This window comes from Staphylococcus piscifermentans, assembly GCF_900186985.1.
Classification (GTDB): Bacteria; Bacillota; Bacilli; order Staphylococcales; family Staphylococcaceae; genus Staphylococcus; species Staphylococcus piscifermentans.
This window is the reverse complement of record NZ_LT906447.1, coordinates 2,249,188-2,306,858: the sequence shown is the minus strand read 5'-3', so window position 1 is coordinate 2,306,858 and position 57,671 is coordinate 2,249,188. Positions and strand designations below refer to the sequence as shown.

The 57,671-nt window shown below is 36.5% G+C and carries 61 protein-coding genes and 1 riboswitch (1 of these 62 running past the window's edge); of the genes, 43 read left to right on the top strand and 18 right to left on the bottom strand.

What is annotated here, in order from left to right; translation table 11 throughout:
* The first annotated feature begins 52 nt into the window (after positions 1 to 52).
* From CKV71_RS10795 to CKV71_RS10780, 4 genes are all read left to right on the top strand, one after another.
* Positions 53 to 814, top strand: a complete 762-nt coding sequence (locus tag CKV71_RS10795; protein ID WP_095106671.1) for an ABC transporter ATP-binding protein — start codon at positions 53 to 55, stop codon at positions 812 to 814.
* Complete coding sequence (locus tag CKV71_RS10790; RefSeq protein ID WP_095106669.1) at positions 804 to 2,552, top strand: FtsX-like permease family protein; 1,749 nt, start codon at positions 804 to 806, stop codon at positions 2,550 to 2,552. Before CKV71_RS10795 ends, CKV71_RS10790 begins: the two co-directional genes overlap by 11 nt.
* A 409-nt stretch (positions 2,553 to 2,961) precedes the next feature.
* A complete protein-coding gene (locus CKV71_RS10785; protein ID WP_095106667.1) occupies positions 2,962 to 3,579 on the top strand; it encodes a DUF47 domain-containing protein in 618 nt (205 codons plus the stop codon).
* A 13-nt stretch (positions 3,580 to 3,592) separates the two neighbouring features.
* Entirely contained in the window at positions 3,593 to 4,600 is a 1,008-nt protein-coding gene (locus CKV71_RS10780; RefSeq protein ID WP_095106662.1) for an inorganic phosphate transporter, read from the top strand.
* Between the two features lie 333 nt (positions 4,601 to 4,933).
* Here CKV71_RS10780 and CKV71_RS10775 read toward each other — a convergent pair whose 3' ends face one another.
* The gene (locus tag CKV71_RS10775) at positions 4,934 to 5,749 is read right to left on the bottom strand and encodes a CHAP domain-containing protein (protein WP_095106659.1); all 816 of its coding nucleotides are present in this window, start codon (positions 5,747 to 5,749) and stop codon (positions 4,934 to 4,936) included.
* Between the two features lie 351 nt (positions 5,750 to 6,100).
* Here CKV71_RS10775 and CKV71_RS10770 point away from each other — a divergent pair, with 351 nt between their 5' ends.
* From CKV71_RS10770 to CKV71_RS10730, 9 genes are all read left to right on the top strand, one after another.
* Positions 6,101 to 6,730: a Bax inhibitor-1/YccA family protein gene (locus CKV71_RS10770; protein WP_095106657.1), complete on the top strand. Its 630-nt coding sequence runs from the start codon at positions 6,101 to 6,103 to the stop codon at positions 6,728 to 6,730.
* A gap of 295 nt (positions 6,731 to 7,025) precedes the next feature.
* Positions 7,026 to 8,984 (top strand): helix-turn-helix transcriptional regulator, encoded by a 1,959-nt coding sequence (locus tag CKV71_RS10765; RefSeq protein ID WP_095106656.1) that lies wholly within the window; start codon positions 7,026 to 7,028, stop codon positions 8,982 to 8,984.
* Between the two features lie 375 nt (positions 8,985 to 9,359).
* Positions 9,360 to 9,719 carry a transcriptional regulator, SarA/Rot family gene (locus CKV71_RS10760; RefSeq protein ID WP_095106654.1) on the top strand — a complete coding sequence of 120 codons (360 nt, stop codon included), beginning with the start codon at positions 9,360 to 9,362 and terminating at the stop codon, positions 9,717 to 9,719.
* Between the two features lie 212 nt (positions 9,720 to 9,931).
* Positions 9,932 to 10,651, top strand: coding sequence for a YebC/PmpR family DNA-binding transcriptional regulator (locus CKV71_RS10755; protein WP_095106653.1), 720 nt, complete (start codon positions 9,932 to 9,934; stop codon positions 10,649 to 10,651).
* A gap of 1 nt (position 10,652) precedes the next feature.
* The gene (locus CKV71_RS10750; protein ID WP_095106651.1) at positions 10,653 to 11,135 is read left to right on the top strand and encodes a cupin domain-containing protein; all 483 of its coding nucleotides are present in this window, start codon (positions 10,653 to 10,655) and stop codon (positions 11,133 to 11,135) included.
* 210 nt (positions 11,136 to 11,345) lie between these two features.
* Complete coding sequence (locus CKV71_RS10745; protein WP_095106649.1) at positions 11,346 to 11,918, top strand: ribonuclease FAU-1 family protein; 573 nt, start codon at positions 11,346 to 11,348, stop codon at positions 11,916 to 11,918.
* 133 nt (positions 11,919 to 12,051) lie between these two features.
* On the top strand, positions 12,052 to 12,915 hold the full coding sequence (locus CKV71_RS10740) for a LysR family transcriptional regulator (RefSeq protein ID WP_095106647.1): 864 nt from the start codon (positions 12,052 to 12,054) through the stop codon (positions 12,913 to 12,915).
* A gap of 157 nt (positions 12,916 to 13,072) precedes the next feature.
* Positions 13,073 to 14,269 carry a sugar efflux transporter gene (locus tag CKV71_RS10735; RefSeq protein ID WP_095106645.1) on the top strand — a complete coding sequence of 399 codons (1,197 nt, stop codon included), beginning with the start codon at positions 13,073 to 13,075 and terminating at the stop codon, positions 14,267 to 14,269.
* 18 nt (positions 14,270 to 14,287) lie between these two features.
* A complete protein-coding gene (locus CKV71_RS10730; RefSeq protein ID WP_167376395.1) occupies positions 14,288 to 14,773 on the top strand; it encodes a DUF456 domain-containing protein in 486 nt (161 codons plus the stop codon).
* A gap of 147 nt (positions 14,774 to 14,920) precedes the next feature.
* Here the strand turns inward: CKV71_RS10730 and CKV71_RS10725 are convergent, their stop codons facing one another.
* On the bottom strand, positions 14,921 to 15,607 hold the full coding sequence (locus CKV71_RS10725) for a DUF1129 family protein (protein ID WP_095106641.1): 687 nt from the start codon (positions 15,605 to 15,607) through the stop codon (positions 14,921 to 14,923).
* A 190-nt stretch (positions 15,608 to 15,797) separates the two neighbouring features.
* Between CKV71_RS10725 and CKV71_RS10720 the strand changes: the two genes are divergently transcribed.
* The 3 genes from CKV71_RS10720 to CKV71_RS10710 all read left to right on the top strand — a co-directional run bounded on the left by CKV71_RS10720 (position 15,798) and on the right by CKV71_RS10710 (position 17,432).
* The gene (locus tag CKV71_RS10720) at positions 15,798 to 16,253 is read left to right on the top strand and encodes an SA0632 family lipoprotein (RefSeq protein WP_095106639.1); all 456 of its coding nucleotides are present in this window, start codon (positions 15,798 to 15,800) and stop codon (positions 16,251 to 16,253) included.
* Between the two features lie 86 nt (positions 16,254 to 16,339).
* Positions 16,340 to 16,651, top strand: coding sequence for a hypothetical protein (locus CKV71_RS10715; protein ID WP_095106637.1), 312 nt, complete (start codon positions 16,340 to 16,342; stop codon positions 16,649 to 16,651).
* 235 nt (positions 16,652 to 16,886) lie between these two features.
* Positions 16,887 to 17,432, top strand: a complete 546-nt coding sequence (locus CKV71_RS10710) for a GNAT family N-acetyltransferase (RefSeq protein ID WP_095106635.1) — start codon at positions 16,887 to 16,889, stop codon at positions 17,430 to 17,432.
* A 436-nt stretch (positions 17,433 to 17,868) separates the two neighbouring features.
* Here the strand turns inward: CKV71_RS10710 and CKV71_RS10705 are convergent, their stop codons facing one another.
* The 4 genes from CKV71_RS10705 to CKV71_RS10690 form a co-directional block, all read right to left on the bottom strand.
* The gene (locus tag CKV71_RS10705; RefSeq protein ID WP_167376394.1) at positions 17,869 to 18,435 is read right to left on the bottom strand and encodes an LOG family protein; all 567 of its coding nucleotides are present in this window, start codon (positions 18,433 to 18,435) and stop codon (positions 17,869 to 17,871) included.
* 32 nt (positions 18,436 to 18,467) lie between these two features.
* Positions 18,468 to 18,920: a YaiI/YqxD family protein gene (locus tag CKV71_RS10700; RefSeq protein ID WP_095106631.1), complete on the bottom strand. Its 453-nt coding sequence runs from the start codon at positions 18,918 to 18,920 to the stop codon at positions 18,468 to 18,470.
* Complete coding sequence (locus tag CKV71_RS10695; protein WP_095106629.1) at positions 18,921 to 19,589, bottom strand: hypothetical protein; 669 nt, start codon at positions 19,587 to 19,589, stop codon at positions 18,921 to 18,923.
* Positions 19,590 to 19,920: 331 nt separating this feature from the next.
* Positions 19,921 to 20,811, bottom strand: coding sequence for an undecaprenyl-diphosphate phosphatase (locus tag CKV71_RS10690; protein WP_095106627.1), 891 nt, complete (start codon positions 20,809 to 20,811; stop codon positions 19,921 to 19,923).
* A gap of 414 nt (positions 20,812 to 21,225) precedes the next feature.
* Here CKV71_RS10690 and CKV71_RS10685 point away from each other — a divergent pair, with 414 nt between their 5' ends.
* Both CKV71_RS10685 and cydC read left to right on the top strand, forming a co-directional pair.
* A complete protein-coding gene (locus CKV71_RS10685; RefSeq protein WP_095106625.1) occupies positions 21,226 to 22,866 on the top strand; it encodes an ABC transporter ATP-binding protein/permease in 1,641 nt (546 codons plus the stop codon).
* Complete coding sequence (gene cydC / locus CKV71_RS10680; protein WP_095106623.1) at positions 22,863 to 24,548, top strand: thiol reductant ABC exporter subunit CydC; 1,686 nt, start codon at positions 22,863 to 22,865, stop codon at positions 24,546 to 24,548. The genes CKV71_RS10685 and cydC overlap by 4 nt, the downstream gene beginning before the upstream one ends.
* A 114-nt stretch (positions 24,549 to 24,662) precedes the next feature.
* Here the strand turns inward: cydC and CKV71_RS10675 are convergent, their stop codons facing one another.
* Positions 24,663 to 25,103 carry a global transcriptional regulator MgrA gene (locus CKV71_RS10675; RefSeq protein ID WP_095106621.1) on the bottom strand — a complete coding sequence of 147 codons (441 nt, stop codon included), beginning with the start codon at positions 25,101 to 25,103 and terminating at the stop codon, positions 24,663 to 24,665.
* A gap of 251 nt (positions 25,104 to 25,354) precedes the next feature.
* Between CKV71_RS10675 and CKV71_RS10670 the strand changes: the two genes are divergently transcribed.
* The 3 genes from CKV71_RS10670 (at position 25,355) to CKV71_RS10660 (ending at position 27,706) form a co-directional block, all read left to right on the top strand.
* Positions 25,355 to 26,287, top strand: coding sequence for a CobW family GTP-binding protein (locus tag CKV71_RS10670; protein WP_095106619.1), 933 nt, complete (start codon positions 25,355 to 25,357; stop codon positions 26,285 to 26,287).
* Positions 26,288 to 26,476: 189 nt separating this feature from the next.
* Positions 26,477 to 27,385 carry an aldo/keto reductase gene (locus CKV71_RS10665; protein WP_095106617.1) on the top strand — a complete coding sequence of 303 codons (909 nt, stop codon included), beginning with the start codon at positions 26,477 to 26,479 and terminating at the stop codon, positions 27,383 to 27,385.
* Between the two features lie 30 nt (positions 27,386 to 27,415).
* Positions 27,416 to 27,706: a hypothetical protein gene (locus CKV71_RS10660; RefSeq protein WP_095106615.1), complete on the top strand. Its 291-nt coding sequence runs from the start codon at positions 27,416 to 27,418 to the stop codon at positions 27,704 to 27,706.
* A gap of 159 nt (positions 27,707 to 27,865) precedes the next feature.
* Here CKV71_RS10660 and CKV71_RS10655 read toward each other — a convergent pair whose 3' ends face one another.
* On the bottom strand, positions 27,866 to 28,390 hold the full coding sequence (locus CKV71_RS10655) for an LPXTG cell wall anchor domain-containing protein (RefSeq protein ID WP_095106613.1): 525 nt from the start codon (positions 28,388 to 28,390) through the stop codon (positions 27,866 to 27,868).
* 366 nt (positions 28,391 to 28,756) lie between these two features.
* Here CKV71_RS10655 and mdh point away from each other — a divergent pair, with 366 nt between their 5' ends.
* Together mdh and CKV71_RS10645 are read left to right on the top strand one after the other, a co-directional pair.
* Entirely contained in the window at positions 28,757 to 29,695 is a 939-nt protein-coding gene (mdh, locus tag CKV71_RS10650; protein WP_095106611.1) for a malate dehydrogenase, read from the top strand.
* A gap of 236 nt (positions 29,696 to 29,931) precedes the next feature.
* The gene (locus CKV71_RS10645; RefSeq protein WP_095106609.1) at positions 29,932 to 31,470 is read left to right on the top strand and encodes an SLC13 family permease; all 1,539 of its coding nucleotides are present in this window, start codon (positions 29,932 to 29,934) and stop codon (positions 31,468 to 31,470) included.
* Positions 31,471 to 31,557: 87 nt separating this feature from the next.
* On the opposite strand, the gene CKV71_RS10640 is transcribed toward CKV71_RS10645, so the two are convergent.
* Both CKV71_RS10640 and CKV71_RS10635 read right to left on the bottom strand, forming a co-directional pair.
* Positions 31,558 to 31,833, bottom strand: a complete 276-nt coding sequence (locus tag CKV71_RS10640) for a hypothetical protein (RefSeq protein WP_095106607.1) — start codon at positions 31,831 to 31,833, stop codon at positions 31,558 to 31,560.
* A complete protein-coding gene (locus CKV71_RS10635) occupies positions 31,830 to 32,447 on the bottom strand; it encodes a DUF1361 domain-containing protein (protein WP_095106605.1) in 618 nt (205 codons plus the stop codon). The genes CKV71_RS10640 and CKV71_RS10635 overlap by 4 nt, the downstream gene beginning before the upstream one ends.
* A 296-nt stretch (positions 32,448 to 32,743) precedes the next feature.
* Between CKV71_RS10635 and norA the strand changes: the two genes are divergently transcribed.
* Complete coding sequence (gene norA / locus CKV71_RS10630; RefSeq protein ID WP_095106603.1) at positions 32,744 to 33,913, top strand: multidrug efflux MFS transporter NorA; 1,170 nt, start codon at positions 32,744 to 32,746, stop codon at positions 33,911 to 33,913.
* A gap of 119 nt (positions 33,914 to 34,032) precedes the next feature.
* Here the strand turns inward: norA and CKV71_RS10625 are convergent, their stop codons facing one another.
* On the bottom strand, positions 34,033 to 35,307 hold the full coding sequence (locus CKV71_RS10625; RefSeq protein ID WP_095106601.1) for a YhgE/Pip domain-containing protein: 1,275 nt from the start codon (positions 35,305 to 35,307) through the stop codon (positions 34,033 to 34,035).
* 204 nt (positions 35,308 to 35,511) lie between these two features.
* Here CKV71_RS10625 and CKV71_RS10620 point away from each other — a divergent pair, with 204 nt between their 5' ends.
* The 13 genes from CKV71_RS10620 to CKV71_RS10560 all read left to right on the top strand — a co-directional run bounded on the left by CKV71_RS10620 (position 35,512) and on the right by CKV71_RS10560 (position 48,038).
* Positions 35,512 to 36,123, top strand: a complete 612-nt coding sequence (locus CKV71_RS10620; protein ID WP_095106599.1) for a TetR/AcrR family transcriptional regulator — start codon at positions 35,512 to 35,514, stop codon at positions 36,121 to 36,123.
* A gap of 155 nt (positions 36,124 to 36,278) precedes the next feature.
* A riboswitch (SAM riboswitch) is annotated at positions 36,279 to 36,382 on the top strand.
* Positions 36,383 to 36,483: 101 nt separating this feature from the next.
* Entirely contained in the window at positions 36,484 to 37,302 is an 819-nt protein-coding gene (locus CKV71_RS10615; protein WP_095106597.1) for a MetQ/NlpA family ABC transporter substrate-binding protein, read from the top strand.
* A 21-nt stretch (positions 37,303 to 37,323) separates the two neighbouring features.
* The gene (locus tag CKV71_RS10610) at positions 37,324 to 38,271 is read left to right on the top strand and encodes a lactate/malate family dehydrogenase (RefSeq protein WP_095106595.1); all 948 of its coding nucleotides are present in this window, start codon (positions 37,324 to 37,326) and stop codon (positions 38,269 to 38,271) included.
* A 296-nt stretch (positions 38,272 to 38,567) separates the two neighbouring features.
* Positions 38,568 to 38,927 (top strand): hypothetical protein, encoded by a 360-nt coding sequence (locus tag CKV71_RS10605; RefSeq protein ID WP_126557831.1) that lies wholly within the window; start codon positions 38,568 to 38,570, stop codon positions 38,925 to 38,927.
* A gap of 119 nt (positions 38,928 to 39,046) precedes the next feature.
* A complete protein-coding gene (ybaK, locus tag CKV71_RS10600; protein ID WP_095106591.1) occupies positions 39,047 to 39,535 on the top strand; it encodes a Cys-tRNA(Pro) deacylase in 489 nt (162 codons plus the stop codon).
* A 158-nt stretch (positions 39,536 to 39,693) separates the two neighbouring features.
* The gene (locus tag CKV71_RS10595) at positions 39,694 to 40,458 is read left to right on the top strand and encodes a DeoR/GlpR family DNA-binding transcription regulator (protein ID WP_095106589.1); all 765 of its coding nucleotides are present in this window, start codon (positions 39,694 to 39,696) and stop codon (positions 40,456 to 40,458) included.
* Positions 40,455 to 41,375, top strand: coding sequence for a 1-phosphofructokinase (gene pfkB / locus CKV71_RS10590; protein WP_095106587.1), 921 nt, complete (start codon positions 40,455 to 40,457; stop codon positions 41,373 to 41,375). Before CKV71_RS10595 ends, pfkB begins: the two co-directional genes overlap by 4 nt.
* A gap of 6 nt (positions 41,376 to 41,381) precedes the next feature.
* On the top strand, positions 41,382 to 43,340 hold the full coding sequence (locus CKV71_RS10585; protein ID WP_095106585.1) for a PTS fructose transporter subunit IIABC: 1,959 nt from the start codon (positions 41,382 to 41,384) through the stop codon (positions 43,338 to 43,340).
* Positions 43,341 to 43,768: 428 nt separating this feature from the next.
* Positions 43,769 to 45,178, top strand: coding sequence for a hemolysin family protein (locus CKV71_RS10580; RefSeq protein WP_095106583.1), 1,410 nt, complete (start codon positions 43,769 to 43,771; stop codon positions 45,176 to 45,178).
* A gap of 178 nt (positions 45,179 to 45,356) precedes the next feature.
* On the top strand, positions 45,357 to 45,788 hold the full coding sequence (locus CKV71_RS10575; protein WP_095106581.1) for a DM13 domain-containing protein: 432 nt from the start codon (positions 45,357 to 45,359) through the stop codon (positions 45,786 to 45,788).
* Positions 45,789 to 45,866: 78 nt separating this feature from the next.
* The gene (locus tag CKV71_RS10570; protein WP_095106579.1) at positions 45,867 to 46,346 is read left to right on the top strand and encodes a DoxX family membrane protein; all 480 of its coding nucleotides are present in this window, start codon (positions 45,867 to 45,869) and stop codon (positions 46,344 to 46,346) included.
* Positions 46,318 to 47,004, top strand: a complete 687-nt coding sequence (locus tag CKV71_RS10565) for a response regulator transcription factor (protein ID WP_095106577.1) — start codon at positions 46,318 to 46,320, stop codon at positions 47,002 to 47,004. The genes CKV71_RS10570 and CKV71_RS10565 overlap by 29 nt, the downstream gene beginning before the upstream one ends.
* On the top strand, positions 47,001 to 48,038 hold the full coding sequence (locus tag CKV71_RS10560; RefSeq protein WP_186824436.1) for a HAMP domain-containing sensor histidine kinase: 1,038 nt from the start codon (positions 47,001 to 47,003) through the stop codon (positions 48,036 to 48,038). The genes CKV71_RS10565 and CKV71_RS10560 overlap by 4 nt, the downstream gene beginning before the upstream one ends.
* A gap of 68 nt (positions 48,039 to 48,106) precedes the next feature.
* On the opposite strand, the gene scdA is transcribed toward CKV71_RS10560, so the two are convergent.
* The 7 genes from scdA to queC all read right to left on the bottom strand — a co-directional run bounded on the left by scdA (position 48,107) and on the right by queC (position 53,064).
* The gene (gene scdA / locus CKV71_RS10555; protein ID WP_095106573.1) at positions 48,107 to 48,799 is read right to left on the bottom strand and encodes an iron-sulfur cluster repair di-iron protein ScdA; all 693 of its coding nucleotides are present in this window, start codon (positions 48,797 to 48,799) and stop codon (positions 48,107 to 48,109) included.
* A 324-nt stretch (positions 48,800 to 49,123) separates the two neighbouring features.
* A complete protein-coding gene (locus CKV71_RS10550; RefSeq protein ID WP_157738607.1) occupies positions 49,124 to 49,924 on the bottom strand; it encodes an aldo/keto reductase in 801 nt (266 codons plus the stop codon).
* Between the two features lie 229 nt (positions 49,925 to 50,153).
* The gene (locus CKV71_RS10545; RefSeq protein ID WP_095106569.1) at positions 50,154 to 50,408 is read right to left on the bottom strand and encodes a GlsB/YeaQ/YmgE family stress response membrane protein; all 255 of its coding nucleotides are present in this window, start codon (positions 50,406 to 50,408) and stop codon (positions 50,154 to 50,156) included.
* A gap of 103 nt (positions 50,409 to 50,511) precedes the next feature.
* Positions 50,512 to 51,096 (bottom strand): hypothetical protein, encoded by a 585-nt coding sequence (locus CKV71_RS10540; RefSeq protein WP_095106567.1) that lies wholly within the window; start codon positions 51,094 to 51,096, stop codon positions 50,512 to 50,514.
* Positions 51,097 to 51,259: 163 nt separating this feature from the next.
* Positions 51,260 to 51,973, bottom strand: a complete 714-nt coding sequence (gene queE, locus CKV71_RS10535) for a 7-carboxy-7-deazaguanine synthase QueE (RefSeq protein WP_095106565.1) — start codon at positions 51,971 to 51,973, stop codon at positions 51,260 to 51,262.
* Positions 51,966 to 52,391, bottom strand: coding sequence for a 6-carboxytetrahydropterin synthase QueD (gene queD / locus CKV71_RS10530; RefSeq protein WP_095106563.1), 426 nt, complete (start codon positions 52,389 to 52,391; stop codon positions 51,966 to 51,968). The genes queE and queD overlap by 8 nt, the downstream gene beginning before the upstream one ends.
* A 1-nt stretch (position 52,392) precedes the next feature.
* On the bottom strand, positions 52,393 to 53,064 hold the full coding sequence (gene queC, locus CKV71_RS10525) for a 7-cyano-7-deazaguanine synthase QueC (RefSeq protein ID WP_095106562.1): 672 nt from the start codon (positions 53,062 to 53,064) through the stop codon (positions 52,393 to 52,395).
* Between the two features lie 345 nt (positions 53,065 to 53,409).
* On the opposite strand from queC, the gene CKV71_RS10520 reads away from it, so the two are divergent.
* The 6 genes in view from CKV71_RS10520 to CKV71_RS10495 are tightly spaced (at most 30 nt apart) and all read left to right on the top strand, a layout consistent with a single transcriptional unit that may run on beyond the window.
* Positions 53,410 to 53,997 carry an anthranilate synthase component II gene (locus CKV71_RS10520; protein ID WP_095106560.1) on the top strand — a complete coding sequence of 196 codons (588 nt, stop codon included), beginning with the start codon at positions 53,410 to 53,412 and terminating at the stop codon, positions 53,995 to 53,997.
* Positions 53,987 to 55,120, top strand: a complete 1,134-nt coding sequence (locus CKV71_RS10515) for a chorismate-binding protein (protein WP_095106558.1) — start codon at positions 53,987 to 53,989, stop codon at positions 55,118 to 55,120. Before CKV71_RS10520 ends, CKV71_RS10515 begins: the two co-directional genes overlap by 11 nt.
* Before the next feature lie 6 nt (positions 55,121 to 55,126).
* The gene (locus CKV71_RS10510) at positions 55,127 to 55,735 is read left to right on the top strand and encodes an aminotransferase class IV (RefSeq protein WP_095106556.1); all 609 of its coding nucleotides are present in this window, start codon (positions 55,127 to 55,129) and stop codon (positions 55,733 to 55,735) included.
* 30 nt (positions 55,736 to 55,765) lie between these two features.
* Positions 55,766 to 55,999 carry a hypothetical protein gene (locus tag CKV71_RS10505; RefSeq protein WP_157738600.1) on the top strand — a complete coding sequence of 78 codons (234 nt, stop codon included), beginning with the start codon at positions 55,766 to 55,768 and terminating at the stop codon, positions 55,997 to 55,999.
* A gap of 16 nt (positions 56,000 to 56,015) precedes the next feature.
* Positions 56,016 to 56,711: a 5-oxoprolinase subunit PxpB gene (gene pxpB / locus CKV71_RS10500; protein ID WP_095106552.1), complete on the top strand. Its 696-nt coding sequence runs from the start codon at positions 56,016 to 56,018 to the stop codon at positions 56,709 to 56,711.
* A protein-coding gene (locus CKV71_RS10495) for a 5-oxoprolinase subunit C family protein (RefSeq protein ID WP_095106550.1) crosses the window boundary here: on the top strand, positions 56,711 to 57,671 show its 5' portion. Its footprint extends 44 nt past the window's final position; 961 of the gene's 1,005 nt are visible here — the first part of the coding sequence; the start codon lies at positions 56,711 to 56,713; its stop codon lies beyond the right edge, outside the window. The genes pxpB and CKV71_RS10495 overlap by 1 nt, the downstream gene beginning before the upstream one ends.

The window sequence follows — 57,671 nt, the reverse complement described above, 5'->3', positions numbered from 1 at the left end:
TGAATTGCATAAACTAGAGGTATAAATCATTACCAAAAGGAGTGGAATTGAAGTGGCAATTCTTACAGTATCTAATCTCACCAAAGTATTTGGAAATAAACACGTCGCTCAAGAAGTGCTGAAGGGCTTGTCTTTCAAAGTTGAGAAAGGTGAATTCATTTCTATCATGGGACCCTCTGGTTCAGGAAAGACGACATTGTTAAACATGTTAAGTTCAATTGATTATGTCACACAAGGATCAGTAGAACTGAATGGTCATCAACTGCAAGATTTGACGAATAAACAACTTTCTGAAGTACGTAAGCGCGAAATCGGCTTTATTTTTCAGGACTATAATTTGTTGAATACATTGACAGTGAAAGAAAACATTATGTTGCCGTTGTCGATACAAAATTTGGAGAAAAATGAAGCGGAAAAATACTTTGAAGAAGTCACTGAGGCTTTAGGTATTTCAGAACTGGCAGATAAATATCCATCTGAAATTTCAGGAGGTCAGAAACAACGTGTATCAGCTGCGCGAGCTTTTATTACGCGGCCTTCCATCATCTTTGCAGATGAACCTACAGGCGCCTTAGATTCTAAAAGTGCGCAAGATTTATTGAGACGTTTGAAGGCGATGAATGAACGTTTTGAGTCTACCATTTTAATGGTAACGCATGATCCCGCCGCCGCTAGTTATTCTAATCGTATTATTATGTTGAAAGATGGTCAGATTTATTCAGAACTCTACCAAGGCGATCAGGATAAACAAGCCTTTTATAAAGAAGTCATTCAAGCACAAAGCGTCTTGGGCGGTGTAGAGTATGACATTTAGACATATCGTATTAAAGAATTTAAAGCAAAACTTAAGACATTATGGCTTATATTTATTTTCCTTAATTATTAGTATTGCATTGTATTTCAGCTTTGTAACTTTAAAGTATGCAAAGAGTATTAATAACGAAGACTCAGCTAAAATTATACGCGAAGGTGCGAACGTCGGAAGTATTTTTCTTTTCATCATCATCGTGATTATTCTGATGTATGTCAATCAGCTTTTTATTAAACAACGGGTAAATGAATTGGGACTTTACCAATTAATCGGTTTAACACGATCGAATATTGTCCGTATGTTGATGCTGGAACAAGTTGTGATTTTCTTAATGACTGGCATTGTAGGAATTATAGGCGGATTCCTCGGATCACGTCTGTTATTGTTAATCGTGTTGAAGCTCATGCACATACAAGAAAGCATCCACCTGACATTTAGTTTTAAAGCATTAATTGCTACAGTTTTAATGCTGATACTTGCTTATGCTTTAATTATTCTGAAAAATGCTCTTTTCATTAAGAGACGTTCTATCTTAATGTTGATTCGAACACGTCAAACTACTGACGTTAAAGAGAATAAAATAACTAAAGCCGAAACTATCTTCGGAATTATTGGCGTGTTAATGATTGTCACAGGTTACTATTGTGCTTTGAATGTTAAGTTATACGTTATTCCTGTAATACCGTTTTTAATACTCTTTTTAACGGTACTAGGTGCTTATTTCTTCTTCCGCAGTACTGTATCTTTATTTTTTAAGATACTGAAAAAGCGAAAAAATGGAAATATCGGTATCAATGACGTCATCTTCACTTCTTCAATTATGCATCGCATGAAAAAGAATGCCTTATCATTAACGATTATTGCGGTAATTTCAGCGATTACTGTAACTGTATTATGTTTCAGTGCAATCACTTTGAAAAGTGAACATGTACAAATCAATTTATCATCACCCTATGATGCTACAATTCAGAAAAAGCAATATGTTGAAGGCGCACATATTACTAAAGGCAAAGGAGAGTTAGTACAGCCCTACGGTACAGGTTTAACATTAGGCGATATTAATGACCATTCATATGTACAATTTAAAAATAAAGCAAAACAACCTTTGTTGCGAGTAAAAGTACAGCTTTCAGATTTGAATATTAAATTCAGCCAAGAAACGCTTAGAGGTGGAAAATTATTAATTCTAAACCATGAAGATTATCAGCTAGTGAAGAGTAAAACAGCATATGATAAAGGTGATTTAGTGAGTCAATATGGTTTTACCTTTAAAGAGAAGCATCAAGAAGCTGAAGCGACTCAATTATTGCATCAAATCAATCCTGATTATATGACAAAAAAAGAAATCGCTGATGATTTTAGAAGTTTCAGCAGCGTATTCTTGTTTGTTTCAAGTTTCTTAGGAATTGCTTTCTTAATTGCTGCAGGTTGCATTATTTACATTAAACAAATGGACGAAACAGAAGATGAAATGGAAAACTTCAAGATTCTGCGTAAACTAGGATTTACACAAGATGATATGAAGCGAGGATTGATTTTAAAGGTTATCTTTAATTTCGGTTTACCCTTAATCATCGGGTTATTACATGCTTATTTTGCAGCCTGGGCCTTTTTGAAATTAATGGGCTCTAGTGATCATACCCCTATATTTCTAGTAATGACTATCTATACTATTATTTACGCATGCTTTGCAATTATTGCTTACGCACATATGAAACGTGCAATTAGACATTCTATTTAAAGTTACTACGCTGGGAGAACATTTTTTGTTCTCCCAGCGTATTTTTAATGTGTGAAATGTACTTGGCTAGGATATAGCAATATAGAGACCATTATCTTCTTTATGAAAGTGGTTAATCGAAGGGGGGAAGTACAATTTTATGCTTGGCTCATTCCTTTTAAAAATAGGGAGATGATGGCGAATGTAAAACATATGTCTCAATTGTTAAGATTGTGTAAATATAATTGTAGAGATGTAAATTTTGTGCTATTTTCTTTTTAGGAAGGTAAATTTAGTTTATTGCTTGCATACGCGGGTATGATATAGAGTTTTAAACTATTTATTAGAAATTTTTGAAGAATAACAGAAAATGAATTTTCAAACTACGAAATGTGATTGGAAGCAATCGCTGAAAATGGAGGATTTTTCAATGTTTAATAAGAAAAAGGATAAGTTTATGGTTAAGTTAGAGGAAATGGTGTTCAATCTAGACCGTGCTGCTATTGAGTTCGGAAAAATGGACTTCAATACTCACCTAGATTTAAAAGCTTATTCTGATAACATTAAAACTTATGAATCGCATGGTGATGAATTGATGCACCAAGTGATTTCAGATCTAAACCAAACTTTTATTACCCCAATCGAACGTGAAGATATTTTATCTTTATGTAATGCTATCGATGACGTGTTAGATGCAATGGAGGAAACATCAGCAATGTTTGAAATGTATTCGATTGAGTATTCAGATGAGTATATGGCTGAATTTGTAGAAAACATTCAAAAAGCTGTAGCTGAAATGAAATTGGCAATTGGTTTATTAGTAGAAAAGAAACTTTCGCATATGCGTATTCATTCTATCAATATTAAAGAATTTGAAACAAACTGTGATGGTATTTTAAGACAATCTATTAAACATATCTTCAACAGCGAAACAGATCCAATTACATTAATTAAAATTAAAGATATATATGAAAGTCTAGAAGATGTTGCAGATAAGTGCCAAGCTGTAGCAAACAATTTCGAAACAATTATCATGAAAAATAGCTAAGGAGTTATAAACTATGGACTATGTTTTAATTATCACTGTAGCTATCGTCATTTTTTCATTGATATTTGACTTTATTAATGGTTTCCATGATACAGCCAATGCGGTAGCCACTGCAGTGTCAACTAGAGCGCTGACTCCCCGTCGCGCAATTTTACTCGCAGCCGTTATGAACTTTATCGGTGCATTAACATTTACAGGTGTAGCTGGAACAATTACTAAAGACATCGTTGATCCATTTAAATTACAAAATGGACTTGTTGTTGTGCTTGCAGCCATTTTCGCTGCCATTTTTTGGAACTTATTAACTTGGTTTTTCGGTATTCCAAGTTCATCATCACATGCATTGATTGGTGCAATCGCAGGGGCGGCTGTCGCTTCTCAAGGGTCATTTACAGTATTGCACTTCCAAGGTTTCACTAAAATCATTATCGTATTGGTTGTGTCTCCTTTAGTTGCATTTTGTGTTGGTTATATTATGTATTCCATTATTAAAGTGCTCTTTAAAAATGCTAATTTAACGAAAACAAACCGCAACTTTAGAATATTCCAGATTTTTACAGCGGCATTGCAATCATTCTCGCATGGTACTAACGATGCTCAGAAATCTATGGGTATTATCACATTAGCTTTAATCGTAGCAAATTTACAAGATGGCAATAACGTAGAACCAGCATTATGGGTTAAAATAGCCTGTGCCACTGCTATGGGTCTTGGTACTGCAATTGGTGGTTGGAAAATTATTAAAACAGTCGGCGGCAACATAATGAAAATTCGTCCGGCTAACGGTGCAGCTGCTGACTTATCATCAGCTTTAACAATTTTTGTAGCATCATCATTACATTTCCCATTATCTACAACACACGTTGTATCTTCATCAATTCTTGGTGTAGGTGCTTCTAACCGTGCTAAAGGCGTTAAATGGAGCACAGCGCAACGTATGATTGTTACATGGGTAATTACCTTACCGATTTCTGCTATTGTCGCAGCGATTGTGTATTGGATTATGCACATCTTTATATAGTGAATTTAGAAGTAGGATTGACTTGATATTAATGAAAAATATTTCGTTGTTCTACTCAGATAACTACTGCTAGTTTGAGAGGCAGGATTGAGACTTTTACCAAGGTCTCAATCCTGTTTTTTATTTAGCGGGTTTTTAAACCTAGCGTGCAGGCAGGGCTGGCAAGCCTATACAATTAGTTTGACTCAGCATAGGAAAGAGGGAGAGTGTCATAAAATAATTGCTTGGTTTCTCCCTAACTACTATTCAAAATTAAAGAGATGAGAAAAAAGCTTCTTTCTTCACCAAATGATATGGCAGAAAGAAGCTTTATTTATTATACAGTTATTTATATTAATGAATATAGTTATAGCTAGAAACCATTGATGCAGGAATTGTACGATAGCCGACAACACCTGGAGGAGTAGCATAGTTCATTTCAGAAACTAAGATACTCCCATCGCCATTAACTTGTTCCACGTAAGCTACGTGGCCAACGGGACCTTCATATGTTTGTAAAATTGAACCTGGTGTCGGTTGACTATTAACAGTGTAACCGTCTGCTTGAGAATTAGAAGCCCAATTCTCTGCATTGTACCAATAAGTGCTGATAGGTTGTCCAGTTTCAGCACGACGATTAAAGACATGCCATGTACATTGACCCCAATCGTATAAGTTTTGGTGATTGAAAGTTGGAGAATTCCCGTTTTCTGCAGCAGTTGGTGTACCGCCTTGTCCGCCGCCTTGACCACCAGCAGCATTAGGGATTGTAAGGGATTGTCCTGGATGGATCAGATAACCGTTCAATCCATTAGCTTGCATGATTGCTTCAGCAGAAGTACCATATTGTGCAGCAATAATACCGAGTGATTCACCGGCTTGTACGTTATGAGTAGCACCGCCTTGGTTAGTTGAACCAACATTCGTGTTAGTATTTGTGCCTTGTTGGTTGCTTCCATTTACAGTAATAACTTGTCCAGGGAATAACATATTGTTGCTCAAGTTATTATCTTGTTTGATACTATCTACAGAGACACCATATTGATCGGCAATGGACCAAAGAGATTCACCGGCTTGTACAGTATGTTGAGTCGAAGCGTCTGCATCTTGGTGAGTTAATGCTAATGCAGCACCTGTTGCAACTGAAAATGTAACTGCTAACTTTTTCAAAGGGAGTTCCTCCTTATAATGTAAATTATCATATTTATAAAAATCACTTTGTATGTAATGATAAATTTTTAATTTTCTCTTTCTTTACTTCCACATCTTAGCAAAAAAATGCTCCGTTGTGGGAAATGTCATGTTCTTGTAATATTATTTAATAAAAACAAAGTTCTGTTAATAATTTTAAAACCCCTGTCACGACAGACTAGAACAGAATATTCTGATATTATGTGAAATGATTATCGTAATGATTGTAATATTAAGATGACGGTGTGATTAATATTATTCATGCACGAAATGTGTTATTGTTATACAAAATCTAACTTTTCTTATTTTAAATGGAGGCGCTTCGAAAATATGGCACAACATTCAAACACCATGACAAGATCTCATGCATATGCAAAAGTATGGTTGTATTTTATGTATTTCTGGATAATATTCGGTATCGGCACTTATTTCGGCCAATACCTTCCTTTAGAATGGCGGAGACCGCTTTCAATCGGCTTAACTGTTTTAATCTTAATTTCACTCTTTATTAATCGTTCACGTAGATTTGGCTTTATTATAAGTAATATCTATGCAATTGCCATAGGATTATTAGCTTACGCTTCATTTGCAACTTATTTACAAAATTTAGGGGCTGACCTGTTTTATAAAAATATTGCATTAGCAGTCGGAGCATTTATTGCTTTCGGTATTGTCGGTTATTTCTTTATTCAAGACGCTTCAAGCATCGGCAAATATTTATTTGTTGTTTTAGTAGCCTTGATTATTGCTTCATTAATCGTTTTCTTTATTCATAATCCGATTTTTTATACAGTGATTAATGTGATTGCTGTAGGATTATTTTTACTCTACACACTCTATGACTTTAACCGTTTAAAAAGAGGACAATTCGAGCCGAGCGAAATGGGCTTTAACTTATTTGTAAACTTATTAAATATCATTATCAATATATTAAGTCTTGCAAACCGTTTTAGAGACTAATTACTTAAAAATAATATAAAAGTTTCGCAACGATCAGTTGGTGTATTACGATAAAGGTTAGATAATAAAGTAAACACCAACTGCTTTTTTTAGTCTTAATAATACTATACAATCACACGTTACGTGATTTTGAGCAACATAAAAAATGGATTAATATTTAAAATTTGTTTTTATTTTTTTGCTGTGCTAAATTTGAGATGAACTATTCTTTATAATTTAACAGGAGAGGAAATAAAATAAAGATACAGCGACGATTTCTTAGAATGAAGCGCTTATTTTATTTAAAGGTTATATTATGAGAAGCGATATTATTGAATTATATACGGCAGAGACATTGCCGCTAAATAGATGTTATGACGGTATTTTATTGTTGTGGCCAGCAGACGCTGTTGCAGAAATCCAGCATTTTACCGAAACGTACACCTTATCAAATCAATTGCATATTATTAATCACAACGATATTTTTCAAATAAAGAAGAATGAAAAAACGATAATTCTTTATATAGCAAGCGATTGGTTTAAAGAAAGCGGTTTCAGATTTTATAATTATATGTTTAATATCCAACTTATTCAATCTGCAAACGATATAAAAAAATGTATGGCGAGTCTAATGGTTCGCTACTTAGAAGATACCCTTACTGAAGAAGCACTTGCACGTCAAATTAGAAAAATTTGTACGATATTAGTTGAAGAGGCTTCAGTAAACAAAAATTTCATTACCTCTCAAATACCCCCAGCTATTCCTAATCAATATAGAGAGATTGTAGAATATATACATGAACATATTGATTCTAAATTAACACTTGATTCAATGTCGAAAGCTTTTTTTACTTCTAAAACGGCATTATCTGCAAAATTTTATGAAATTTTCAATGTAGGGTTTAAAAAGTACGTTGAAACATTACGGATCGGTTTATCTTTAGAGTATTTAAATACTACAGACGATACAATCGGATATATAGCAGAAAGAGTAGGCTTCAGCCATTCAAGCCTTTACACTAAGAAATTCAAACAACATCTTCTAATGACGCCGAATGTCTATCGCAAATTAACTCAATTCCAAAAAAACATTAGTTATTTATTCAAAGGCTTTAGAGTAGCGCTTTCCAAAGAGGAAAAAACTGCTTATATTGCTTATCTTGTAGAAGCATTACGCAATTTTGATGATGATGAAGAAAATATGGTCTACATCGATGAGTTAAATCCACGTTTCTCGCCAACCCGTCCCTTTGTGATGGCGATTCAAATACATGAAGTAAGCGAATTGAAAATGATGTTAATCGATTGTCGCAATAAATCTATTATCGACTTCGATAATGAGGCAATGCTGGTGATACAAATAAGCATATCACAAATCTACCGTAAGTTAGATATAGAAGAAATTTTTCAAATGTTGGATACGATTTACCAGTATAATTTAAATGTAGCTTTCATGGTAGAAGATCAACACGACATAGAATATATGAAAGAAGGATTAATGAAATTCGAGAGATTTTTAGCACATCCTATTTATACAGCATTAAAATCCAACTCTACTCAAATTTCTCTAACATTTAATTTGAAAGATATGGAATTAAAAGAGATATACGTGCAAATGTTAAGGATACAAGATTTAGATTTTAATATTGATTTTAATCTTGATATCACACAACTATTCAATCAACCAGAAGAATTTAAAGCGATGGAAACACGATTGAAGAGAATTAGTTTCACGCATTATTTTATAGATAATGCTGAACTGGATTATCCATATTTAGAAAAAGAATACGATAATCTGCCTATCAAACAAGTAGCAGAACTTACTGAAATTAAATCAATCATGAAACGCATGCATTTAGATGAAAGACAGTATATTCTTATTAATTTACCTAATCGTAATTTATTAAATGATGATTTGAGTTTATTAGATAGTACACCATTAATGATGTATATGTTTACGCAGTTTTATGGAGTTTTATATGGAATCGGTATCAACTTGGTCCAACAGACTCAGAGTAAGACGTTGTACCTATATGATAAAAATGGTTTGAAAACGACACTGTATTTTCTTTATCAACAACTGTCAGATTTTGAAACGTTTTATTTTTATAATGAAAAGCCTTATGTAATCACTGAAGATACAGAACGCTTTGCAATTATGTTATATGATTGGCGTGTGATTGAAAACGAAATGTATTTAACCAACCAAAATAGGTATCAATTCAATATTGGTTTCAAAAGTAATAAATTAAGAAAAAAATTATCTTGTGACTAGAGAAATTACTGACTATAAATATGGTAATATGAATACTATCATATCTCCACCGTTATTAGATACTTATCATTGGTCGGAATATTTAAAACGAAAGATTAAAAGTGTGAATCACCCTAGATTTGATGTCTTTGAACATGATTTCCGTGTTGGAACAATGAATACCAATATCAATTTTAATTCACTACAGTTACTTTCTTTTTATAAAAAGAAAAGGTAAATCATATTAATTGCTGTATTCAATAAAAGCATTGCACAATTCAATTTGTTCTACTTGGAAAAAATGGTTAAAGAATATGGGCAAACACTAAAGACTTTCTGGCTTTAAATATCCATAATTAAAGTATTATATCTGTATAAAATATGGAGGAGTATACTTTGAAAAAAAGTAAGTTAGAGTCTTTATTAAACGAATATAAAAAGTATATGGATCTAATGAATTACATAGAGACATCACACAAAATCAATATGAATGATTTTGTGGTCTTGAACTGTATTCATGAACATTGCACCAAAGAAAAAATGTTGATGCAGCCATTCTTGAAAATTGCAACAGATGCCTTTGAATTGAGTCGTACGAAAGTACTCGCTTCAATTCGCAAGTTAGTCAGTCAAGAACGCGTCAGCAAGGTCAGATCCAATACAGACGAACGTAAAGTTTATTTGTTTATGGATGAAAGCAACATAGAAAAACTGAATGCTATGCTCAATGATATTGATAAATATCTAGAGAAATAGCTCGGAAAGCATCTATACTTTCCTATAGAAATACAGTGAGAGATATAATAACGGATGAAGAGTTGGGACTACATGATGTCCTGACTCTTTTTTGCATAAAAACAAGAAAAAATTCCACTAAAGGAGTATTTGGTGCGTTAAAACTATATATTAGTGCGAAAATCATGTATAATAGTTGATGTTAAAAATGAGAGCGAAAGCGAGATGGAAGTATGGGACGTAAATGGAATAACATCAAAGAGAAAAAAGCCCAAAAAGATAAAAATACAAGCCGTATTTATGCTAAATTCGGTAAAGAAATATATGTTGCAGCAAAATCAGGAGAACCAGATCCAGAATCTAACCAAAACTTACGTTTAGTATTAGAACGTGCGAAAACATATAATGTACCTAGAAATATCATTGATCGCGCAATTGATAAAGCTAAGGGCTCAGATGATGAAAATTATGATAATTTGCGTTACGAAGGATTTGGACCTAATGGTTCTATGTTAATCGTCGATGCTTTAACAAACAATGTGAACCGTACAGCATCTGATGTACGTGCTGCATTTGGTAAAAATGGCGGCAATATGGGTGTATCCGGTTCAGTAGCATATATGTTCGATCATACGGCAACCTTTGCCTTTGAAGGTAAGTCAGCAGATGAAATTCTAGAAGTGTTGATGGAACAAGATTTAGATGTACGTGACGTAGTGGAAGACGGCAACTTGACAATTGTCTATGCTGAACCTGATCAGTTCGCACAAGTGCAAGATGCTTTGCGCCAAGACGGAGTAGAAGATTTCCAAGTTGCTGAATTTGAAATGCTATCTCAAAATGATATTCAACTATCTGATGAAGACAAAGCAACGTTTGAAGGCTTGATTGATGCTTTAGAAGATTTAGAAGATGTACAAAATGTTTATCATAACGTAGATTTGGACGCGTAATATGCATTCAGCAAAAGAATGGATACAATTATTAGAGTTAGAACCGCATCCGGAAGGCGGTTTTTTCAAAGAAGTCATTCGAGAGAATAAAGATACGACAGCTTCCAGAGCAGCCTATACGAGTATCTACTTTCTCTTAACTGATAAACACATTTCGCATTTTCATCGTATCGATGCTGATGAAATTTGGTATTATCATGCAGGCCAAACTTTGACGGTGCATATGATATACCCTGATGGGCAATATGAGAAAGTGCATATTGGCGCGAATATTGCGGAGGGCGATGTGTTGCAGCATGTAGTTCCGGCAGGTACAATCTTTGCTTCTTCGATTAAAGGCGAAGCGGGATACGCTTTAGTTGGATGTATGTGTCAGCCAGGCTTTATGTTTGAGCATTTCGAGTTGTTAGATCAACCGACACTGACAACACAGTTTCCAGCACTTTCTGAAGTTATAAAGAAATATGCAGTAAAAACAGTATAACATCAGACTATTTATAAGTTGGGTTGAGACTTTCACCAAATAAGTCTCAACTCTTTTTTTATTCATCGTCAGTATAGCTCTATCAGTGTAAGTGCTTGTTAATTACCTATTAAAATATGAAATTATAATGTGTATAAATGTTAAGTTTAGCAAACATTGAGTGACATGTATGATTCAGTTTTATATAATGATGACAAGGAGTTGGTGACAATGAAAGTGAAATACATTGATAAACGTCACTGGCGTCGTCTGATCGAGAGAGATTATACTGAAGTTAAGGTGAATAATAATAAATTCAAGGGAATCATTGGATTAATCACTATGAAAAAAGTAAGAGAGCCGCTGAAAGTGAATGTTGTCGGCCAAACCATTGTGGTGGCTGATGATAATTATCAATGGTTGCAGATTGTACCGGATAAAAAACGCTACAGTATAACGGTGATGCTAGATGAACATGGAAATCCGTTAGAATATTATTTTGATATTAATATTAAAAATATTACGCAAAAAGGAAAAGCACGTACAGTCGATTTATGTTTAGACGTTATTGTATTACCAAATGGGGAATATGAACTGGTCGATGAAGATGATTTATTACGTGCGTTGGAGTCGAAACAAATCTCTAAGAAACAATATCATGAGGCGTATATTATTGCACATCAATTAATGATGAAAATTGATCATGATTTTCCGGGTATGCAAGACAATATTATGTATTGTTATAATAAGATTAAACGTAAATACTTGAGCGATAAGCATACGACGCATCATCACCGCAGTTAAGTCAAGCGAGGATGCCGCAATTCGAAGTTGCGGGGGGTATGTTGATTGATTATGGGGGACCATGCTGTCTATTCTAATGCTGCATGGTTTTATTTTTTAGAAGAAGGATTTGAATGGTGTAGGAGGAAATGGCGTGAAGATTGAAGACTATCGTTTGTTGATCACATTAGATGAGACGCGTACGCTGCGTAAAGCGGCGGAAATTCTGTATATTTCGCAACCTGCTGTGACTCAGAGGCTGAAGGCGATTGAGAATGCGTTTGGAGTGGACATCTTTATTCGTACGAAGAAACAGCTGATTACGACCACGGAAGGTGCTATGGTAATAGAGCATGCGCGCGATATGCTGAAGCGTGAGCGTCTTTTCTTTGATAAAATGCAAGCACATATCGGCGAAGTCAATGGTACCATTTCTATCGGTTGTTCATCTTTGATTGGTCAAACTTTATTGCCGGAAGTATTGAGCCACTATAATGATAAATATCCTAATGTGGAAATCCAGGTGCGTGTGGGCTCGAGTGACCATATTAAGGCACATCATCGGGATTACCATATTATGATTATCCGCGGCAATAAGATTATGAATTTGAATAATGAACATTTGTTCAATGATAAACATTATTTTATTTACCCTAAAGGTAAAAGAGACCAAGTGGCAGAGCTGCCGTTTATTGAATTCCAAGCGGACCCTATTTATATGAACCAAATTAAAGAGTGGTACGGGCGTAATTTAGAACGTGATTATCATGCCATGATTTCTGTAGACCAAGTAGCCACTTGTAAAGAAATGCTGGTTGGTGGTGTAGGAGTCACTGTTTTGCCGGAGATTATGGTCAAAGGATTGGATAAATCGCGTTTTGAATTTGAACAAGTTGATATTGAAGGCAGTCCGCTCGGGCGTTCGACTTTTTTAAGTTATGATTCGAGTATGCTGCAGTTGCCGCAAGTAGAATCGTTTGTCGAATTGGTCAAACATGATTTAAAAAGAGAAGAATAGGTGAGTAGAAGAGAACTTTTTATGTGCTGTATTAATAAAAAGTTCTTTTTTCTATGAAAAATTTCGTAAATCTCTTTCGAGCTATTCCAAAGTGGGTCTAAATTCTTTAAAATAATATAGAATCAGTTTATTTATAAACATTGAGAGAGGTTAAAATATGTTTCGAGCTTTACTGCAAATCAAGAACTATAAATTGTTTGCGATCAACATGATGCTCTTAGGAATGGCCATCGCAATCACTATTCCTTTTCTCGTCTTATTTGCTACGAATGAATTGGGGATGTCAACGACTCAATTCGGTATTTTGCTGGCGTTGGCTGCTATCAGTCAATTTACGGTAAATGCTTTAGTAGCAAGGTTCTCTGATAATGGAAAGGTGAACCGCAAGTTATTAGTTATTATCGCCTTATTTATGGGCGCCATGAGTTTCAGTATTTACTTTTATGTTCATAGTATTTGGTTATTTATTGCCTTATATGCTATCTTACAAGGTCTGTTTGCGCCTGCTATGCCTCAACTTTATGCGTCTGCCAGAGAAGCCATCAATCAATCTTCTTCACGTAATCGAGCGAAATTTGCCAATACGGTGTTGCGTTCTATGTTTTCCTTTGGATTTCTATTCGGACCGTTGATTGGTTCTGTGCTTAACCAATCGATGGGTTATGCGGGATTATTCGGCGGAACTGTGGTAGTCATTCTGATTACTTTAATTCTGCAAGTCTTCTTTTTCAAAGAAGTAAAAGTTGAACGACCTATTGAAGAGGGGACGCATGTGGAAACCAAAGCACCGAGTATGTTCACTCAGAAATCTTTAATCGTTCCCTTTGTCGCATTTATTCTATTGCACATCGGACAATGGATGTATACCTTGAACATGCCGTTGTTTGTGACAAAGTATTTACATGAAAGTGAAAGTTATGTAGGTGTTTTAGCTAGTTTATGTGCCGGTTTAGAAGTACCATTTATGATTATATTAGGCGTGCTGTCGGCTAAGTTAGAGACACGTACACTTTTAATTTTAGGAGCGATTTCCGGAGCACTCTTTTTCTTCAGTATCGGAGTCTTTGATGACGTAAGAATGATGATAGTCGGTCAAATTTTCTTAGCTATGTTTCTTGCGATTTTATTAGGTATCGGCATCAGTTATTTCCAAGATATTCTGCCGGCATACCCAGGTTATGCTTCAACGCTGTTTGCTAATGCTATGGTCATTGGTCAGTTATTAGGAAATTTACTTGGCGGAGCGATGAGTCAAATCGTGGGATTAGGGAATGTGTTTTATGTATCAGCTGCTTCTTTAGTCTTAGGTATGATATTAGTCTTCTTTACGAAAGAGCAGAAATTTATAGAATAAGAGGTTGAATAATTAATGATAGCAACTATTTTATGGATATGTATTATTGCTTGCTTTATTGTCGCATTTGTCGGTTTAATTAAACCGATTATTCCATCTATGCCGATGATTTGGATCGGGTTCTTAATTTACCAAATTGGGTTTCACAATGGTCGTTTATCTTGGATTTTCTTTGTCTCCATGATTATTTTGACAATCCTCGTCTTTGCAGCAGATTTGATGATGAGTCAATATTTCACACGTCGCTTCGGCGGTTCGAAAGCAGGCGAATATACTGCTTTGATCGGTGTGATTGTCGGTTGTTTCATCTTCCCGCCATTTGGAATCATTATTGTGCCGCTCGTTGCCGTATTTATTGTAGAAATGATATTACGTAAAGACCCGATGAGCGCTTTGACAGCGAGCTTCGGTTCAGTAGTCGGTTTCTTGGCGAGCACTGCAGCACAAGCCATTGTGATGATTATTATGGTACTGTGGTTCTTCTTAGATATTATTTTTTCATGAAAAATAAAGACTTTTTCAGATAGCTGTGGTTAGATATGAAATGAGCTGAGACTTTTAACGAGGTTTTAGCTCATTCTTTATTCAGCTAGTTACTGCCATTCCAAAGACAAAGGCTGGAACAACTTAATGTCCCAGCCCAATCTGCTTTTATAAATAAGTATTGGAATCTTTTTTTATGTAGTGATGGTCTACATAGAAAGCCAATGGTGTAATGATGAATGAAATAATAATAAAGGTCCAGTTGGCGATTTTAACGTGCGGTCCGAAAGCTAAGAACGATTGCGGAATATAGACTACATAGAAGAGTAACGCCACAATAGCAAAGATAATCGCATAAGTTAACAGCCAGACCCAATTTGAATTATTGAATGCTTGTATTTGCACAGTTTTAAAGGTCCACCACACAAAGAGAAATATAATGAACAAACCTGCTAACAAGGTAATAGGAAACGTATAGAGATAAAGCGGTTTTTCGCCAATAAAGAATCCGATAAATCCTTTGAAGAAACAAAAGATTCCGAGTAAGAACAAGATATGGTGCCAGATATATTTGAAAATATTTTGTACCGTTTCATTTTTCAGTTCCTTAATCGTCCGAACCGCGTGTGCTTTAGGGTTATGATTGAAGAAATCCATAGCCAGCATCCCTTTATTTTCGGCTTTCAATAGATGCTTTAAGATGCGATTCAACATGACCTCTGAGTCATGAGGATTAACGCGCAAATCAGCCCGAATATAAGTCATATAATTTTCGAAGATTTCTCTGTCTGTATTATTCAGATGCAGAGATTTGACATTATTCTCACGCATTAATTGTTCCGTAGACTTCGCCATTCTCTTCGCCCCCTTCATTCTAAATATACAATCAAGAAATATTATGACTAAGTTAAGACAATAAATCAATTGAAGTTTCAAGATTCATTCCACTTTCTCGGGAGTATCCTTTTTCAATCGATGAACCAAAGAGGGAAACATGGTAAAATAGAAGCGATACAGTTTTTATTTTTCCAAAGGAGTACTATCCATGAAAAAAGTAATTATGTTGCTGCTGGCCTCTACACTCATCCTGGGCGCATGCGGGAAAAGTGATGAAAAAGCAGCGCTTCAAAAAGATATTGATAAACTGCAGAAAGAAAATAAATCCTTAAAAGCGACTCAAAACAAGTTGAAAAAAGATAAAGAACAGAAACAAAAACAAGTAGATGAACTTCAAAATGAAGTGAAGGATAAAGTCGCTACAGAAAGTATCAAACAAAAATCAGATTCAAAATCACAAGAAGAAGATAAGAAAAAGACTGCAGCAGAAGATAAGAAAGCGGAATCCGACAGCACGAAAAACCAACAATCAACAAAGGCACAACCGAAAGAAAATGGTGCTCAGCCCTCAAAAGAGCAACCTAAAAACAATACTGCTCAACCAGCCAAAGAACAGCCAAAAAAAGACGCTTCCCAACCAGCCAAAGACAAAACAACACACTAAGTTGTACAATAGTTTGGTGGGAAACACACAAGGGTAAGAAATATATAATAGAAAAAACGTATAAACCTAAAAGGAGTCGATATCATATGTACGAACCAGAATTCCACGAATTAGAAGGTAAACAAATGACTTTGAAACAAGTCGGCGAAGCCATCGAAAAGATTTCAGGCTATCAATTAGAACAACCAACCGGCCAAATCAAACGTATTGTTGCTCAAAAACCGAACTTCGAATCCGAAACAGATACCTTCCAAGCTACATACAAGCTGAATCACCTTGGAGACTTCGTTGACGTGACCTTCACAGCACCTAAAAACGACCGCGACCGCATCAACGAAATCCAAGTAACCATTCAATTAATCACTTACATCACACGTTCAAAATTACCGCAAGCTTAAACTGCCAGTTTGGGAAAAGAAAAACTTGGAGAGCAGGGGGAAGCCGAAGAGCTGTTCTATGTTGAAATTAGACTCCCTGCATGTTCAAGCGTCAACAATCGAATAAGTAAAAAATAAAGGCGCTTGTAAGTAGAGGTGAATAGCAATACACAATATCAACTTTACTGCAGTGCTTTTTTCTATAGTAAATTAACGTATAGCATTTGAGATTTATTTGGTGTACGAGGTGGAATCAATGAGTGTATATATCGAAACAGAACGATTAAAATTAAGAGATTGGGAAGAAAAAGATTTGCTGCCGTTTCAGAGAATGAACGCCAATCGGCAAGTCCGCCGCTTCTTCCCGAGCATACTCAGTTATCGTCGATCAGAACTCGACATGCAAGCCATGCAGAAAAATCTAGAACAAGACGGCATGGGCTTATTTGCAGTCGAATTAAAGGAAAGCGGAGAATGGATAGGATTTATCGGTGTCAATCATATACCAGAAAAAAGCCAATATTCATTTGAAGAGTTGCCCTTTTACGAGATCGGCTGGCGGTTAATACCTGAAGTATGGGATAACGGCATTGCAACAGAAGGCGCAGAAGCGGTAGTAGAATATGTGAAAGAAAAAGGAGTCGCCGAAATTTATAGTATGACGGCAGAATCCAACACCGCTTCAAGACGTGTCATGGAAAAAATTGGAATGACCTTAAAAGATACATTTGAGCTGCCTGGGGTATCAGAAAATCACCCGTTACAACCGCAAGTCCGTTACTATAAGCAACTTAATGAATAAAGAGGAAGCATCCGAAATGGAAATGCTTCCTCTTTATTATTTGGTCAAATGCGAAATTGGGGCGCGGTGGACGGTTAGCGGGCGAGTGTTGGCAAGTACATATGTAGTAGCGGGGAGTAGGCGGATATATTGGCCAAGAATCGTGGCAACGTGTCCAATAAACGCGGATATTGGCCAAGAATGAGAGCAACGTGTCCAATAAATGGATATATTGGACAAGAATGTGGGCAACGTGTCCAATAAATGAATATATTGGCCAAGAATGAGAGCAACGTGTCCAATAAATAGATATATTGGACAAGAATGAGGTGAACGTGTCCAATATTCTACTAATCTAGACACAACCTGGAAACTAGTGTCTAGAAAACTGCCGACTTCTGCCGACTCCCCCCAACACTTGCCAACTATCAAACTCATCTCCATTAACCACTACATATCAATCATAACTACGCGTACCCACAGCTTCATAATGTTCTAATCCTTCAAACAAAGCATCTAAATCATCATACAACGGAGCCAACGCACGATATTTCGCATCGATAAAGCCCGCTTCAATCATTTCATCCAACATTTTTTGCAACGGCTTAAAGAAACCATTAATATTGAACACAGCCATCGGTTTATCATGAATGCCGATTTGTGCCCAACTATAGGTTTCAAAGAACTCTTCCAGCGAGCCGGCACCGCCTGGAGCCAACACAAAAGCATCGGCCAACTCAGACATTTTAGCTTTACGTCCATGCAATGAATCCACCAATACTAAATCCGTCAAACGTTGGCTCGTAATCTCTTTATCATCCAAGCTGCGGGGCATCACACCAATCGCTGAACCGCCGTGATCCAATACACCATTTTGAATGGCGCCCATGATACCGACCGAACCAGCGCCGAACACAAGTTCATAATTATGCTCAGCCATATACTTGCCGAGCGCATAGCCTTGTTCCATATAAATTGGATCTTTTCCTCGACTTGCACCGCAATAAACCGCTATTCTTTTCAAACTCATAATTAACCAACTCCAAGCTCCATATTTTACGAAGTTACTTCATCAATGACACGTTGAAAGCGCAACTCAAACTTGGCTCTCGCTTCGTCAGTAAAACGCTTAGGTCCTTTATGACGTTCACCTTGCTGGCGTGCTTGAGCATGACGGTAACGCTGTTCCAACAATCGCCCGATATTATCCTCAGTATACACCATGCCATTATGATGCATCACTACACGCACCTTGCCGAGCAACAAACTTGCTAATCCATAATCCTGAGTTACCACAATATCCGATGACTTCGCCAGTTGGACAATCTTATAATCCACACTATCAGGACCATCATCCACATACTTGATTTCCACATGAGAAGGATAATCTTGCATCGAAAAATGTGAATAACTCCGCACCAATACAACAAAAATGCCTGTCCCCTCAGTCAGTCGAATCACTGAATCTGTAACAGGACAAGCATCACCATCAATTATCACCCGAGTCATTTAGAGATTCGGCTTCTTTTCATGTTTTTGAATTTCTTTGATGCGCTCCTCTTGATTCGCACGTCTTGCTTCCTCTTCCTTTTTCAAACGCTGTTCAATGCGATCTTCCAAGATACGGTTCATATCATACGCTTCATCTTTGTTCTCTTCCTCAAGATCTTCACCTTTATTAGCAACTTGCTTATCAGAAGCACCGCCCGGAACCAGACCTACTTTCTCTTGATATTTCTGCGCATCCTTCATTTCTTTTACCAAACGTTTGCGCGTTTTTTCATCATCTTTTTCCTCTTCTTTACGGCGTTTTTCTAAGTTTTTATCCAACTTCTTCGCCATCTTGTCAGCTTCTTTACGATTTTTCTTCTCTAATTTTTCGCCCTTAGCCTTGATACGCTCCGGATCATTCTCCTTCGCTTCCTTCTTAGCTTGACGTTTTTCCTCTAAATCTTGCTTCTTATCGCCGACATATTGCGCAAATTCAGAAGATTTATTTGAAACCGCAGACACAGCCTGTGATGATTTACTAGACACACTTTCTCTTAAGTCCGCAGTCTTTTCATTCACCTTTTGCACATCAGGGTGATCCTTAATACGCTTACGTTCCACGATTAAAGGCACAAGAATAACTGGTAATACTGTAATTAAAGTTCTGATTAATCTCTTCTTCTCCATTATAGTGGCCTCCATTTGTTAGTCTATAAATTTTAAATACCCTGTCCCAATTCGCATTAAACCGCCTAACCATGATAACATCTAAGTCCCCTCACTCCCGTGAAAAGAAACCCTTGGAGAGGGGGAGGGCGAAGAGAGCAGCTCAAAAAAAGAAGCCGAGACAATATGTTGTCTCAGCTTCTTGATAGACGGGCTCCTCAAGCATCTTGTAATAATCGGGCTTTCGAAGACTGATTCCGCGGCAATAAGTGCGAAATTCACTGAAGACTGGAGAACGTCTTCTGTTCATTTCTCCTTATTGCTTGGAATCAAACCGTCTTCTCAAGCACCTTTATATTCCTTTTCCTATTCCGAACCCGAAGTAAAGAATAGCGATAAAGATAACTAAAATAATTCGATAAATCGCAAATGGTACTAATTTTACTCGGTTGATCAGGTTCAAGAATAGACGGATTGAAAGCAATCCGAAGATAAACGCTGCTAAGAATCCGATGATGTAAAATGGAATATGATTCAAATGAATATATCCGATATGTTTGACTAATGATAAACCGCTGGCTGCCAGCATAATCGGTACAGCCATAATGAATGTAAAGTCTGAAGCGGCTTTATAATTCATTTTCATTAAGACACCTGTTGAAATCGTGGAACCAGAACGACTGAATCCAGGCCACATTGCTACGGCTTGTGATAAACCAATAACAAAAGCTTGGAAGAAAGAAATCTGGTCGATATTTTCACGGTGTGCGTAACGCTCGCTGAATTTTTGAGCGAAGATCATGTAGAAAGCACCTAGTAATAATCCAATCATTACTGTTGGTACACTAAATAAGTATTTTTCAATTACATCATCAAAAAGCAAACCTAAAATAGCAGCAGGAATCATACCTACAAGTACGTGCCATAAAGTTAAACGTTTAGGTTTAACACGTTTGCCAATTGCACCATCAGCTGTTTCGGTTTCTGTAGCAGCTGGTTGGTATTTTCCGATATACAACATTTCAAAGTAACGTTTTCTGAAGACCCATGCGGCTGCGAAAACGGAACCTAACTGTATGACAATTTTAAACGTAAACGCTGACTGAGAGCCAAGAAATTCGGGAGATTTCAACCACATATCATCCACTAAAATCATGTGCCCTGTAGAAGATACCGGCGCAAATTCCGTTAGCCCCTCTACAATACCTAGAATCAACGCTTTTAATAATTCTAACAATAACATAGCGTACCTTCCTTATTTCTGAATAATATTCAAATTTGTTATGTAATCACATGTTGAAACAACTTTTATGATAGCATAATCAAAAATATTTGTGCTAATAATAATAGCAGAATATCTAAAGATAAGACTAAAGAAGTATAAGTACAAGTTGCGCTCTGACTAGTCGAGAGGAAGATTAAGGTTCAGCCCGCTTTCAAAATCTTTCTTTTCCGAGGCGAAAAAATTGAAATTATACCCCATATGATTTAAGTTGAGGTTAAGACATTTTTTGACACAAAGGGTTGCTGTGACACCCTGAACTTCTAAAATAAGATGAAAGCACAGTGGGTGGGACAAGTATGAAATGGTACATACGTGTTCCACTTTTGTTGTGTTGCAGACCCTCTATATAGAGAGAATTTAAGGTGAATTAAAATGAAAAACTTATCTCGTTATATTCGAAAATATATTTCGTATCCTATATTAATGGCGATTGTGTGTGCTTTACTCGCTATCATCGTGGTGGTACAGAACATTACTATTGCCAAAGTGTTAGATATCATGTTGACGAAAGCACATAGCATCTTGACACTGCCGGTAATTCTCGGTATTTTGCTCGGCGTGCTGATTTTACGCGCACTGCTCAACATGACGAACCAATTGCTAGGTACACAACTGGCTTACAAAGTAAAAACGCATCTGCGTGAACGCGCTATCGCTAAAAATTCCCACCAGCCCATTGGTGAACAAATGAGTGTGATTACTGAAAGTATTGATGGCATTGCGCCATTTTATCAAGACTACTTGCCGCAAGTCTTCAAAGCAGTCATGATTCCTATCTTTATCATCTTGGCTATGTGTTTCATTCATCTGAACACCGCACTGATTATGATGGTGACAGCACCCTTTATTCCTGTGTTCTATATTCTCTTCGGATTAAAGACACGTGACGAATCCAAGGATCAGATGACTTATTTGACGCAGTTCAGCCAACGTTTCTTAAACATTGCGCAAGGATTGATTACCTTGAAACTCTTCAATCGCTCTAAGCAGGCTGAAACGACTATCTATAATGAAAGTACACGGTTCCGTGATAAAACAATGAAAATTCTGCGCAGTGCCTTTATGTCAGGTTTGATGTTAGAATTTATCAGCTTGCTCGGTATTGGTTTAGTGGCGTTAGAAGCGGGTCTCGGACTCGTCTTATTCCATAATGTGAACTTCCAAACGGCAGCAATTGCGATTATCTTGGCCCCTGAATTTTATAATTCCATCAAAGATTTAGGTCAAGCCTTTCATACCGGAAAACAAAGCGAAGGGGCTGCAGATGTCGTATTCGATATGTTGGATGCTGAAACAGACACTGCAAGACCTACCGATATTGCCGTTAATCCTGCACAATCAGCTCAAATTCGTTTGGACCATGTTTCCTATCAATATCCGCATGCAGAACGCTTGGCAGTGAATGACGTTTCGCTCGATATCCGCCAAGGAGATCATATCGCTTTAGTAGGCCCTAGCGGCGCAGGTAAGACGACACTTTCTCAGTTGATCTTACAAATGCGGGAGCCCTCTCAAGGCACTGTATTTTTCAACAAGAAGAATTTGAAGTTAGGAATTCTAAGTCAGCAGCCGTACATCTTTAATGCCAGTATCCGAGACAACGTGACCATGTTTCAAGAGGTCCCGGACGCAGACATCATGAAAGTCATAGCCGCAGTCGGGTTGACTGACAAGATTAACGCTTTGCCTCAAGGCCTAGAAACTGCGATTGGTGAAGGTGGCGAAATGCTGTCAGGCGGGCAAATGCGTCGTATCGAACTGTCGCGTGTCCTGCTAGACCGCCCAGAAGTAGTGGTCTTCGATGAACCTGCAACCGGCTTGGACGTCTGGACCGAACGCGTGATTCAAACTGCGTTGAAAGACTACTTTGGAGAGCGGACGGTCATTATGATTGCCCATCGCCAAAGTACGATTCGCTCAGCAGATCGTCGTATTTATATGGAACAAGGACGTATTACAGCAGACGATCAAGTGATTTCGATTGGAATGCATAAAGGACGTGAGAAAGAATGAAGAAACGACCGATTCGATTCAAATTAGATAAAGACTTGATATTTGCGATTCTTGTCGGGATTATCGGCGCGCTTGTAGCTATTGGAATGTTCTTCTTAAGCGGGTTGATGATTTCGCAAGCAGCACAAAATGCGCCGCTGGTTGCCTTGATTATCTTGGTCGTCTTAGTGAAGATGTTCGGATTTATTCGCGCACTTGCACGTTACTTTGAGCGTCTGTTCTCACATCGCACAACCTTTACGATGTTGCGTGATGTGCGTGTTCAATTCTTCTCAGGTTTAACTAAGGTAGTACCGGATATTTATCGGAAATTCAAATCTAGTGATTTAATTTCTCGTATGGTTTCGAGTGTAGAAGCTTTACAGAATATCTATTTGCGTGTGTATTATCCGCCGGTAGTCATAGGATTGACAGCGTTGATTACAGTAGCTGTGCTGTTTGAATTTTCTTTTGCGCATGCATTGTTGTTGTTCTTCAGCATGGCTGTTTCTCTAGGCGTGCTCCCTTGGTTAAGTGCGAAACGTGCACGTGTATTGAGCGAACGCGTTGCAAAAGACGAAAGTCGCTTTCTCAGCCGTTATTTTGACTACAAAGAAGGTTATGGAGAATTACAACGGTTTCATCAAGCGAAAGCCTATCGACGAAGCTTAGCAGATGTCTTAATACGTTACAGCCAACGCCAACGCAGTGAACAACGGTTCTTAACGTTGTATGATTTTGCGTTAGATTTAGTTTCAATGATTTCACTGTTCTTATGTGTCTGGTTAGGCATTATCCAGGTACAAAATGGCAATATGGATGTCGTGTATCTGACAAGTATCGTATTAATGCTCTTAACTTTATTTGAACAAGCGGTGCCTATGAGCAATGTGGCATATTTTAAAGCAGATACAGACCAAGCGATTATGAATATTAGCGAAGTATTGAATGATGTTCCTGAAACTGCACATGTTGCAGAACAAGGTGAAAATGATGAAAAAACTAGAGCGGGTCATTTAATCGATATTGACCAAGTGTCCTTTAAATACTGGAATCAATTCAGTAATGTGTTGAAAGACATTGATTTACACATCCAAGAGGGGGAACGTTTAGCTATTATCGGTCCCTCTGGTTCTGGTAAGAGTACGTTGATGCAAGTGATGGCAGGTCTCTATCAAACCGAAACAGGAGAAGTATTGTTGAATGGACGCAATATCTATGATTTGAGTGAAGCGGAAAAAGCTGAACAGCTTAATGTGATGTTGCAGCATCAACAATTATTTGATGGTACAATTAGAGATAATTTATTATCAGATGCTGATGATGCTTCGATGCGCCGTGTCTTAGATGAACTCGGCTTGCAGCATGTATCTCTAGACTATGAAGTAACCTTGACTGGTACCGGCTTGTCAGGAGGAGAACTGCAGCGCGTCTGCTTAGCACGTTTATTCTTGAAAAATGCACCGATTTGGCTATTAGATGAACCGACACGTTCATTAGACTGGGATAATTCAGAAGCGCTTATGCAGCGTATATTCAATCAAAGTGAAACATTGATTGTAGCTACTCATGATTTAGAACTATTGCCGCGCTTTGATCGGATTGCAGTGATGATTGAAGGAACGCTTGTGGAAGCAGGTACTTATCAAGCCTTGATGGAACAACAAGGTTATTTATATGAGATGGTAACTTTAAACGAATAAAAAAAGGCATAGCCCGAAAGTTTCGGACTATGCCTTTTCTATGCTTATATTTATTTTACTTATAAAAGCGTAACGACATATGAAGTTAGCACTTTAATTTTAACGGCATCGTGTTTACGCGTTTTCTTTAGCAAGTGAATCGATAAGTTTGTCTAATAAACGGTTTAATTCTTTTTCTTCGGATTGTGATAACCCTGAAATGTCAGCCAATTTGTTACATGCTTGTCCAAGCTCAGGTTTGATGGCTTCACTTTTTTCAGTTAAATGGATGAAGACTTCACGTTGATCTACTTCAGAGCGCTCTCTTTTAATCAAATCAACTTGTTCCATTCTTTTTAATAGTGGTGAAACCGTTCCTGTGTCAAGTGCAAGTTCAGTTACGACTTTTTTGACATTTACAGGGGAATCTTCCCATAAAATTGTTAGTACTAGAAATTGCGGGTAAGTTAGTTTGTACTTCTTAAAAACTTTATTAGAGTAGTAGCGATTTACTTGTCTTTGAGCATTGTACAAACTAAAGCATAAGCGTCCGCCTAAATTAAGTTGTTCAGACATTGAGTTCTCCTCCAGACATTCTATCCGTTATTTTTTCTCTGTTCGGCATTTGTACCGTCTATGTTGCATAATTGTGCAAGGACAAAGATAATAGCATATTTCGCGCTATTTTGTCTATTGCTTACAAGCCATGTTAAAATTAAAGCATGTATAAATTTTAAAAGATACCTTGCATTAAATCAAGTTGTAACGTAATATAATACAACCATTATTCATTGTATCTTTAAGAAATTTCGAAATGAGTGTTAAAAATGAAAATAAATAATAATAAATTAACTATTAGTATTGTAACAGGTTTTCTAGGTAGTGGTAAAACGACTTTCCTTAAACATTATACTGAGCAATTATTAAAAAGAGATGAGAAAATTACGGTCATTATGAACGAATTTGGTAATTTTGACATCGACAGTCAAATTTTAGCGCCTGTTATAGAAACCGTTTCATTACAGAACGGGTGCGTATGCTGTGATTTAGCACAAGATTTAGTCGCTCAGCTTAAGGCGATAATACATCAAAATCAATCACAACACGTCATAATTGAAGCCACAGGAATCGCTCATCCGCTTCAACTCATCGAAGCTTGTTACGACCCTCTTTTAGCACAACAAGTTAATCCGCCGCTGGTTATCGGCCTCGTAGACGCTCCGCGATTCCTGCAACGTGACACTTATTCTGCTGCAACACAACAATTGATGGAAGAACAAATTGAAGTTAGTCATGACATTATTGTGAACAAAGTAGATTTAATCGATGAAAAAGCGCAAGATGAAATCGTCTCACAATTACAGACACTGAATCCGAAGGGTACAATTATCAAGACGACCTATGGACAAGTAGCTTCAGATGAGTTAGAACAACTTCAATCACCAGAACGAGCTGATTCACCTGCACATTCACATCTGCACCATCACGGTATCAGTGCGCTAGCTTATACCTTCACGTCGCCGATTGACCGTCAAATGTTTTACCAATTTATCTTACGCTTACCAGAAAATATTTATCGCTTAAAAGGGTATGTACGTTTCAGAGATACACCTGACGTTACTTATTTGTTCCAATTTGCGTATGGTATGCCGGATTTCGAGCCGGTTCAATATCATCCAGAAAATACGGTAGTATTAATAGGCGAGCAACTGGATAAAGAACGTTTGCGTAACCAATTAGATGCCTTGCAGTTCACTTGAAAATTGACGTACCTCTAAAAGAAAAATTATAATAGATACAACATTTTGCATCATGCGTTACGAAAGTAAAACTACATTTTATTGTAATTGTAGTTCTTTTAGTCTTACTATAATAGCGTAAAAATTATATTTCACAAGTATTATCATTATATTTAAGAAAGATTTAAGAATTAGAAAGGGGATAGCACTATGGAGCGTGTCCAAATCAATCGAAGTGTAGACTATTCACGTATTATTCAAGGATTTTGGAGAACAAAAGATTGGCAGAAATCTACACAAGAATTAAATCGCTTTATTCATGAATTGGTAAATTTGGGAGTTACAACAATGGATCATGCAGATATTTATGGAGATTACTCCTGTGAAGCCTTATTTGGTGAAGCTTTAGCTTTATCACCCGAATTGCGCGATAAGATTCAGTTAGTTTCTAAATGCGGTATTATCTTGCCCACTGATCGTTTAGAATTATTTGACGGCCATCGTTATGATTTAAGTCGTTCTCACATTATCGCATCTGTAGACCGTTCTTTAAAAAACTTGGGAACAGATTATTTAGATACGTTGCTGCTGCATCGTCCTTCTCCTTTAATGAACCCTGATGAAGTAAGATCTGCCTTGGATATTTTAGTAGAACAAGGTAAAATCAAATCATTCGGAGTATCTAACTTCTCTAATACGCAATATGATTTATTAAATTCAGATATTAAATCACATAAATTGCATATTGCAGTCAATCAGCTTCAAGTCTCGCCTTATCATGCGGAGCCGATGTTTGATGGGACGATTGACCATATGTATCAAGACCATGTCAAAATTATGGGTTGGAGTCCTTTAGCAGGAGGCAAATTATTAAACCTTGATGATGAAAAGGCAAAACGTGTAATGTCTATTATCAGTCCTATTGCCTATAAAAATAATGTTGCTCCAACTTCAGTCATTACAGCTTGGCTGATGAAACATCCGGCAACCATTATGCCGATTATGGGAACTGGCCAAATTGAACATATGCAAGATGCAGTTAAAGGTTTAGATATTGAACTAAGCGACCAAGAATGGTTTGATATTTATGTTGCTGTACGTGGGGAAGACATTCCATAAAATTTAATTGAGTTTGAAGGAGAAAAAATAATGAATCCAGATGAAAAAGCGCGCCAACGCATCAAATTTGAACGTAACTTTGTCGTGCTGCCTTATATTATCTTTGCGATTATCGTCTTTATCTTTACGACAATCGTGTCACAGCCGACTGTCGTATTGACGCTTTTCGGTATTTTCTTAATTTACAATGCAGTGTTATTATTCGTGGCCTTTATTAAACATTATCACCGCACCATGATATTATTATTGATTTTAACCGTTTTTGTCGGTTTGATTTTCGGAATATCAGCCACTGCACATTTCTCTGCACGTTATAACTAAACAGTAGGAACACAAAGAGGATTTACACCTGAGCCGCATTGCTTGGGTGTAATTTTTATAGCAAATTTGAAGTTTTATGTAATAAAAAACTCTTAATAAGTCTTTTTAACTTATTAAGAGTGAGAATCTGTCTATTTAATTAAAATTCGAAAGTAAATTTTATTTTTGTTTATTTTTTGAAACAGGTTTGATAGATAAAAAAGCTCCAAGTGTAAGTAATATTGAGCCGAATAATGTAATTAAAGTCGAATTAGATTCTGTTCCGGATTCTGGTAAAGTTTGATTATGTTTTTCTAAATTGCCTTGATTATTTTGTTCGTTATTTTCTTGAGTTTGTTTCTGAGTATTTGCAGAACTATTAGATGCTTTTTGGATTAAATTACCTTTGTAATCATAAATATCACCAGTATCCTTTTTAACATATAAGAATGATGGAGCTTGATGAGGCTCCTCACCAAAAGCTACTTTATATGAATTATCTACTGGATTAGTCCCATCTTTGTCTATCGTGTATTGCGTTTCGCTTTTCGGTTGGTAGTTATCGTTATTTTCTACTAAGTTTTTAACACTGTTTGAAGCTTGTCCCTCATCAATAGTTGCAGCATTTGCAGTGTTGCTTTGTACCCCTGTAAATAACAATGTACTCGCTAAAGCAGTTGTCCCTAAAAGGCCTAATTTTTTCATGAAAAATTCCTCCTATTAAGTAATTGCCTACATCTTATCAAAATATAAGGATTATTCAACCTTATTGTAAAAAATAGTTTCAATTATCTGTGTTTTAGTTTTTAAATAATTTTATAAGAATTATTCGTTTGTATTCATATATGATAATTAAATTGAGATGCAGAAAGAATACTCTTTCATTTTATGTTCTTACAAATAGATACAGCTCAAAAAACCTTCTTTAAATTTAAATATTTAAAAATAATTTTTAAGTCCTAAGTCTCTCCAAAGCTTTCTTTTTCCAAAATTTTAAAATTAGTGGAAGCGTTTTCTTTAATTTGCTATGCTTGAATTAAAGAGAAGACATGAGACTAAGGGGGAAGATGAATGACGAAGAATAAAATTGCGATTATTGGTGCAGGACACACGGGTTCGACGTTAGCGTTTATTATTGCAGAACGTGCTTTAGCAGATGTGGTATTGCTCGAAATTCCGGATAATGAAAAGCCGGCGCGTGGAAAGGCATTGGATATTAAAGAGAGTGGTCCGATCTTAGGATTCAATGGAAGTGTAGTGGGAACTTCAAATTATGAGGATATCCAAGGTGCGGACATTGTAGTGATTACGGCAGGTGCAGCACGTAAACCTGGGATGAGCCGTGATGACTTGATTCAAATCAATGAAAATGTAATGGCGCAAGTGACAGAAGGGATTAAGAAATATGCACCGGAAAGTAAAATTATCGTGCTGACTAACCCGGTGGATGCTATGACTTACGCGGTGTACAAGTTGTCAGGCTTCCCGAAAGAACGCGTCTTAGGACAATCAGGCATCTTAGATACTGCGCGCTATCGTACCTTTGTATCAGAAGCTTTGGATGTAGCGCAAACAGACGTGACAGGATTAGTTCTCGGCGGTCACGGAGACACAATGGTGCCGATACTCAGTACCACATTAGTCGGCGGTGTTCCGCTTAAAGCATTGCTGCCACAAGACAAAATTGACGCCATCGTAGAACGTACACGTAAAGGCGGAGCAGAAATTGTCGGCTTGCTAGGCAACGGTTCCGCTTACTATGCACCCGCAGCTGCGATATATGAAATGGCCGCTGCTATCTTGCGCGATGAGAAACGTCTCGTACCCGCAATCACATACTTGGATGGTGAATACGGATTCAAAGATATCTGTCTAGGCGTACCTACTATCCTGGGCGCAAACGGCGTTGAGAAAGTCGTCGAACTCGACTTAACTGAAGATGAACAACATCAATTACAACACTCAGCTGAAGCAGTTGAAGAAGTGAAATCTGCTTTGAAAAAGAAATAATTGGAAAGAGCAATACCTGGGCGGGCCGATGACGAAGGCCCGCTTTTTGTGTGCTATTCTGGGCATTAAAGAGCAGAGTGGTTACCTAAGAATATAATTTCGACAAAATTGTGAAAATTTTAACAAATTCCTCAAAAAATACATAAATGAAAACGCATTATTGCTATAATAAAGTTGAAAAAAATAAATTGTCAGATAACTGCACGATGCAGTTTGCTTTAAGGGAGGAAATTGTTATGGCAAGTAAGGAAGCTACGTCTCAAAAAGAGAAGAAAAATAAGAAAGTGAAACCGCTATGGATTATTATCAGCTTTGTCGTGTTAATCGCAATTATGCTGATTCCGACGGGCGGCAGTATTCCAGTGATGGCTAAAGTATCGCTGGCAATTCTCGCTTTTGCAGTCATTATGTGGGTGACTGAAGCGGTCTCTTATCCAGTATCATCAACTATGATTGTATCGTTGATGATACTCTTGCTCGGGTTCAGTCCAGTACAGAACTTAGCGGAGAAATTAGGCAATCCGAAAGCGAATGGAGCTGTCTTACATGGCAGTGACCTATTCGGTACTACGAATGCATTGAAATTAGCATTCAGCGGATTTGCAACACCAGCAGTTGCCTTGGTTGCAGCAGCGTTATTCTTAGCAGCTGCCATGCAAGTCACTAATTTGCACAAACGTCTTGCATTATTGGTTTTATCTATTGTGGGAAATAAAACCAATCGTATTGTTATCGGAGCAATTTTAGTCTCCATTGTATTAGCCTTCTTTGTACCTTCTGCTACAGCACGTGCCGGGGCAGTAGTACCAATATTATTAGGAATGATTGCAGCATTTAAAGCATCGAAGGAAAGTAAATTGGCCGGATTATTAATCATCACAGCGGTACAAGCTGTTTCCATCTGGAACGTCGGTATCAAAACTGCCGCAGCTCAAAATATCGTAGCCATCAACTTCATCAACCAAAGTTTCGGGCACGATATTTCATGGGGGCAATGGTTCTTATACGCTGCACCATGGTCAGTACTGATGTCAATTGCCCTTTACTTCATTATGATGAAAGTAATGCCGCCAGAACACAAAGAAATAGAGGGTGGAAAGGAATTAATCCGTGCCGAACTTGATAAACTCGGGCCGATCACAGCACGAGAATGGCGTCTCATCGCTATTTCAGTACTCTTGCTTATCTTCTGGTCAACGGAAAAAGTATTACATCCGATCGACTCATCATCTATTACACTTGTAGCCATGGCCGTTATGCTGACACCGAAAATCGGCGTAATGACATGGAAAGAAGTAGAAAATAAAATACCATGGGGCACTATTATCGTCTTCGGAATCGGTATTTCACTCGGCAACGTCTTGCTTAATACTGGAGGCGCACAATGGCTGAGCGATAAAACATTCGGCTTAATGGGCTTGCAACATATGCCCCTTATCGCAACCATCGCACTCATCACACTCTTCAATATCCTGATTCACTTAGGATTCGCAAGTGCAACCAGCCTATCATCAGCCTTAATACCCGTCTTTATCTCCTTGACAGCAACATTGCATCTAGGCGATCAAAGCATCGGCTTCGTATTGATTCAACAATTTGTCATCAGTTTCGGCTTCCTGCTACCTGTAAGCGCACCGCAGAATATGCTTGCATACGGTACAGGCACATTTACAGTAAAGGATTTCTTGAAAGCCGGCGTACCGCTGACAATTGTTGCCTATATCCTTATCATTATCTTCAGCATGACTTACTGGAAATGGCTTGGATTGATTTAAAAAAGAAACCTTTGAAGAGTACCTCAACTCTTTAATAAAATAAAAGCGCGCGAACAGGATTTTTCACCTGGACGCGCGCTTCCTTATTTAAAAGACAAAGAAACAAATATATACAGCGACAAATTCAAAGAACGTCAACAAGTACATATACTTCAAACGTAATTTTGCACCGAGCGCGACTTCCCAATTTGGATAGTATTGCTCATAATAAACAATTTGCAATAAGAACACACCAATACCTAATGGCAAGCACATGAGTGCAATACTGATTGGAAATGAGAAACCGAGCTCACGGATAAGGTGGCCGATAGCCATTTGCAGCAAGATTACAACTGCGAGAAAGATTCCGAGATAGACTGTCATTTTACCATTCGCACTCCTTTAACTAAAATCAAGAATAGGACTTGCAAGATTGCCATTAAGATGATGAAGAAGACGCCTCTGGCATCCAGCAAAGTCATGACATCACGCAAAATCGCCAAGGGCTGGTTGATTAAATAAACAGTATGTAAGCGTAAGAATCTGCCCATAAATATACCTAAGCTGTTGGTGATGATTAAGAAAGTGACAATTAAGTAATTGAATACAGGTGTGTCTGTCAAATGTAATAGTTTCATGTTGATCAATGCATATAAATAAAGAGCAAAGAGTACTCCTGAAACTAAGAACGTAAAATACATCCATTCTGTGGGACGCGCACCATGATAAATATCAAAACCAAATTGATTTAAGTGAATTAAATCAGTCACCATATAGAAAGTATTAGGAAGAATCAAGATAAATATAAGTGCGAAGATAATAAATAATGGCCACTCGAACTTTCGCTTCGGTATAAAGAGTTTAAGTAATAATACCAATTCAAATGGAATATATGCTAAAAAGAGATTGAGTGCCATAAAATTATAAAAGTGATTTAAAGGCAATGTTAATAACATTAATAGCACAAATAATATCCTAGCAACATAACGTGATTGCATGATTAATGCCTTCTTTCTTCTTTCGTATTAAGGAAATTATCTATATTTAAACTTTTAAAGTTTGAAGTAAGTCAGACTTAGATGACTATATTACACTTTTTCACACGTGATATCAATTTATTAGGGCAGAGTAGTTTGCTTTCTTTCCTCAATTTATGAAGGATAACGATATTTAATTTAGGGAATAATAAAAAGCAATATTGCTGTAATATGTATCTATTGAGCGTTAGGCAGTGAATGGGGTATAATAGATAGTCAACGAAAAAAGATGCAAATAAGCAATAAAGGAGGACATCATGAGTAAGCAATTAATCACATTATATTTTAATATATTTCTTGTTTTCTTAGGTATCGGATTAGTTGTACCAGTATTACCTGTATATTTGAAAGATCTTGGTTTAAATGGAAGTGATTTAGGAATTCTTGTTGCGGCCTTTGCATTGGCTCAGATGGTTATTTCACCATTCGGCGGCAACTTAGCAGATAAATTAGGGAAGAAATTAATTATTTGTATCGGCTTAGTTCTTTTTTCTGTTTCAGAATTTATCTTTGCTATGAGCAGTAATTATACCTTATTGATTATTTCCAGAATAATCGGCGGTTTCAGTGCAGGTATGGTAATGCCGGGGGTAACCGGAATGATAGCAGACATCTCTCCTGCTAAAGATAAAGCGAAGAACTTCGGTTATATGTCAGCTATAATCAACTCTGGTTTTATTTTAGGACCAGGGCTAGGCGGATTTATGGCAGAATTCTCCCATCGTCTGCCGTTCTATTTTGCCGGATCGCTAGGCATTGCAGCATTTATTTGTTCCTTATTCTTTATTCAAGGAGCAAAACGCGAAACGACAGATGGTTTCCATACTGTAATTGAGCCGCAAGAGTTGGCTAAAATTAATATTAAAGTGTTTATTACACCGATAATTATTACCTTCGTCTTGGCTTTCGGACTGGCCGCATTCGAAACGTTATTCTCTTTATATACTGCAGACAAGGTCCATTATTCGCCTAAAGATATTTCCATTGCCATTACAGGCGGTGGTATAGCCGGAGCGGTTTTCCAAATCTTCCTATTTGATAAATTTATGAAATACTTTGAAGAATTGACTTTCATTCAAATTGCTTTATTTTATTCAGCAGTAGTCTTATTCTGCTTGATTATTGCACATGGTTACTGGACTATCATGCTTATCAGTTTTATCGTCTTTATAGGTTTCGATATGATTCGTCCAGCAATCACCAATTATTTTTCAAATATTGCGGGCGACCGACAAGGGCTCGCAGGCGGCCTGAACTCTACCTTTACCAGTATGGGCAACTTTATCGGTCCTTTAGTAGCAGGTGGATTATTTGATGTGAATATTGAATATCCTTTATACATGTCGATTATAGTCATGCTATTAGGTATTGTAATTATCTTCTTAGAAAAATTACTGCGAAAAAGAAAACAAACGAAAGCAAGTTAAATGTAGAGACGATTATATGGAAGAGTATATAAATAATTAAAAGATATCATTTAAGCCGATGAAAATTCTGTGGATTTTCATCGGCTTAAAATTGATATTGAACAGAAATTTTAAAGCTGTTAGTTGCCTAGTGAGTACTTTTTGTATTTCTTAGTATAAAGACGTGTGATAAGAGATATTATTCCGAATGTCATAAATATAATAAACATCCATACTGTTCCATTCATTACTAAACTTGTATTATCATATAATAATCCTTTTAATGTCTTAATATAGTAATAGAAAGGGTTCCAGGGAAGAACAAGATGCTGATAAAATTCTGGTACCATTGCATTAGGCAACATCACAGATTGTATCGTAAAGAATAATAAGAGTATAAATACAGGGACTATTGCTATACCTGTCCATACCATAAATCCAAATATCAGAGCAGAAAAACCTAAAATAGCAATTGCAATATAAGTTGCTGTAATTACAGGTTGATTAAAATCAAAATTTAAAACACCGCTCATATAATAAATGTAGATGAATGAACCGACAAAAGCGGCGGTAGTAATGGATAAAATGAGTTTGCATACAAACCACAATTTGTCTTTACTTGGAGCTAATTTCTCTCTATTTTTAAATGTAAAGAAAGATAAAATAGCTATAATAAGAGACGTTAGCCAAATAGGTGAAAACATAACAGCAGCTGCATTGCCATTAGCTTGGTTGTCTTTAATTTTATTCAAAGTAGTAGTATCCACTTTTACAGGATTGACGAAGTGATCAAATTGCTTGCTTGGGAGATCGATATTATTTTTAGCTAATAACTCAACATTTTGTTTGCTGATTTGATTGTTTAATTGGTCTGTAATTTTAGTTAAAGCTTGTTGGGCGATATTCGATACTTGTGCATTGCTCCCTTGGTTAATGATAATTCCTATTTGTGCTTCTTTCGGTTCTGGTACTTTTTGTGCGCTTTTACCTACTTTTGATTGCATGATTTTAATTTGTTCAGGTGATAACTCGCCTGAATTAACCTTTTCTTTTATTTCTTTTTGTTTTTCTAACATAATCTTATTTTGTGCATTGCTTAGAGCATTTTTTGAAAAATCTTTATCAAACACAATAGCTCCTACATATTTATTATCTTCTAATCCTTTATTGAGTTCTTTTGTATTATCTACTTGCTTCCAATCTATAGTTTCATTTTTACTTTCTTTTAGTTTATCAATAAAACTTTCTCCTATATTCATAGATTTACCTTGAACTTCAAAACCACTGTCTTTATTTAATACTGCGATAGGAACATTTTTAGGTTTCGGATTATAAGCAGGATAAAAGGCTGTTGCTAAGATTATAAGGATAAGTGTTGCTGCAATAGGGATAAGCCATAGTAATTTTTTCTTCATAAAATTTCCTCCTAATTTTAAGCAACACGATGTTGCTTATCATTCTATGTGTTATTATAAACTCGTAAAAACTATACTCAATAATCAATTAGGACGAATGTGAATGTTAAGCAACAAATTAGAGAAATATGTAAGAAAAGTAATTTTCTGATGTTGCTACAATCATAAAGATGTTAATTAGAAACGAAAAAAGGAGACGAACAAATGGATCGCAGAGTCAGACGTACCACAAAATCAATCAGCAGTGCATTTATTCAATTGCTTAAAACTTATTCGATAGAGGAAATAACTATTCAACAGATAGCTGACGAAGCAGATATCAATAGAGCGACATTTTATAAGTATTATACAGATAAGTACCATTTATTAACTGCATTAGAAGACAATGAAATTCAAAACATCAAAAAACATATAAATTATAATGCGCTATCTACATTTAGAGAAAGAAATGAAAAAAGTTTGAATGACTTATTTAATGGTGTCCCTCAAAATATAGTTGAAATTATACTTAAGAATATTGAGTTATATGAAGTTTTATTTAATATGAAAAGAAGGAGTGCTATCGAAGATAAATTGTCTGACACTATAGCACAAAATTTAACTACTATATTGAACAATGAAAAAAACATCAATACTATTCCCTATAGATATTTTCATTGTTTTATAGCAGGTGCTATTATTTCTACTATTAAATTTTGGGTGCTTGATCCTGACAGAATATCTAAAGAAGCGCTTATTAATAGTTTATATTTATTAATGTACAAAGGACCTTTAGGACAGTTATTAGATGAAGTGTCTTCTGGAAACTTAAAGTAAAAATTCAATATTGAGACAGTATATCTATGCTCACAACAGTTGACATAAAAGTTGTGAATAGATATTCTGGCAACCATTATTTATCAGAAAATTTTAAAATCTCGTTGACCGCATTTTAAGTTAGTGGTAATCTTAATACAATTCAATCAATCAAACTCTTATCCAGAGCGGCGGAGGGAAGTGCCCGACGAAGCCCGGCAACCATCATTATATGAAAAGGTGCTAATTCACATTAAGCGTAAGCTTATAAAGATGAGAGAAAGTGTTTAAGGCTTTCTCTTTTACAGAGGAAGTCTTTTTCTGTGTGAAGGAAGAGTAGATTTTATTGAAGAACTCATACATAGGAAGGTGTCAATGAACATGAAGAAAATCATAAGTTTGTTTGCATTGTTAGCAGTCATCTTTATACTTGCGGCGTGCGGTCAAAGCAAAAGTGCTGAAAACAAGAAAATAACCGTAGCAGCATCTCCAGCACCGCATGGAGAAGTATTAGAACACGCGAAAGAAGAAATGAAGAAAAAAGGTTACGACTTAGAAATTAAAGTAGTGAATGATTATAAAGTACCGAATAAATTGTTGGATAAAGGAGATATAGATGCGAACTTATTCCAACATGTCCCTTATTTAAACGCGGAGAAAAAGTCCCACGGTTATAAGATTGAAGAAGTCGGTAAAGTATTTACAACGCCGATGGGTGTCTATAGTAAGAAGTATAAAAATATTAAAGACATCCCAGACGGCTCAACGATTTATGTTTCTAATAACCCGGCTGAAGAAGGACGTTTCTTATCTTTCTTTGTTAATGAAGGGTTAGTGAAACTTAAGAAAGGTGTCAAAATAGAAGATGCCAAATTTGACGATATTGTAGAAAACAAAAAACATTTGAAATTCAACAATCAACAAGGTGCAGAATTTTTACCTAAAACGTATAAAAGCGGAGAAGGGGCAGCTGTAATTATGAACTCTAACTATGCAATGGATAACGGTTTAAAACCTTCTAAAGATGCGATTGTCATGGAAGATAAATCATCTCCATTTGCTAATATCCTTGCGGTAAAAGAAGGGCATAAGAACGATAAGAAATTTCAAGAACTCATCAAAGTCTTGCAATCTAAAGATATGAAAAACTTTATTGAGAAGAAATATGGTAAAGACGTTGTACCATATGAAGCAAAATAACTGACAACAGGTGATAATCATATGACAAAGTTAGGAATTATCGGAACAGGACGTGTAGGTAGCCAAGTATTGACGGATGCACAGTATCTAGGTGTTTTTTCAGAAATTGTTTTAATAGATACCAATAAAGATTTAGCACATGGGGAAGCATTAGACCATCATCACTTACAGGGACTGAATCACACGCATCATATCAAGACATATGAGGGTAGTTATCAAGATTTGGCGGATGCAGAAATAGTGATTGTTTCTGCAAGCGCACCTGCTACTCCAGATATGGCAGATCGTACCCTATTGACACGGGCGAATAGTTCAATTATTCATTCAGTATTTGAACAGCTGAATCAAGTAACGCAAGAAGCTGTTGTTATAGTGATTTCAAATCCTGTAGATGCGATGACTTACTTAGGACAGACATCAGGTTATCCTGCTGAAAAGGTTATCGGTACAGGAACAATCTTAGAATCTTCAAGATTCAGAACTTTAATTGCAGATCATTACAAAGTGGATCCGAAAAATGTAGAAGCATTTCTATTAGGTGAACATGGCTCGCATGGCGTACCGATTTGGAGCAGGGTAAGAATCCATGGTATTGAGTTAGAGGAGTTTGAAAGCTTAACAGGCAACACACCAATAGATAAGAATGCAATCTCCAAACGTATTGACGAAGTATCATTCGAAGTCTTCCAGAAAAAAGGATGGACGAATTCAGCTATTTCGAGAGCGGCTGTACAACTCGCACATGCTATTTTGCTCAATGAACAAAGCATTGAACCAGTCAGTGCAGCGGTGCATGGGGAATATGAATTTGAAGAAGGAGCGCTCAGCTTACTGTCCTTAATCTCTAGAGAGGGAATTGTAAAACGCTTACCAATTCAATTGGAAGAAGCGGAACTTCAACAATTAACAGCTGCGCATCATTTCATTCAACAAGCTATCGAACAAGCACTGAAAGAGTTGAAATTATGACGTTCGAATTAAATGTATTGAATTTGTAACATAATTGAATTAAAAGCAGGTAAAGACGTGCAGCTGAAACGAAATGAAAAAAGTGTTTCCTGCACGTTTTTTATATGGATGAAATCATGATGTTTATTGAATTGAAAACTCTTACATTAAATAGAATTGTCACCTTTAAAAAATATCGTTTGTGTTACATTTATTACGTATATTACATTTGGTTTAAATAGCATGCTACATAAAGATTTAGCTTTGTTTGTGTGTTAATATTGTAAACACGATAACAGAACGACGAGGGAAGTAGAATGAGAACAGTATTATTATGGATTTATGCTGGCATTCTGACTTGCTGTCTGGTTTTTCTACTTGTCTTAGTATCGAACGAAACAGAGCTTGCTAAATTCCAAAATGGAGTTTCAACTTTTATGCAAGGTAAGCAAGTTTCTTCAAATGAAACGAAAGAAAGTGGACCGCCTCCATCTTATAGCGCGGTTGCTGGAAATGACATTAGTCATCAGGCACAATCAGAAAGTAAGCAACATGTAGACACAAATAAAGCAGAGAAAGCATTTGTAATTTCGATTACATCTATTAACTTGAAAACGAGCAAACATTTATTTGAAGATTTCACTTCACAAGGTGCATCTGACACAAAGGTTCGCTGATTGCGAGCACTAAGATATGGTCAGTCACCTTGTTTTTTTTTGTCTAAAATATTAAATAAGCAAGACGAGTTTCTTTTAAAAGCCTAAAAATGCTATATTTGAGGCATGAGGTGAATGACATGAAACAGAAGAAAACAAATGCGATGCGTATTTTAGAAAATGAGGGCATTCAGTATGAAGTACGCACCTTTAAAATGGGAAAAACGCATATAGAAGGACAAGAAGTGGCTAAATTAATCGATGCTTCACCGGAACAAGTTTTCAAAACGTTAGTGTTTATCAATAATGATGGTGATCCGTATGTATTTGTGATTCCAGTTGAAGGAAATTTAAATATGAAACATGCGGCTCAAGCGGTTAAAGAGAAAAAACTGCATTTGCTTCCGCTTCAAGACCTTACTAAAGTAACAGGTTATATCCGTGGCGGTTGCTCGCCCGTAGGTATGAAACATCTTTATCCTACTGTCATTGATCAGTCTGCTGAGCAACAGGAAACAATCTTTGTCAGTGGCGGACAGCGCGGCGTTCAAATGGAAGTGGATGTACAAGATTTAGCAAAAGTAACTAATGCGACATTAGCTGATGTCGCCAATCATCATATGGATTAAGGAAGCGGAACAGAACGATGAAATAACTTAAATTATGTTATTTCGGCATTCTGTTCTCTTTTTTTACTTTTAAATGATTGTTTTTGAATGAAAATGAAAGATTTTGGTTGATTTATGTAAGCGGAAACATTATAATGAAATAGAAATGAGGTGACGATATGATTACGGAAAAAAGATTTGAGGTCATTATCAATTTATTAAAGGAGAAAGAATTTCTGACTTTGCAAGAATTGATTGAGATGACAGGCTGCAGTGCTTCCACTATTCGCCGCGATTTATCTAAGTTGCAGCATCAAGGTAAACTGCAACGTGTACATGGCGGTGCTACTTTAAAGACAACTTCACTCAGTGAACCTAAATTGTCTGAGAAGAAAGGACGCAATACACAAGAAAAAAGAGAAATTGCGAAAGCAGCTGCTCTGAAAGTGGAAGATAATGACTGTATCTATATTGATGCCGGTTCATCAACTTATGAAATGATCAACTATATCACCGCTCAAAATATCGTCGCCGTAACTAACGGACTGACTCATGTAGAAGCATTATTACAAAAAGGGTTTAAAACTATCGTCATCGGTGGAGAAGTTAAGCCGAATACTTTGGCGGCAGTTGGTCCGAAAGCTATAGAAACAATAAAAAGATATCATTTCGACAAAGTTTTTATTGGTATGAATGGTGTGGATTTAGAGAAAGGGCTGTCTACGCCTGATGAACAAGAAGCTTATGTGAAAGAAACGGCCATGCAATCGGGAGGACAAATCTTTATTTTACTCGATTCATCCAAATTCGCGCATACTTACTTCGCAAACGTTCATTTGCCAAAACAAAAACAAGCTTTGATTGTAACTTCCAACAAAGCATTGCAACGCCAAGATATCAAAGCCTATCATAAACAATTCGTATTAGAAGGAGGACAATCATGATATATACGGTAACATTCAATCCGTCTATTGATTATGTAATGAAAGTTGCTGATTTTGCCACAGGAGGGCTTAATCGCGCAAATGCAACTTACAAATTTGCTGGAGGCAAAGGTATTAATGTTTCTCGAGTATTGAAAACTTTAAATACGGATTCCACAGCTTTAGGTTTTATCGGAGGTTTTCCGGGTGCATTTATTAAAAATGCTTTGGAAAGTGCGCAAATTCCGACAGGCTTCATTGAAGTAGAAGAAGATACAAGAATCAATGTGAAATTAAAGTCAGGACAAGAAACAGAAATTAACGCTAATGGGCCCGCTATCTCAGAAGAAGCTTTCCAATCTTTACTTTCTCAAATTAAACAAACTTCAGCAGAAGACACAGTTGTGGTAGCAGGCAGCGTGCCTAAGAGTATCCCGGATGATGCTTATGTGCAAATTGCACAAATCACGAAAGAAACAGGCGCGAAGTTAGTAGTAGATGCAGAGAAACATTTGGTAGAAGCGGTATTACCTTACCATCCTTTCTTTATAAAACCGAATAAAGATGAGTTGGAAGTAATGTTCAATACACAAATTAAATCAGATGCAGATGTAGTGCGTTTCGGTACAGAGATATTGGCGAAGGGTGCACATGCAGTCATTGTATCTCTCGGCGGTGATGGAGCGATTTATATTGATGATAAACATCAAATCAAAGCTGAAGTTCCGACAGGTGAAGTAATCAATACTGTCGGCTCTGGTGACAGCACAGTGGCTGGTATGATTGCAGGTCTAGAAAATGGAATGAACGTACCAGAAGCATTTCGCAATGCAGTTGCCTCAGGTACCGCAACCGCATTCAGTGATGATTTAGCTGGAAAGGCAGACATCGAAGCAGTAAGGGAAAAAATAGTTTTGACGGACTTGGAAAAGGAGTGACAATGCATGAGAATAACTGAATTGTTAACACGCGATACAATCGCAATGGATGTTGATGCAACGACTAAAGAGGGCGTTATTGATACACTAGTTGATCAATTAGACCAAGCAGGCATTTTAAGTGACAAAGCAGCTTTCAAAGAAGCTATTTTTGCAAGAGAAGGACAAAGTACAACAGGTATCGGAGAAGGAATTGCAATTCCGCATGCGAAAGTAGCGGCGGTTAAAAAACCAGCCATCGCTTTCGGAAAGTCTAAAGAAGGGGTAGATTATCAAAGTTTAGATGGTCAACCTGCACATTTGTTCTTTATGATTGCAGCTCCTGAAGGCGGTGCTCAAACACACTTAGATGCACTCGCAAAATTATCAGGTATTTTAATGGATGATAAGGTCAGAGAAGCATTATTGCATGCTGAAACACCTGAGGAAGTATTAGCAATTATTGATAAAGCAGATGATGAAGCACCAGATGAAGAGGAAGAAGCAAGTGTAGATCCAGCTGCTGAAGGTGATAAATCAGAATCAGATGAACCTTATGTTCTTGGTGTAACTGCTTGTCCTACAGGTATTGCCCATACGTACATGGCTAAAGATGCATTGCTTAAACAAGCCAAAAAAATGGGCGTTAAAATGAAAGTCGAAACGAATGGTTCAAGCGGTATTAAAAACCGTTTGACTTCAGAAGATATTGAAAAAGCAAACGGTATTATTGTGGCTGCAGATGTGCATGTTGAAACAGACCGCTTTGACGGCAAAAATGTAGTTCAAGTTCCTGTAGCAGATGGGATTAAACGTCCTGAAGAATTAATCGACTTAGCGTTAGCAACAGACCGTGAACCGTTTAGAGCAAAAGAAGGACATGGCAAAGGTGCACAAGGTCAAAATGGCGGTAAAACTGAGAAACAAAGTGTCGGTAAAACAATTTATAAACACTTGATGAATGGTGTTTCTAATATGTTGCCATTGGTTATTGCCGGCGGTATCTTAATGGCAATTGCCTTTATGTTCGGTACTAACTCATTTGATCCGAAATCTTCAGATTACAATGCTTTCGCTGAACAATTATGGAATATAGGTAAAAACAGTGCCTTCGCGTTAATTATTCCAATCCTTGCTGCATTCATTGCTCGTAGTATTGCAGATAAACCAGGTATGGCAGCAGGTTTAGTTGGTGGTATGTTAGCAATCAGCGGTGACTCAGGATTCATCGGCGGTATTATTGCCGGTTTCTTAGCAGGTTATTTAACTGAAGGTATTAAAGCGATGACTCGCCGTATGCCTCAATCATTAGAAGGTTTAAAACCTACATTAATTTATCCAGTATTATCTGTAACAATCACTGGTTTACTCATGATTTATGTATTCAACCCGCCAGCATCTTGGATTAACCATTTATTATTAAACGGTTTAAACAGTTTATCAGGTGCTAATATCATGTTATTAGGACTTGTTATCGGGGCAATGATGGCTATTGATATGGGTGGACCTTTCAACAAAGCCGCTTATGTATTCGCAACAGCAGCTTTAACAGAAGGTAATGCAGCTCCAATTACTGCAGCAATGGTCGGTGGTATGGTGCCGCCAATCGCAATCGCTTTAGCGATGCTTATCTTCAAACGTAAATTTACTAAAGCACAACGTGGTTCTATCGTTCCTAACTTTGTAATGGGTGCTTCATTTATCACAGAAGGCGCAATCCCATTTGCAGCAGCTGACCCATTAAGAGTTATTCCATCAATGATGGTTGGTTCAGGTGTAGCTGGAGCAATCGCACTTGCATTAGGCTCTTCTATCCACGCGCCGCATGGTGGTATCTTCGTCATCTTCGGTACAGACTGGAGCCATTCTTTACAAACATTATTAGCCATTGCTATCGGTTCTGTTATCGGTGCTGTCATCTACGGTTTATTGAAACGTAAACCAACAGCAGATGAAATTGCAGCGGCAGAATCTATGGATGAATAATTAAATTTGAAATTCAATTCGATTTAGCGCATTATAGATAAAGTGAGCCTGTTAATTCGGGCTCACTTTAAAATGTTATTTACTGTGGTAGGTAAATAAATATATTGGATAAAGCAGCTGATTAAGGATAATAAACTAAAGCGTTTTATTGTCCGGTTAATCAGCTGTTTTTTTCGAAAAAGTACTTTAAAATTGTGATGAAATGGTGTGATGGAATTCCGAGTGATTCAATCCAAAAAATTTACTATTTCACTTGCTATTATGGTATGATATTCTTGTTAGATTTTACGCTAGTTGGGAGGTGTCGCTGTGATCATGGGAAGGATGTAGCTTTAATTCGTGTAACATTAAGCATTACGAAATTTACATCAATGCCGTACACAGCGGCATATAATTTTGGAGGTGAATCCCTAGCAATAGGGAACTAATTGGATAGTACGACCATAATAAATTTAGTTATATTTATATTTTTAATCGCTTTAACTACAGTCTTTGTAGGATCTGAATTTGCTTTAGTAAAAGTAAGAGCAACAAAAATTGAAGAAATGATATCAGAGGGTAACGGTAGTGCCAAAGTGGTCAAGAAAATGATTACTAATCTTGATTATTATTTATCAGCCTGTCAACTTGGTATCACAGTTACATCTTTAGGATTAGGTTGGTTAGGAGAACCTGTCTTTTCTAAATTATTACATCCTGTCTTTGAATTATTACCTTTACCAGGTGCCCTAAATACAACCATTTCAATTGTGATCTCATTCTTAGTTGTAACCTATTTGCATGTAGTATTAGGTGAGTTAGCACCTAAAACCTTTGCGATTCAACACACTGAGAAGATTGCCTTGCTATATGCACGTCCGCTTTATTATTTCGGCTTAGTCATGAAACCATTAATTTGGTTAATGAATGGCTCAGCGCGTATGATTATTCGCATCTTTGGAATTGATCCCGACGAAAACAACGATGCAATGTCTGAAGAAGAAATCAAAATGATTATCAACAACAGTTATAATAGCGGTGAAATCAATCAGACAGAATTAGCTTATATGCAAAATATCTTTTCATTTGATGAGAGACAAGCTAAAGATGTCATGGTACCAAGAACGCAAATGGTCACTTTAAACGAACCTTTTACAGTGGATGAACTTTTAGAAACGATTAAAGAATATCAATTTACACGTTATCCGATTACTGAAGATGGAGATAAAGACCATATCAAAGGTTTCATCAATGTGAAGGAATTCTTAACTGAGTATGCTTCAGGCAAACCGCTTAAAATTGCTAATTACATTCATGAACTTCCATTAATTTCAGAAACTACGCGTATTAGCGATGCTTTGATCAGAATGCAGCGTGAACGTGTGCATATCAGTTTGATTATTGATGAATACGGCGGTACAGCAGGTATTTTAACCATGGAAGATATTTTAGAAGAAATTGTCGGTGAAATTCGAGATGAATTCGATGAAAATGAAGTAAATGATGTGGTTAAACTCGGAGAAAATACTTACCAAATTAACGGTCGCGTATTACTCGAAGATTTAACAGATGATTTCGGCATCGAATTTGAAGACTCAGAAGACATCGATACTATCGGCGGTTGGTTGCAAGCACACAACACAAACTTGCAACAAAATGATTACGTAGATACATTCTATGATAGATGGATTATTTCAGAAGTTGAAAATCATCAAATCATTACTGTTATTTTAAAATATGAATATAACGAAGAGCGTAAAGAAGAAATCGAAGAAGATGATGACGAAGATAAACATCATAGAGATAAACGTCATAAAGATAAAAAAGAGAAGAAAGAACGTAAAGATAAAGCAGATTAATGCTTATTGGGAGCGGAGCTGAGACATTTTAATGTCTTGGCTTTTCTTTTTTATCGACACAATTTCGACACGATGAAAAGTTATGTTTCAATTAATAAACAGTTAATGGTATGACGTTCAGGTTCAACATATAATTAACTCAACATATTTCAAATAAATAGAGAAATGAGGAGTTAAGATGAAACCAGCATATTGGATAGCAGCAGCTTCTTTAACTACAGCAATTATTTTAGGCGGATGTGGAAACCAAGAGAAAGAAGAAAACCATAAGGATAATAAAACAGAGCATCATGATCATCAACACAGTGATAAGGAACATAAAATACTGACAGGTAAATTTAAATCTGGCGAAGAACATGTAGAAGGTAACGTAAAGATTGAACATGGCAAAATTATGCTGACAGATTTCAAATCAGCTAAAGGACCTGATTTATATGTGTATTTGACTAAAGACGGTAATATCAAAGAAGGTAAACAATTGGAAATGGTAGACTATAATAAGCCAGAACAAACCTTCGATATTCAAGGTGCAGATTTAGATAAATATAATGAAGTGACTATTTATTGCAAGAAAGCGCACGTGATTTTCGGTGCAGCAAAAGTAAAATAATAAAACACACAATGAAGTTGGGAGACAATCAACCCAACTTCATTTTTAAATCAAACTACATCTTAAAGGAGAATAAACATGAAAAATTATAAACACATTGTACAGTATATTATTATTTTCATTATTCGTGCAGGTTCAGGCGGTTATATATTTGCACAAGGCTGGGAAAAATTAACAGGTGGATTTACTATCAATGGTTTAGTGCCTGTGGTCATTCAGAATGAAGATTCACCTGTATGGTTTAAATTATTTTTTGAACACATCGTCGCTCATACTACAGGAATTTTCAATATTGTAGTGCCTTTAGGGGAAATAGCCATCGGTCTAGGATTATTGTTCGGAATAATGTCACAAATTGCGAGTTTCTTTGGCGCGTTTGTTATGCTAAATTATATTCTATCGGATATGATTTTTACTTATCCGGTACAACTTGCATTTTTTATTATCCTTCTTATGAATCCCGCTGTTCTTAATAAGATATCCTTAAAATCTATGATCCTATATATTAAAGAAAAAGGTGAATACAAACATGAATCACATCCTGCTCGTAGACGATGAAAAAGACATTGTAGATATCTGCCAAACCTACTTTGAATATGAAGGTTATACTGTTACAACTGCTTCGAATGGTGAAGAAGCACTTCAACATTTAAATGATTCAATTGATTTAATTGTTTTAGATATTATGATGCCTGAACTCAACGGTTACGATGTTGTTAAAGAAATGAAACAGAGGCAACTCGACATCCCATTTATTTACTTATCCGCTAAGACTCAAGAACAAGATACTATTTATGCACTGACTTTAGGTGCAGATGATTATATGACCAAGCCATTCAGCCCTCGAGAGTTAGTACTTCGCGCAAACAATCTGCTAAATCGTGTACGAAAATGTATGAATTTGCAGTCTAGCCTTAGATTTGGCGCACTTGAATTGAACGATACTCAGAAACGCGCACTCATTTATGATGAACCCGTCAACTTACGTATTAAAGAATTTGAATTGTTGTGGTATTTAGGAAAACATGAAAATGAAGTCATTTCAAAATCAGAATTGATTCAAGAAGTATGGCAATATGATTACTACGAAGATGTGAACACAGTCAACGTGCATATCCATCGTTTACGTGAAAAATTCGAGCAATTCAACTATCATGATTATACAATTAAGACAGTTTGGGGACTGGGATATACTTTCGAAAGGAAACAAAGTTGATGTTTTCAATCAGAACTCAAGTTATTATTGGAGTACTTTCAAGTATTTTATTGGCATCCACAATTTTAGGTATGGCCTATAAGTTAATGTTATTTAACGGTCATACCACGGCCCTACTGACCATTAGTGCGATAATCTCAAGTTGTTTAGCACTGTTGATCTGCAGTTTATTTTTAACCCCGCTTGTACAACGAATTAAAGTATTTAATCTTAAAACTAAAGAGTTTGCAAATGGCAATTACCAAATGGAACCGATTAATTTCAATTCTCCCCGTGAAATCAAAGAACTCAGTCATTCTTTTAATAAGATGGCAAAAGAAATCACAGAACAGATGAGACAAATTAAATCTGAGCAGCAAGAAAAATATGAACTGATTCAAAATCTTGCACATGATTTAAAAACCCCGCTCGCTTGCATCATTTCTTACTCGGAAGGTTTAAGAGACGGAGTGATTGAGAATGAGAATGATCGTGAAGCGGCTTACGAAAGTTTGATTAAACAGTCTAAAAGGCTCTCAAATATGTTTGATGAATTGACGAATGTTGCAGCATTGGAATTACCTAATAAAGAAGCGGTAGAAATGATACAAATTGATCAACTGCTTATTACAATTTTAAGCGGCTACGAACAACGAATGAAACTAGATTTACGTAATTTAGAAGTGAATTTTTGTAATCAATTTGAACCCTTTAAACAGTATCCTCGTCCTTTAGAACGTATTCTGACCAATCTAATAGATAATGCTTTGAAATTTTCTTCATCAGGCAGTCCAATTAATTTGTCGCTGGCTGAAAATGATCAAAATATTGATATCATAATTCAAGATAAAGGAATAGGCATTCAGCCTGAACATCTATCTCGTATCTTTGAGCGTACTTTCAGAGTTGAACATTCAAGGAATAATGAAACTGGAGGTTCTGGTTTAGGTCTGTATATTGCTAACGAATTAGCAACGCAAATCGGTGGAACAATTAAAGCAGAAAGCATCCCAGGTAAAGGCACCAAAATGATTGTTTCGATTCCGAGATTATAAAAAATAGAGGAGGCTGGGACAATACTTTGTCCGAGCCTCTCTATCTGATCAGAAAATGTACTGCTATATTAGTTGGTTTCTTGTTGCAGACATTTTTCAAAGAGTACATGATTTTCTAAATGAACATGTTGCAATGTTGCTTTTTCTAAAGCAGCAATTCTAGTATATACTAAACGCCAAGTTCCGCACGCTTCAACAGGAGGTTGGAAATCATTTGTGAGTTCTTCCATTTTTCGTAAAATAACTCCTGTGTTATCATGATCCGATTTTAAATCTTGAATAATCGCATTAATATTTTCAACGTTTTTTCCTTCAGCAAAGGCAATCAGTTGAGGGAAATCTTCCTTATCTTCTTTTTCAGTGTGTTCTAACATATTATTTTTAAAAGTCGTATATAAATCTTTCAATTCTAGAAGATACGGATGATTTGGACCGTGGACTTTCGCTAATTTAGTAACATAAGGTGTTAAATTTTTAAATTCTTCTTTCATAGGTTGATGATATGCATCTTGGATGTATTGGATTAACGAAGGAATACTGAGATATTTAGGATTAAGTCCTTCAGAACTATTATCTTGTTTACTTACTGTTTCTAATTCTGCTAATAAATCTTCTAATACTACTTTTTTCTTATCTTCTGCTGCTTTCTCGATAGTCACTTGTCCACCACAGCAAAAATCTATTCCGGAATGTTTGAAGACATCTGCAGTTTTAGGATAGTCGGTCACAACATTCGCTACAACATCATTTTTAGTAATCATAAAGCATTCTCCTTTTGATTCACTTCGACTCATCTCTAGTATAAGGAGAAGGGGAACAAATAAAAATAGTAATTTATTTATGATAATGAAAGAATAGTAAATTAAAAATAATCAACCTTTAATTTTATTTGAAAAAGTTACTTTAAGAGTGATATGACTCTATGAACAATGTTTTTTGAGATGTTTATTATCTATTTTAGTTACAAAAGGATGAAATAGTAACTTATCATTCTTTTGTGTCAGATTTCTGAATTATTGATAATTATTCTCACCAATAAAATAAAGACTGAAACAAGTAATGTCCCAGTCTCGTCAAGAGTTTTATTATTTTAAAGTGCCGATTTTCACATCGTCAGGATGTTTGCCTTGGCGTAAGTTTTTATTTAGTTTATCAATCTTTTTGACATCTTTCTCTCTTAATTCGAATTTGATAGCATCAAAGTTCTCGTAAATTCTAGAAGGAGTTTTAGATTTAGGAATTACGATACGATTATGCATTAAATGCCAATTTAAAATAATTTGGGCAGGTGTTTTTTCATATTTCTTAGCGAGTTTTTCAATCACTGGATCTTCAAATAGCCCGCGACCGCGCATTAAAGGCATCCAAGCAGTTACTTTGATATCATGTTGATCACAGAACTCTTGTAATTCTTGCTGATTTAAGTAAGGATGACATTCAATTTGGTTTACTGCAGGTACAATTTCTGTTTCAGCCATCAACTTTTCAAGATGATGCTGCTCAAAATTGCACACACCAATCGCTTTGATGCGTCCTTCTTTATAGAGTTCCTCCATTGCCTTATATGTTTCGATAAATAAGCCGTCTTCTTCGCATGGCCAATGCACTAAATAAAGATCAAGATAATCAGTTCCTAGTCTTTTTAAAGAAGCCTCAAATTGTTCTTTTGTACTATCATAACCTTGAAAATCGTTCCATACTTTAGAAGTTATAAATAATTTTTCACGAGGAATATCACCTTTTTTAAGTGCTTCACCTAATTCTTTTTCGTTTTTATAGATATAGGCTATATCAAATGAACGATAACCAGCTTTTTCTGCAGCTTTCACTGCGGGTTTCATATGTGATTCATCAATTTTATAAACACCGAAACCTACACGCGGCATTTTCAAACCGTTATTCAACTTTGTGGTCTTCTTCAAAATGAGTCGCTCCTTTGCCCTTTTTCTTAATTGTAACAAACAACTTATCTGCAATACTATTAATTAGATAGCTAAAAAGTAAAAGTATAAAATTATACGTAATTTATTCGCGCAAAAAAATAGAACCGAAATTCAAAATAAATTTGAACTTCGATTCTATCTATCAAAGTCTTATATTAGCTGTAACATCCTATTATTTACGTTTGCGCATTGCACCGAAAATAAATGATACAATGGCTACTAAAATAATTGTACCGATTAACGCAGGGAAAATTGAGATGCCGCCGAAGCTAGGTCCCCAATGTCCGAAAATAGCTGAACCTAACCAAGCACCAATGATACCTGCAATAATATTACCTAAAATTCCGCCTGGAATATCTTTACCTAAGATTGCGCCAGCTAACCAACCGATTAACCCGCCGACAATTAACATTATAATTAATCCCATTTTAATTTCCTCCTGTCTCTCTAACAAAATTGTTCTTTTTGTTTTGCTTTTATTTCTATACCACTCAGACAGAAGGGATAATCGTTAAATAATCAAATTTGTGCTAAAACATTTTTATCCATAATAAAAACAAGATTAAAATTAAATATATAATTACGAAAATATACCAAAAAGGTGTAAGTAATGTCATTATCATGAAAGATAACACTATTAATATAGTGCCTATAGTTAATTGATTACGTATTTTCTTAGATGATTGATGTTTCCCTTTTTCATCGCTATTCTGAAAAGTACTTAAAAATAACAGAGAGGCACCTATTAAAAAGAATGCAGGAGATAAATAAGGAATGGACATGTAATAAGAATCTTCACTTGTATTAAATATAATAAAGAAGGAGATGCTCATCAGCGTAAACACGATAAATGCTACAAATTTTTGAGTTTCAAAGACAATCGGGCGCAGTTTCCAATCTGCAAGCAGTGCAAGTCCTGCCCAAATTATCATGAAAGCTACGAGTGAATATGAAATAAAATCATATTTACCAATAATATAGATGTCGACGACACTATTGATTGCTAGAGCAACTAATAGTGTGCTGAGTCTTAATTGACGTGGGGTGTGCAGCCACATATCGACTCCGATTGCTAATAATATAATTGAAATATTGATAATTATGTAAACGAGCATATGATGTGTCTCCTGACTACTATTATTCACTGAAGTATTATATCAAATTATAAGTGATTTAATCATTAGAAAACACTTTGCGAAAGAAGAGAAGCATAGTATTAAAAAAGATTGCTCTGTTTTAAATAGATAAAACAGAACAATCTTTATGAGAATATATAATTTATACACCTTTTTGATTGCTCCAAAGAAGGGTATGCAGCTGCGGCAATACATAAGCTTGATTCATATCGCTGCTGTGCATTACTGTCTCTACTAAACTTTCATAACGTTCCAATAAACGCGAGGTATGGTTTTCGACTTCTTCCTCTAAATAAGGATTGCCGACTTGTAAGTAAAAAGGAATATCAGGATAGCGGTGATGAATTTTTTTAGCAAATTCAAAGTCTCTGTCTTCAAAAATAACTACCTTTAAATTTAAGGATTCAGGTACGCATTGAGCAATGACACTATCTAATATTTCCAAGTTAGGTTTCATACCTGAACTTGGTGGTTTTGGACTGATAGTTAAGTCGTTGATTTGGCGCATCCAAGGTTGGTAACGACTGCCTTGAGTTTCTAAAGCGGTTTCGATACCATATTCTTCAAATAAATCCACTAACGCTTGAATTCCTTTAATTAAAGCAGGGTTGCCGCCTGAAATTGTAACGTGATTGAAACAGTCACCGCCTACTTCTTTTAATTGCTGATAAATTTCTTCAGCGGTCATCATTTGAATATCTTCTTTTGCACTGCCATCCCAAGTAAACTTAGAATCACACCAACTGCAATGATAATCACAACCTGCTGTACGCACAAACATAGTTTTGCGGCCGATGACTCTGCCTTCACCTTGGATAGTCGGACCGAAAATTTCTAATACAGGTATTTTAGCCATTGCGGAACTCCTTTGGTCGATAAACAACATAGCTGGAAGGTGTTTCACGTAAATATACTTGCGCACATTTCGGATGATTAGGTTGTTGTTCTAGTATTTCTTCAGCCATTTTACAAATGGTTTGTGCTACTACTTCTGTGGACGGCATTTTGTCTTTAAATTGCGGTAAGTCATTCAATAAATAATGATCGAATTGTTCGTGTATTTGTTTTTTTAAGTAAGCGAAATTAATTAAGAAACCGCTATGATCTAGTTCATCGCCGACAATCGTTAAATTCACAAAATAAGTGTGACCATGTGTACGCACGCATTTACCTGCATCTTCGCATGGGATATAGTGGGCTGCTGCAAAATGAAAATCTTTATTTAATTCGAACGCGTAAGGATGAGAAACACTGGGGTAAATTTGTTGTAACATCCTACTTCACTCCTTTTTCTTCTAAATAAGCATTTAAACCACGTGCACGTAATTTACAGGCAGGGCATTCACCGCAACCATCTGCAATAATACCGTTGTAGCAGGTTAATGTTTGGTTACGTACATAATCTAAGACACCGAGTTGGTCGCTCAAAGCCCAAGTTTCTTTTTTGTCTAGCCACATCAATGGTGTATGGATAACAAAGTTTTTATCCATAGATAAGTTTAATGTGACATTCATAGATTTAACGAAATCATCGCGACAGTCGGGATAACCTGAGAAGTCGGTTTCACAGACGCCTGTAATGATATGGCGTGCTTTGATTTGATAAGCTAACGCTCCAGCAAATGATAAAAATAATAAATTTCTCGCCGGTACAAAGGTATTAGGAACGCCATCATCTGTTTGTTCAATTTCTAAATTATGTTGTGTGAGTGCATTAGGAGTAAGTTGGGAGAGCAGCGACATGTCTAGAATATGATGTTTTAAACCTTGCTCATCTGCAATTTTCTTTGCGACTTCGATTTCTGTATCATGGCGTTGACCGTATTGGAATGTAACAAGTTCAACTTCTTCAAATTTTTCTTTTGCGTAAAAAAGACATGTTGTACTATCTTGACCTCCGCTGAATACAACCAGCGCTTTATTATCATCAAGTGTGTGGGCTGACATAAATTGATTGCTCCTTTATCTTTCATGGTCTAGCTGAAAATAAAAAAATTGGACGCTGTATGAACTGCTTTGCTGTAAGTACAAATACAAGTTCTCAGGCCCAAGTTGACATGATAGACAATTTAATTTTGTATTGCCTATCTCTATAAAAGATAGACGTTTGGAAGTAAAAGTCTAGTTTTTTATAGAGGGTATCAGCTAGGAACCTCTGTTAATTGAATTCGTTAGATAGAATAATATATTTACAAGACAAAATCAAGACAGACTGCAAGGGGTGTGTTACATTCTGGTGGATTATTTTGTAAAATAGATTTAAATCAAGCAATTTTGTTAGGGGTATAGCGTATGATTATTATGATAGATAACAAAGATTCATTTACATACAATATAGTAGATTATCTGACTGTAGAAAGCGGTTCGGAAATCAAAGTAATAGATAGTACAGAGGTAACACTGCGAGAGCTTGAAGCACTTCAACCTTCAGCATTGGTTATTTCTCCAGGTCCTGGACGTCCAAGTGATTATCCGATTTTATTTCAAATTCTTGAAAGATTTGAGGGTAAAATTCCTATCTTAGGAGTATGCCTCGGTTTTCAATTGATTATTGAGTATTATGGCGGCTCTATCATACCGAATACGCGTCCGGTACATGGTCATACTACCAGCATTACGACTACTGCAGAAGGCATATTTGAGGGGTTGCCTCAATCATTTCAAGTTATGCGTTATCATTCATTAATGGCAGATCCTGCTGAAATTCCTGCAGTATTAAAAGTAACCGCTGAAAACGCAGAACATATTATTATGGGGGTTCAACACCAATCTTATCCTGTGTATGGAGTACAATATCATCCAGAATCTATTTTAAGTGAATATGGGCATGAACAATTTCGACTGTTTGTACAGAAAGCGGGTGAAAGGGTTGTTAGCTAAATTTAACTTTCGTTATTACGAAGATGAAACTAAGTATCAAACCTATCATTATGATTTTGAAAGCATCCAAGCATCTTCTGTAGCCTATCATTTAGAAGAAGTCAAAGATGTGCTTGCATTTGCGGAAGCTCATCAGAAAAAGGGTGAATATGTGGGTGTGTATCTACCTTATGAAGCAGCACCGGCATTCGATTCTGATATGAAAGTCAATCTTCCTGAAACATCAGATTATGTTTATGCGGCTGCTTATGTCTTTGCACAACCTGAAGCTACAGTGAAAGCGGAAGTGAAGCATCCGCCCCAACTTTGCTTCAAGTTCCGGATGCCTGATGAGATGCTGCAAGCGCATATTCAAGCGGTTCAAGAGGCAATTATTGCTGGAAATACGTATCAAGTTAATTATACAACGCGTTTATATGATGAAATTCGTGTACCAATTTCTGAATTATATGCGTACTTGACCCAAACTGCACATGGAAATTATACAGCACTACTAGATACAGAGGAATTACAAGTGGCTTCCATCTCTCCCGAATTATTTTTCCAAAAGGGAGAATTTAAAGGGGCTCAAGATGTGGTGCTGAGCAAGCCGATGAAGGGGACGATGCCTCGGGGCGTTGATGAAGCGGATGATCACATGTTCTATGAACGGTTGGCGCACTCTGAGAAGGATCGGGCGGAAAATGTCATGATTGTGGATTTATTGCGAAATGATATTGCGCGGATTGCGGTTCCGGGAAGTGTGAAGGTGTATCAGCCGTTCTATATTGAGCGTTATGAAACGGTGTATCAGATGACGAGTATGGTGACTGGAGTGATGCGCCAAGGGACTGCTTTGGTGCGGTTGTTTGAAGCGTTGTTCCCGTGCGGTTCGATTACGGGGGCACCTAAAATCAGTACGATGCGCTATATTAAACAGTTAGAGGAAGTGCCGCGACATGGTTACTGCGGTACAATCGGTTTAATGTTGCCGGATGGGAAGGCAATATTTAATGTGGCTATCAGAACGATACAGTATATAGAAGGAAAGGCGATTTATGGCGTGGGTGCAGGGATTACGATTGATTCGGATCCAGCAGCTGAGGTGTCAGAGTTCAGAGCCAAAACTAAGATATTGGGGTAGTGAAGAATGTATTTGTTTGAAACGATGCGAGTGGATGAAGGCGAGATTTCGAGAAAGGTTTATCATACGAGAAGAATTGCGCAGTCAGCTGAACGATTGGGCTATAGGTTTGATAATGAAAAGTGGGAAGACTATCTGGAAGCAATCTGTGCGAAACATGCAAATGGTGTATGGCGCTTGAAAGTCATGTTGGAGAAAGATGGAAGTTTAACGCATCAGATTGTGGAGTTGCCGAAAAAGAGTAGTTTCAGCGCACATTTTGAATTAATAGATTATCAATTTCCTGAATGGCAATATACGTGCAAAACTTCAGAACGGGGACACGTCGCACACTCTCACATTACAGATGTTGTCTTGTATTATGACGCGGCTGGCAAAGTGTTGGAGTTTGATATCGGCAATGTAGTTGTGGAAGAAGAAGGTCAATGGTATACACCTCCTTTTGAAAATGATTTTTTAAAAGGATGTATGCGCCAAGCTATGTTGGATAAGGGACAATTACAGCTGCGAACTTATCAGGTTGATGAGTTGAAAGAGAAGTTGAGAAGCGGGCAAGCCCGAATTTTTCTAATAAATAGTTTGCGAGAGGTTGCCGATATTCGGATTAATCTTTAAAATTGATAATGTTCAGAACAATCAAAGTAAATGAAGGGTATAAATAAAGGTGGCAGCATGTTATGGATTATCGTTATTTTAATAGTTGCTGCAACATTTCTCACTAAACTAGTTTCTAAGCGACTGATTAAGCGACATTATTATCGGACAGCACGCTTATTAGTGAGCGGAATGTTGATGATACAGCTGGTACTCGTGTATTACTTCATGAAAATACTTGTTTTATACATTATAGATTTATTGAATATGTTTTATAACCAATAATAATTCGAGGTGCGTTATGAAGATTTATAGTCAAGGTGACCAAGCGATTGTAGTTTCGGTGGAAAAAGAAGTGACCCAAAATACAACAGAAGATTTATTGGCATTACGTTCTTATTTAGTAGAACAAGATTATCCTTTTATCACTGAAATTGTGCCGACTGAATCGGATATGATGATTGTTTACGATGCGAGAAGTATGATTAAACATCATCATATTAAGTCGCCTTTCCAATATATGAAAGAATTGCTGCAATCTATCAAAATTGAAGTTAAACATGGAGATGCTGTCAATATGCCGACTGAAATTCCAGTTTATTATGGTGGAGCTTATGGGCCGGATTTAGAAGCATTACTGGAATTTTATAATATGGATAAAGAAACTTTTATTCAGTTGCACTCTCAAAAAACTTATTTCGTTTCCATGATGGGTTATTCTCCTGGCTTTCCGTATTTAACAGGAATGAATGAGCGCTTATATATTAATCACACAGGAGATACGAAGAAATATATTCCAGCAGGTTCTGTTATTTTAGAAGGTAAAAAGAGCGGTATCGTTACAACTGATACATATGGAGACTGGATTGTTATCGGTTATACACCGGTTAAGTTATTCGACCCTTCAAAAGAAGATTTTACATTACTGAAATTAGGCGATACGATTCGCTTCAAAGCAACTGAACCAGAGGCCGATAAGATTGGAGGCGAAGTATAATGTCAATCATCATAGAAGATCCAGGTTTATTTGCCAGCTTTCAAGATTTTGGACGTCAAGGGTATGAACATGACGGCGTGATACCTGGCGGGGCAATTGATTTCTTAGCGCATGAAGTGGCCAATCGTCTGGTTGCGAATGATAAAAATGAAGCAACGCTAGAAATGACGACTAAAATGGCTCGCATACGTTTTACTGAACCGACTTTGATTGCCTTAGCAGGAGGCAATTTTAAAGCTTGGACACAGCAGATGCGCATTTTGCCTAATAAATTATATTTAGTTGAAAAAGGCGATGTCCTTCAATTCTCTGAAACTAATCGTACCTCTCGTGTTTATTTAGCAATAGGGGGCGGCGTTGAGTTAGAAGAGTGGCTCGGCTCTACTTCAACTGATTTTCTCTCTCACATCGGGGGATATGAAGGCCGCAAGCTACAAGCTGGTGATGCTATTAATATGAAACGTGCTTACTCCGAACGTCATTTGAAATTGTTTGATAATCTGAAACATACTCATAAAACGGATTGGGGTGTTGATGGGTATGCTCTATCTTTCAACTATATGTCAGATATGTTTCATGTCATCTTGAACAAAGGTGCTGAAGATTTTGACGAAGAAACATTGAATCGTTTTACGCGTGAAGAATATAAAGTAACCAGCAAGGCTAACCGTGCAGGGATGATTTTAGAAGGAGAACCGGTAAAAGCATATTATGAAGATATGCCGCCTCATCAATCGGTTAAAAGAGGCACAATACAAGTAAAACGTGATGGTTCACCGATAATTTTGTTAAATGATCATTATACACTAGGCAGTTATCCGCAAATCGGTACGATTGCCAGCTATCATCTCACTAAACTCGCTCAAAAACCGCAAGGCTCTAAATTAAAATTCCAATACATCGATGTTTACACGGCGGAAGATAATTTAATGAAATACAGCAGCTGGGTACAACAGCTGT

Coding starts and splice junctions, on each gene's coding strand:
- CKV71_RS10615 (WP_095106597.1), top strand. CDS start 36,484: ATGAAGAAAATCATAAGTTTGTTTGCATTGTTAGCAGTCATCTTTATA.
- CKV71_RS10750 (WP_095106651.1), top strand. CDS start 10,653: ATGCATTCAGCAAAAGAATGGATACAATTATTAGAGTTAGAACCGCAT.
- CKV71_RS10505 (WP_157738600.1), top strand. CDS start 55,766: ATGAAGGGTATAAATAAAGGTGGCAGCATGTTATGGATTATCGTTATT.
- CKV71_RS10520 (WP_095106560.1), top strand. CDS start 53,410: ATGATTATTATGATAGATAACAAAGATTCATTTACATACAATATAGTA.
- CKV71_RS10720 (WP_095106639.1), top strand. CDS start 15,798: ATGAAAAAAGTAATTATGTTGCTGCTGGCCTCTACACTCATCCTGGGC.
- ybaK (WP_095106591.1), top strand. CDS start 39,047: ATGAAACAGAAGAAAACAAATGCGATGCGTATTTTAGAAAATGAGGGC.
- CKV71_RS10635 (WP_095106605.1), bottom strand. CDS start 32,447: ATGCAATCACGTTATGTTGCTAGGATATTATTTGTGCTATTAATGTTA.
- CKV71_RS10645 (WP_095106609.1), top strand. CDS start 29,932: ATGGCAAGTAAGGAAGCTACGTCTCAAAAAGAGAAGAAAAATAAGAAA.
- CKV71_RS10610 (WP_095106595.1), top strand. CDS start 37,324: ATGACAAAGTTAGGAATTATCGGAACAGGACGTGTAGGTAGCCAAGTA.
- CKV71_RS10550 (WP_157738607.1), bottom strand. CDS start 49,924: ATGCCGCGTGTAGGTTTCGGTGTTTATAAAATTGATGAATCACATATG.
- CKV71_RS10545 (WP_095106569.1), bottom strand. CDS start 50,408: ATGGGATTAATTATAATGTTAATTGTCGGCGGGTTAATCGGTTGGTTA.
- CKV71_RS10625 (WP_095106601.1), bottom strand. CDS start 35,307: ATGAAGAAAAAATTACTATGGCTTATCCCTATTGCAGCAACACTTATC.
- cydC (WP_095106623.1), top strand. CDS start 22,863: ATGAAGAAACGACCGATTCGATTCAAATTAGATAAAGACTTGATATTT.
- CKV71_RS10510 (WP_095106556.1), top strand. CDS start 55,127: ATGTATTTGTTTGAAACGATGCGAGTGGATGAAGGCGAGATTTCGAGA.
- CKV71_RS10690 (WP_095106627.1), bottom strand. CDS start 20,811: ATGTTATTGTTAGAATTATTAAAAGCGTTGATTCTAGGTATTGTAGAG.
- CKV71_RS10765 (WP_095106656.1), top strand. CDS start 7,026: ATGAGAAGCGATATTATTGAATTATATACGGCAGAGACATTGCCGCTA.
- CKV71_RS10640 (WP_095106607.1), bottom strand. CDS start 31,833: ATGACAGTCTATCTCGGAATCTTTCTCGCAGTTGTAATCTTGCTGCAA.
- queD (WP_095106563.1), bottom strand. CDS start 52,391: ATGTTACAACAAATTTACCCCAGTGTTTCTCATCCTTACGCGTTCGAA.
- CKV71_RS10570 (WP_095106579.1), top strand. CDS start 45,867: ATGAAAAATTATAAACACATTGTACAGTATATTATTATTTTCATTATT.
- CKV71_RS10715 (WP_095106637.1), top strand. CDS start 16,340: ATGTACGAACCAGAATTCCACGAATTAGAAGGTAAACAAATGACTTTG.
- CKV71_RS10540 (WP_095106567.1), bottom strand. CDS start 51,096: ATGCTCGTTTACATAATTATCAATATTTCAATTATATTATTAGCAATC.
- norA (WP_095106603.1), top strand. CDS start 32,744: ATGAGTAAGCAATTAATCACATTATATTTTAATATATTTCTTGTTTTC.
- CKV71_RS10585 (WP_095106585.1), top strand. CDS start 41,382: ATGAGAATAACTGAATTGTTAACACGCGATACAATCGCAATGGATGTT.
- CKV71_RS10770 (WP_095106657.1), top strand. CDS start 6,101: ATGGCACAACATTCAAACACCATGACAAGATCTCATGCATATGCAAAA.
- CKV71_RS10655 (WP_095106613.1), bottom strand. CDS start 28,390: ATGAAAAAATTAGGCCTTTTAGGGACAACTGCTTTAGCGAGTACATTG.
- CKV71_RS10670 (WP_095106619.1), top strand. CDS start 25,355: ATGAAAATAAATAATAATAAATTAACTATTAGTATTGTAACAGGTTTT.
- CKV71_RS10565 (WP_095106577.1), top strand. CDS start 46,318: ATGAATCACATCCTGCTCGTAGACGATGAAAAAGACATTGTAGATATC.
- CKV71_RS10660 (WP_095106615.1), top strand. CDS start 27,416: ATGAATCCAGATGAAAAAGCGCGCCAACGCATCAAATTTGAACGTAAC.
- CKV71_RS10785 (WP_095106667.1), top strand. CDS start 2,962: ATGTTTAATAAGAAAAAGGATAAGTTTATGGTTAAGTTAGAGGAAATG.
- mdh (WP_095106611.1), top strand. CDS start 28,757: ATGACGAAGAATAAAATTGCGATTATTGGTGCAGGACACACGGGTTCG.
- CKV71_RS10700 (WP_095106631.1), bottom strand. CDS start 18,920: ATGACTCGGGTGATAATTGATGGTGATGCTTGTCCTGTTACAGATTCA.
- CKV71_RS10605 (WP_126557831.1), top strand. CDS start 38,568: ATGAGAACAGTATTATTATGGATTTATGCTGGCATTCTGACTTGCTGT.
- CKV71_RS10725 (WP_095106641.1), bottom strand. CDS start 15,607: ATGGCGAAGTCTACGGAACAATTAATGCGTGAGAATAATGTCAAATCT.
- pfkB (WP_095106587.1), top strand. CDS start 40,455: ATGATATATACGGTAACATTCAATCCGTCTATTGATTATGTAATGAAA.
- pxpB (WP_095106552.1), top strand. CDS start 56,016: ATGAAGATTTATAGTCAAGGTGACCAAGCGATTGTAGTTTCGGTGGAA.
- CKV71_RS10675 (WP_095106621.1), bottom strand. CDS start 25,103: ATGTCTGAACAACTTAATTTAGGCGGACGCTTATGCTTTAGTTTGTAC.
- CKV71_RS10620 (WP_095106599.1), top strand. CDS start 35,512: ATGGATCGCAGAGTCAGACGTACCACAAAATCAATCAGCAGTGCATTT.
- CKV71_RS10780 (WP_095106662.1), top strand. CDS start 3,593: ATGGACTATGTTTTAATTATCACTGTAGCTATCGTCATTTTTTCATTG.
- CKV71_RS10755 (WP_095106653.1), top strand. CDS start 9,932: ATGGGACGTAAATGGAATAACATCAAAGAGAAAAAAGCCCAAAAAGAT.
- CKV71_RS10595 (WP_095106589.1), top strand. CDS start 39,694: ATGATTACGGAAAAAAGATTTGAGGTCATTATCAATTTATTAAAGGAG.
- scdA (WP_095106573.1), bottom strand. CDS start 48,799: ATGATTACTAAAAATGATGTTGTAGCGAATGTTGTGACCGACTATCCT.
- CKV71_RS10685 (WP_095106625.1), top strand. CDS start 21,226: ATGAAAAACTTATCTCGTTATATTCGAAAATATATTTCGTATCCTATA.
- CKV71_RS10710 (WP_095106635.1), top strand. CDS start 16,887: ATGAGTGTATATATCGAAACAGAACGATTAAAATTAAGAGATTGGGAA.
- queC (WP_095106562.1), bottom strand. CDS start 53,064: ATGTCAGCCCACACACTTGATGATAATAAAGCGCTGGTTGTATTCAGC.
- CKV71_RS10745 (WP_095106649.1), top strand. CDS start 11,346: ATGAAAGTGAAATACATTGATAAACGTCACTGGCGTCGTCTGATCGAG.
- CKV71_RS10790 (WP_095106669.1), top strand. CDS start 804: ATGACATTTAGACATATCGTATTAAAGAATTTAAAGCAAAACTTAAGA.
- CKV71_RS10735 (WP_095106645.1), top strand. CDS start 13,073: ATGTTTCGAGCTTTACTGCAAATCAAGAACTATAAATTGTTTGCGATC.
- CKV71_RS10665 (WP_095106617.1), top strand. CDS start 26,477: ATGGAGCGTGTCCAAATCAATCGAAGTGTAGACTATTCACGTATTATT.
- queE (WP_095106565.1), bottom strand. CDS start 51,973: ATGGCTAAAATACCTGTATTAGAAATTTTCGGTCCGACTATCCAAGGT.
- CKV71_RS10575 (WP_095106581.1), top strand. CDS start 45,357: ATGAAACCAGCATATTGGATAGCAGCAGCTTCTTTAACTACAGCAATT.
- CKV71_RS10695 (WP_095106629.1), bottom strand. CDS start 19,589: ATGGAGAAGAAGAGATTAATCAGAACTTTAATTACAGTATTACCAGTT.